Here is a 57,671-nt window from a genome sequence, read left to right as displayed (position 1 = left end):
GATGTCATGCGATCTGAGATAAGCCTGCAGTTGACCAGGTATACGTCACGGCTAGCCCAGCTGCTGAAAGAATTTTCAGGAGAGAAATAAGGAGTAGGTTAGTAGCCTTTCAGCTTCTGGGCAGCGAGTACAGCAAGCTCAATCTTGTTCAGCAGCAGCCCGTATTCATTCGTCATCTCGAAGGAATTGGGAAGCGGCAGCTTGCGAAAGTATGGAGCAACGTCCTCCATATTGCGGAACCAGTCCCCTGGCTCAGATGGAGCGATCGGGCGGTCGGGCCAAGCCTCGCTAAGCTCTGGACTATACACGGCGGAAGCGCCCTTCAGTACACTAACGCCAAGCAGCCGTTCCTTATACAGCATCTGCGGCGGCTCATAACGCACACGATCGAACAGCTGCGGTGAATAATCCGATCGAGAGCCGCTATGCGGAACTTTATTAGCGAAAGCAAGCGCCCCCTGCCAAACCTGTGGCACACCTAGTAGCATCGCATACAGCCGCTTGCCGAATTCAATTCTTTCTGGCAAGCTATCGAAGCTCTCCAGCACCAGCCCGGCTAATCGCATAGTGTCGCCTATGCCGTTGTAAGGAACAATAACCGCATTAAGCTGCAATAAAGCTTGCATGCTGAAAAACAGCTTATCAAGTACCCGCTCTCGGTAATAGCTGTTCTGCACAATTCGCTGCTCAATATAATTCTGCTCGTTCACAATAAGAGCCACCGTAAGAGGCACCGGGTCTCTGCGCTTCCAGAATTGCTCCCATACTGGTCCCATAAAGCGGGAAACGCCGAAGGCCGGAAGCAAATGAAATAAGGAACGCTGCTCGCGCAAACTCCATTCATACAGCAGAAGCTGTGGATAAGCATCCTGAAAAATAAGCGCATTGGCCCGCTCAAGAAACTCGAATACCGCCTCTCGCTCTGCCGAAGGCAGCAAACGCGGTAGCCATTCTCCTTGAAGATCGGTCATATTCCAGCCGCCATTACGGGATACGAGATGGGCAAGCATCGCCCAATGCAGCTCTGTCCGCCGATGGAATATCACCTGATAGGCCGCAGTTCGCGTTACATTGTTCCGATTCAGGCACGCTGTCTCGAAATGAATGCATTCAATTACAGCACGCTCCGATCGGCTCCACTCCGAGCTGTGCAAAGCGCTATAGCCTGTTCGTTTCTTGAAAGCTCCAGCACCCGGTGCCTTCTCTGTCTCTCCAAGCGGGAGCGCTGCTTCAATGGCATAGCGCTTGCCGTATTTAGCAGAAAGCTGTGGCATCGCAGCCATCGGTACAGCCTTGCTGCTCCCAGACAGCGATTCCGCCAGCGAGTCGCCTGAATGCTGCATGCTCAGCTTCGACCATGCTGTCATCAGCTCCTCGCAGCGAAGCGGATCCAGACGCAGAGGTATCCCCTTCGCTGCCATTCGATAAGAGGACAACCATCCCGCGAGCTTGCCTGCCCCATATGACAAAAGAACATTTGGCAGCCAGAATAACCGCATTAGCCACCGCTTATTCCTCCTGTGCATTTGCCTTTCCCCCTTGTTAGCCTAAGCCTGTTCTCTCCAGTATTTGCCCATAGCAAGCCTGTTCATGCATAATAAAAGAGAACAAGTAGGAAAGGCGGGCTTTGCATGTGCGGAAGATATACCATTACCGTATCTCTTGAGGAACTGATGGTTCATTACATGGTGGAAGCAACGAAGGTTCCTTACCATCAACCAAGATACAATGTAGCGCCAGGCCAACAAATACTCACTGTCATTCATGACGGGCAGCATAATCGACTCGGAGAGCTGCAATGGGGTCTTATCCCGCCATGGGCAGATGATCCGAAGATCGGCTACAAGATGCTGAACGCCCGGTCCGAGACAGCTTCAATTAAGCCTGCCTTCCAATTACCGATGCGCCGCAAGCGCTGCCTCATTCCAGCCGATGGCTTCTATGAGTGGAAGACAGCAGGCCAAGTCAAGCAGCCGATGCGGATCGTCAAGAAGGATCGTTCTCTATTCAGTATGGCAGGCCTGTATGAAGCATGGCAGGCACCAGACGGATCGACCATTCATAGCTGTGCCATTCTAACAACCTCGCCAAACGAGCTTATGGCGCCGATTCATGACCGGATGCCGGTTATTCTCCACAAGGAGGATGAATCGCTCTGGCTCGACAGAACGGTACAGGACCCGCATGCCTTGAACAGGCTGCTGCAGCCCTACCCATCTGCCGAGTTGGAGGTCTATCCGGTTGCAGCTGCTGTCGGCAATGTCCGCAACGATACAGCAGCCTGCATAGAGCCAGCAGCAGAAGCTGATGAGCAGCTTGGCCTATGGTAATGCCAGCTTCTCCTCCTTCGGATAAAAAAAAGGCTGACCGATGAAGGTCAGCGAAACATGCCCCATAATTTCAATAAATGAAAGGTATTATTGGGGTCTATTTTTTGTCCGAGCACAAAAGCAATAATCTGGTCCTCCTGCGTATCCGTTAGCTGCTCCTGCAAAATAACAGTCGCCGACTTCACAAGCTTCTTCACCTTCACCCGGTCCTGCAAATCATATTTCGTTACGTTGCCTAGCAGCAGCCTGATCCGGTCTTTAATGACCGGATTTTTCAATTTCACCTTAATACGCTCTACCAGTTGCGGCTTAATGCCGTATTTTTGGTAACTCATTGACTAAGACACCTCCATCCGGCACTCTCGATTCCCATCGTTAAACTATATGCCGGTAAGAAGGAGATATTGCTTAGTCAAGCTGCTCGCCTTGAAAAATTTGATCCTGTAAAAGCACCTTACGCACTCTGGCAAACGACGGATTATCCCAAAAATCTTCCCGTGCAGTCAAGTCGGCCGCATCATCGCGGGCCATCTCCAGCACCTCATAATCAGCCGCCATATCTGCAATCCGGAATTCCGGCAATCCGCTCTGCTTCGTACCGAAGAAATCGCCCGGGCCCCGCAGTTCAAGGTCGCGGCGGGAAACCTCGAAGCCATCATTCGTCTCGGTCATTACCTTCATCCGTTCACGACCCGTCTCTGACTTCGGATCGGCTACAAGTATGCAGAAGGATTGATGCGCTCCCCGTCCAACCCGGCCCCGCAGCTGATGCAGCTGCGACAGGCCGAAGCGCTCTGCATCCATAATAATCATAAGTGTAGCATTAGGCACATCTACACCAACCTCGACGACCGTTGTGGCGACGAGTACATGCGTCTCGTTAGCAGCAAAATCATGCATAACCTCGTCTTTCTCAGAAGAGGATAGACGCCCATGCAGCAAGCCAACCCGTAGATCAGGAAAGGCCTGCTGCATTTGAACGTAGAGATCAATCGCGTTCTGTACATCTATTTTCTCTGATTCTTCGATCAGCGGACAAATAATATACACCTGGCGGCCTTCATTGACTTCCCTGCGAATGAAGCCGAGAACCCGTTCCATCAGATCATGCTTTACCCAATAGGTTTTGATCGGCTTGCGGCCATGCGGACGCTCCCGAATCGTCGATACATCCATATCTCCGAAGGCTGTAATGGCAAGTGTTCGTGGAATAGGGGTTGCCGTCATAGTCAACACATCCGGATTCATTCCTTTGCGCCGCAGCACACTGCGCTGATTGACGCCGAAGCGATGCTGCTCATCCGTCACGACGAGCCCTAAGCTTCGAAAGAATACATCATCCTGGATCAAAGCATGCGTGCCTACCACAATATCAATCATTCCCATTTGAAGCCCCGCCAGCAGATCACGTCGTTTCCTCTCGGATAAGCTGCCTGTTAATAGCCCAACCTCAATACCTGTATCGGCGAACATTTTCTGAAGGGAACGAAGATGCTGCTCGGCAAGAATTTCTGTTGGAACCATCAAAGCCCCCTGATGACCGGCCTTCACTGTACAATAGAGGCCAATTACTGCGACGACCGTTTTGCCTGATCCAACATCCCCCTGCAACAAACGATTCATTGCCGCCGGCTGACGCATGTCCAGCATCATTTCGTTGACGACCTTCTTCTGACCATCTGTGAGCTCAAAGGGCAGCGTTGCAGCAAATTGGCGAATCGTCTCCCCATTCACCTGATGCGAGATGCCATCCCCCCTCTTCCTGTTCAATGCCCGATAGGCTTGGAGCTTCAATTGAAACAAGAACAGCTCCTCATAGACCATACGCCTCCGTGCTTCCTGCCCTTCACGCATATCGTCCGGCTCATGAATTCGCTGTACCGCATCGCGGCGAGGCATAAGTCGATGCTTCTCAACGAGCTCCTGCGGCAATACTTCTTCAATCATCATGCCGAACTGCACAAGTGCTTGCCGAATCGTTTTGCGCATCCATGGCTGTGTAATTCCTCCGCCTACAGAATACACGGGCTGAAGTGTGCCTGACTTCACCGTACCCGACTTGTCAGCAAATTCAGATTCTGACACGGTCAATTGCAGCCTATGCTGCTCCCACTTGCCTGTAAGAATGATTTCCCTGCCAGGAACGAGCTGACTCTGCAAAAATTGGCGATTGAACCATACCGCTGTCACCAGCATATGCTCAACCTCCACTTTACACGTCAGCCGTGATTTGTTCTTGCCGTAACGCTGCAGCACAGGCATGCCGCGAATGGTTCCCTGTACCGTTGCCTTGTCTCCGTCCTTGACATCAGCAAGCTCACGTATACGGTAATCTTCATAGCGATAAGGAAAATAATCCAGCAAATCGGCGACGGTACGAACGCCAAAGGCGTGAAGCTCTTCTTCCTTAGGAGCGCTCACGCCTTTAATTTGCCGGACAGTATATTGATCCAGCGTCATCATCATCTACCTCACGCTCTAAGCATGAACACGCCGCAGGTACCAGGGCCTACATGAGTCCCTATAACCGCACCAATCGTCGTGAATGCCATAGATTGTACATTGAATCGGCTTTTCACCAGCTCGCACAGCTCCATAGCTGTTTCATTGCTAGTTGTCCATGCCAACGCAACATCTACAGGATCACTCCCGAATTCTTGCTCAAGCAGTTCTAGAATACGCTGCATCGCTTTCTTAGTGCCGCGTACTTTATCTACCGAATGAACAATGCCGTCTGCAGTAAGAGATAGAATCGGCTTAATATTAAGAATCGAGCCAATTAACGCAGAGGCTTTGCCAATCCGACCGCCTTTTTGCAAAAACTCAAGCGTGTCCACCAAAAAGTAAAGCCGCATCTCACGTTCCATCCGATCCAGCTCAGTCAGGATTTGTTCCATTGAACGGCCTTCGCGAACCATTCTCGCGGCTGCCACAACACGCATGCCAATTCCATAGCTTGCAGACTTCGTATCGACAATTGCAATATCCGCCTCTTTGTCCAACATGGAACTGCCAATAGTCGCAGCTTGATAGGTTCCGCTCAGCGCCGCTGACAAATGAATAGAAAGAATGGATGCGTCCGGCTCCTCTTGCATAATACGCTCGTAGACCGTCTGGAACTCTACAGGTGATGGCTGCGATGTTGTTGGCATCACAGATGCAGCTGCAAGCTTATTGTAGAACTGCTCAGAATCAATAGTAACGGCGTCCAGGTACGTCTCTTCCCCGAACAGCACCTTCAGCGGAACCATCTCAATGCCAAGTTCCTCTCTGACCTCCAAAGGAATATCTGCCGTACTATCGGTGACAATTCGTATGTTCCCCATTATGTGATCCCTCCCACTAACTTAAACCGTTTCAGTTCCTACTCCACTGCGAATAAATACGGATACAGCGGCTGACCGCCTTGCTGTACCTCAAGCTCCACATTCGGGTACGCTTGCTCAATCCATTCACATAATGCGGATGTTTCTGCTTCTTGTGCATCTTCGCCAGTAAGCACCGTCAACAGGTCTCCTTCAGCTTCCATCATTAGGGCAATAAGCTGACGGCAAGCTTGCTGCAGATCTGGCTGTGCCACGACAATCGCTTTGTCTTTAATGCCGATATAATCGCCTTCGCGAATATCTACGCCATCAATAGAGGTATCTCGAACAGCCTTCGTAACTTGTCCTGACAGCACCTGCTCAGCTGCATTTTTCATCCAAGCGCCGTTGCGCTCCGCGGATTCCTCTTCCTTAAAAGCGAGAATCGCCGCTAATCCTTGTGGAATAGTCTTCGTAGGGATCACGGTCACTTGACGACCGCTAAGCTCAGCCGCCTGCTCGGCAGCTAATATAATGTTGCCGTTATTGGGCAAAAGATAAATATGTTCAGCTGGCAGCGACTCGATCGCTTTAACGAAGTCCTCCGTACTCGGATTCATCGTCTGGCCTCCGGACAATACGATATCTACTTCATTATTGAGAAAAATATTCGTAATTCCTTCTCCAAGCGCTACCGCAATAATTCCGAAAGCTGCCCATTCATGCACTTGTCCGGGAGGAGTAAGATTGACACCTGATCCCGCTAATAGCTCCGCAGACGAAATATCGCTTGTCAACGTATACTCGGCAATCGGGACATCTGCCCCCATCTCCAGCAAGTCACGATGCTGCTCCCGCATATTGAGAATGTGGAAATCCGTCAGCTCGCCGTATGGAAGCGCCAAATTCAGCACATCTCCGGGCCTCCGGGAATGGACATGCACTTTGATGATATCTTCATCGGCAATGACCAGAATAGAGTCGCCGTCTTTCTCCAGTGCTTTCTTGAAAGCGTATTCATCAAAAAACGGCACGGATTTTCCGCCTATTTTGCGATTAATAAAGAATTCCATATCATATAAAAATTCAATAGCATCTGTAGAGAGTCTGGATTGCGCAGATTCACCCGAATTGATGTGCGTACGATAATCTACTACGGGCTGAGCAACAGCCACCTCTTCAGGCGCTGCCGCCTCCGAAGGATAAGCATCGAAGGTTTCTTGAATGGTTCCACTATCCAGCAAGGATTGAACAAAGCCTTCATAAATAAGAACAAGCCCCTGACCACCTGAGTCAACAACGCCCACCTGCTTCAATATAGGCAATAAATCTGGTGTCCGCTGGAGTGCCTCATGCGCCTTCGCATGAACCTCCCGCATCAGTTCTACAATGTCATTCGTTCTGCGCGCGTAATAGACTGCATGCTTGGCAGCCTCTTTGGCAACTGTAAGAATCGTACCCTCTACCGGCTTCACGACGGCTTTGTAGGCCATATCGACACCCTGCTGGAGTGCTGCTGCCACTTGAGCCGTACCGGCCTCTTCGTGAGCTGCAAGAGATTTGGAGAAACCCCGGAACAACTGTGAGAGAATAACTCCTGAGTTGCCTCTGGCCCCCATCAGCAATCCCTTAGACAGCGCTTCAGCAGCTTTGCCCAAATGAGCAGAAGGCTTGCTTCGCAGCTCTCTAACCCCCGATACGATTGTGAGATTCATATTCGTACCGGTGTCTCCATCCGGCACCGGAAACACATTCAGTGCGTTCACCCGATCTACGTTACGTTGTAAATAATCCGCACCGAGCAGTGCCATGGCGGTAAAATCAGATCCGTTAATGGAGCGCTTACTCAACGAAAATTCCCCTTCCTGCTACATTAATACCCTAACATCTTTAACAAATATATGGACTTGCTCCACTTGGAGACCGATCACGTCGTTAAGCACATATTTCACCTTTGATTGGATGTTATGCGCCACTTCGGAAATTTTTGTCCCGTAGCTTACAATGATGTACAAATCGATATGAATTTTTTCATTTTCTCTGCGAACCTCGACACCTCTGGACATATTTTCTCTGCCGAGCAGCTCGGCGATACCATCTTTTAGCTGTTTGCGAGAAGCCATACCGACCAATCCATAACATTCCATGGCTGCAGAGCCTGCGATAACGGCAATACAATCATCGGTTACGTATATTTGACCAAGTTCAGTGCTAAGCTGCAGTGGCATGGAAACACACTCCTTTACTCTATGTATTATGGACTAAGTATCATTGTACTATAAACAGCACCGTTATAGAAGGGCGACTGTTAAAACGATGATATTTATCATAATAAAGGTTATACGTTGCAATCGACATTTAAGTTGCTGATAATGGACAATTGTGATACGATATTCAAGTATGTTTATGTGCAGGCTTACGAAGCAGGCTTTTGCTGCGTAAATCCTTAAGGAGGTGTACTCATGTCCCGCAAATGTTTTCTTACAGGCAAAGCGCCTGGAACAGGCAACCATGTATCCCACGCTAACAATAAGAACCGTCGTTCTTGGGGTGTCAACGTGCAGAAGGTTCGCATCATGGTAGACGGCAAACCGAAACGCGTTTATGTCAGCGCTCGTGCCCTGAAATCCGGCAAAGTTACTCGCGTATAATTCTAACGCACACACATCCATATCGGATCGCTTCCGACGTGGTAGACAAAAAGCACCTGAGCGCTCAGGTGCTTTTTTTTTACGTGCGCACCACGATCAATCGAAAGCGGCTGCAGTCTAGTTTTTTTGGAAGGTATTCAAAATTGCTTTTACGAACCCGCCCAAAAATTTCGGCAGCTTGATCGTGTAAAATTTCATGCCCATCCCTCCTCAGACACGCTCATCAAACCATTGCCTATACCCTTTAACACTTTGAAGTTAACCATGCGAGCTATCCCCTTGCTGTCCCACAAAAAAATGGCTACACGAACCTTCGTTCATGTAACCATCCTATGCGACAAAAAGTTGTCCTATTCCGGATAAGGCTAGGAGCCTGTTAGGGCTTCTGGGTTATTATTAATAAAGATAATGACCTGGGTAATACTCACAACGACAACGAAGAAGATAATCGTAGTAAGTATTAGAATAATGCGAGGAGCCCAGCTTTCATATTTCTTGAAAAAACGTATGATCAGGTAGAGAGCTAGCAAAGAAAAAGCATATTTAATCATCGAAGGGGTCAAAGCGAACCCACAGAGCAGAGCCCCTACAGCCAAAGAATATAGTGCGATCCACATGGACTTCTTCAGGCTGCTGTCTTCACGATCGAACTCCTCTTGCATTGCTGTCCCCCTATCGAAGCGCAGCAATAGCTGCCGCACGGTCGCTTTCTTTAAATATGGCGTTGCCTGCTACTAGCACATTTGCTCCAGCATCTACGACCAGCTTCGCCGTCTCCTTGTTAATGCCGCCATCTACTTGTACCTGAACCTGCTCCAGCCCCCGCTCCGCCAGCAGTGCACGAAGCTCACGAAGCTTATTCAAGGAATGGCTGATGAAGCTCTGGCCCCCAAAGCCGGGATTGACCGTCATAATCAGAACCAGATCCAAATCTCCAAGAACAGGCTCGAGCGCTGCAACTGGAGTCCCCGGATTAATAGCGACACCTGCCGCTAAGCCCAGCTCCTTAATCTGATGCACCGTACGGTGCAAATGTACACAAGCCTCTGCATGAACGGTAATTCGATCTGCCCCCGCTGCTGCATAAGCAGCAATGGACAGCTCCGGCTGCTCGATCATGAGATGCACGTCGAACGGCAGCTTGGTTGCCGGACGCACCGCTGCAATAACTGGCGGTCCGAACGTCAGGTTAGGAACGAAGTGACCGTCCATAACGTCGATATGAATCCAGTCCGCGCCAGCCCGTTCTATTTCCATAATTTCTTGTCCAAGTCGGGCGAAGTCAGCCGACAGAATTGAAGGTGCAATGATTGTCATAGGATGTTAGTACCTCCGTTTTTTTTCTTTCATTTCAGCAAGGAACAGAAGATAATTCTGATGACGGCTTGCTGCAACCGCACCACTCTCAACTGCTGCCAGCACTGCACAGCCCGGTTCATGCGCATGCGTACATTCTCGGAATTTACAGGATGGCGACAGCTCTCTCATTTCCTTGAAGCAATAGCCAAGATCTTCAATGCCAAGCTCCACAAAGTCCAATTGGCTGAAGCCAGGCGTATCCGCCACATAACCTCCGCCAATCTCAATCAGCTCAACATGGCGGGTTGTATGCTTGCCCCTTCCAAGCCGATTGCTGATCGCATTCGTCTCCAGACTAAGGCCGGGTACAATCGCATTGAGCAAAGAGGACTTGCCTACTCCCGATTGACCAGCGAATACAGCGAGATGTCCCTTCAGACGCTCATGAAGGGCAGTGATGCCTTCCCCTCGGCGAGAGCTCGTCCCGTACACTTCATACCCAATAGCCGAATAAATTCGATTGACCGCTTCAACAGCTTCCAATGCCTTCTCGGTCTCTGGGCCATCCTCACCAAGATCCTGCTTGCTTAGACAGAGCAACGGCTCTATGCCCGCATGCTCGATATGAACCAAAAACTTATCAAGAAGCTGCAGGTTCAAAGCTGGCTCGGTAACCGAAAATACGAGTATAGCGAGATCTACATTGGCAACAGGAGGACGGATTAATTCAGAGGAACGGGGCAGGACCTGCTCCACCGTCCCCTCGCCATTCTCCGTCAGACTGTAGATAACATCGTCACCAACGAGCGGATTAATCCCTTTTTTCTTAAAGATGCCTCGCCCTCGACACTGCACGGTTGCTAGTGGAGAATCCGCATCCTCAGGCAGTACATAATAATAACCGCTTAGCGCCTTTACAATTCGACCATTCAACAAATTACTGCTGTTCATCTTGTGGTTCTCCCTGCTCATCGCTATCCTCAGCCTCCAGTTGTTCAACGGGCTCCTCCGAAGGAGGCGTTGTTGCTTCATTGCCCGGCACTGTAACCGTGGATGAGCCTGACCCTTGGGCTGCTTCTTCATAGGTAACCGTCTTCTTGCTTACAAATTGTCCATTACGGAATACCGTTACGACTGCTTCCGTATCCGGCCCCAGCACCAGCTTAACCGGAAACGTCTGCTCATCATGGATTTTTTTCCTATACAGCTCTGTATTCTCTGTCCGTGCATCCGAGTAGACGATACGAATCTCACTCGTCTTGCCCGCTTCTGCTGGAGAAATCGTCACATTGAATTGATACTCTCTCGCATCCTCAGGCGGTCCGGAGCTTACACGAATCGATATCTTAGTGCCCTTAGCTACAAGATCTTTTGGTTTATTATGATCCTGATCTATGACGAGCCCTTTTTTCTGAGAATAGCTCGGCTCATACAAAATATCTTCATCCTCAAGAATCAAATCATGCGATTTAATAACATCCTTAGCCTCAGCGACCGTATACCCTATTAGACTAGGCATTTCGAACATTTCGCGCCCTTTGCTTACACTGAACTTAAATTGTTCCGTCTTCGGGTCGAACTGGGCTTGCGGCTCTGGCGTTTGACTAATAATTGTGCCGGGCTCTTGCTCGCTGAACACTTCTTCCGGAGCAAGAATCTGTCCATCCTCCACGCCGAGCGCTCGCAGTTCATTTTTGGCGGTCTGAAGCTGCTTGCCCCTGTAATCGGACATCTTCTCCAATAAAGGACCTTCACTTACATAGAGCTTAATAGAAGAGCCTTGCTTGACTCGCAAATTAATCTTCGTCTGGTCGTATACCTCATCCTTAGGCACATCCTCGACAAACTCACGCACGACCGGCTCCTCTATTTTCAAGCCGACTTTCTGAAGCTCTGCTCTAGCGTCAGTCAATTGCATGCCAACTACATAGGGAACATCCACTTCAGGAGTGTCCAGTCTGTCTAGTAAATAGATAAAGCCCCATATAAGCAGCCCAAGTGCAATTAAGGTTCCGCCTACAATGCTAGCTGTACGCTTCCAGCCTTTAGACTTTGCTGATTGAGCATCTTCTTTGCGCTGCCTGTCCGTTTGCACTGGCGTACCTTGATACAGCTCCTCTCCAATCGGAGGAGGCTGATGCGCCGCTCGCAATTCTCCCCGCAAAGCCGGCATAACTCTCGTCTCATCCATATCGCTATCGCTAACAAAGGATGCCTTAGGCTCATTCAATCTGCCTGGCTTCAAGCAAGTATCGAGATCCAGAAGCATCTCATGAGCAGAATGATAACGCTCAGATGGATTTTTTCTCATCGCACGCAAAATAACATTCTCTACGCTTTGAGGAATATGCGGGTTCACAATTCTCGGTTCCTCGAACTCCTCCTGCAAATGCTTCAAGGCTACACTAATCGGGCTTTCACCTAAAAACGGCAGCTTGCCCGTCAACATTTGATAGAGAACAATGCCGAGCGAATACAAGTCAGATTTCTCTCCTGTACTAACACCCTTGGCATGCTCGGGGGAGAAATAATGAACGGAGCCGAGCACAGAGCCTGTCTGGGTAATCGTCGATGAGGTTACCGCTCTTGCAATACCGAAGTCCGTTACCTTCACTCTTCCATTCTTGCCGATCAATATATTATGAGGCTTAATATCACGATGAATAATATGATTCTGATGTGCGTGATCGAGCGCGTCGCATATTTGCATAGCAATCCGCACCGCTTCGTTCGCTTGCAGCGGTGCCCGCTCTTGAATGATTTCGTTCAGATTGTTGCCTTCAATATATTCCATAACGATATAATGTGTATCGTCCTCTTGACCTACGTCATAGACGCTGACGACGTTTGGATGCGATAAAGAAGCAGCTGATTGCGCTTCGCGGCGAAAACGGCGAATGAACTCCTCGTCATGGACGAATTGCTGCCTCAGAACCTTAACCGCTACATTACGGTTCAGCAGAATATCATTTGCCTTATACACGAGTGCCATACCGCCGCCGCCAATGCGAGTCAATATCTCATAACGTCCGCCTAAATCATGTCCAATCATTCGTTGTCACCCCCCAAGGTCGCGCTATCCCCTTGCTGGAGCAAGATGACGGTAATGTTGTCATCTCCTCCGGCATGAAGCGCCATTTGAATGAGGCGTTCCGCTTTTGCAGCAAGCTCCAGTCCATCCTCTCGAATCGTCTGAAGAAGCTGCTCATCGCTTACCATATTGGTCAATCCATCGCTGCATAGCAGCAATACATCGCCATCAGACAAAATACCTGTAATAATATCAACCTCAACCTGTGCATCCGTTCCTACAGCCCGCGTAATCACATTGCGACGAGGGTGATGCAGGGCATCCTCCGGGCTGACTTGGCCGCTCTTAACCAATTCATTTACAAGCGTATGATCCTCCGTCAATTGGACCATTTCGTTTGTTGTAATGTGATAGACACGGCTGTCTCCAATATGTCCAATAACCATTTGCTGCTTAATGACCAGGGCCGCGACGATCGTTGTCCCCATGTTGTAATATTGCTCATTACGTGATGCCATGTCATACACAACGTCATTCGCTCCAGTAAGCGCTTGGCGAACAAGCATCTTCCCTTCCTCAATCGACAAATCCGCTTTGGCAGCGGCCCCCTCCAGCATTTCACGGAACGTATTGACCGCCAATTGGCTAGCTACGTCACCGGCCTGATGACCACCCATCCCATCTGCTACGATGGACAGTGTAATGCCATTATCCAATTGTCCAATCCATGCACGGTCTTCGTTAATTTGACGAATTCGTCCTATATCACTTCGGCTTGCCGTAATCAACCGTCATCACCTCGTCGTGGACTCCATATGTTTCGCTCTTAATTGGCCGCATGCAGCCGCAATATCATGTCCTTGCTCTCTGCGAATCGTCGCGTTGATTTTATTACGCTCCAGAATACGCTGGAATTCGAATATATCTTCACGCGGTGTACGTACATACTTGCGCTCTGGCACATGGTTAACAGGTATGAGATTGACATGACAGAGCATGCCTTTCAGCACATCAGCCAGCTCCTGCGCATGCTCTGGGCGGTCATTCACTCCGCCAATCAAGGCATACTCGAACGTAATGCGGCGGCCTGTCTTCGCAATATGGTTGCGGCAAGCTTCAATAACATCCTCGAATGGGAAACGACGGTTGACCGGCATCAGCTTGGATCTAAGCGTGTCATTCGGAGCATGAATCGAAATCGCGAGATTAATCTGCGTGTTCTCTTCGGTAAACTTGTACATGCTTGGAACGATACCGCTAGTTGATACTGTTATATGCCGTTGACCGATATTAAGTCCTTTTTCATGGATCATAATACGCAGGAAAGCCATTGTTGCTTCATAATTCTCGAACGGCTCGCCTGAACCCATAATAACGATACTCGATACTCGCTCATTCGTTGCATCCAGCATTTGCTGAGCCGTTACAACTTGAGCCACGATCTCGCCTGCTGTCAAATTCCGCTTAAGCCCGCCTAGTGTGGAGGCACAAAACGTACAGCCAATGCGGCAGCCCACCTGTGTGGTTACACATACGCTGTTGCCATAATCATGGCGCATAATTACGGTCTCGATAGCATGATTGTCATGCAGGCCGAACAGGAACTTCACTGTTCCGTCCTTCGATTCGAATTTCGTTATCTCAGTGAGGGTAACAAATTGGAAGTTATCCTCCAGCTTCTGGCGCATCGCCTTGGATAGATTCGACATCGCCTCGAAGCTCTGCACTCTTTTCACATACAACCAATCAAATACTTGGTCCCCGCGAAAAGCAGGCTCTTCGTTTTCTGTCATCCAATTCTGAAGCTGTTCTAGCGTATAGTCATAAATTATCGGTTTCATGTTTTATCACACCTGACTCTGAAGTAACGCGGCACTATTAGAAAAGCACCGCGGCTAATGATTTATTTTAACACAAACGCTTATGCACAGCCACCTATGGGCTTAGGTGCGCTTGCGAAGGCGTGCGATGAAAAAGCCGTCACTGTCAAAATGCTGCGGAAGCAGCTGCGCTGATCCGGTGAATGAGCTATCAATCGCACCTACTCTGCGGAGTGACTCTAGTATAGGCTCCGGCCAGTCTGCATCGAGTTGGAATTCTGGATGCTCTGTCAAAAAGGCAGCAATCTGATCCTCATTCTCTGCTCGCTCTATTGTGCAGGTACTATATACGAGTACACCGCCTGGCTTCACAAGCTGCGATACAGCATGCAGAAGCCTGCGCTGTATTCCCGCTATTTCAATGACATCGCCGGCCGTCTTTGTCCATTTGATCTCTGGCTTCCGCTTAATAACACCGAATCCTGAGCAAGGAGCATCAAGCAATACAGCATCCATTGACGCCTCCGCGAATCGACCTGGCAGCTTGCCTGCATCCTCGGTCATCGTCTCAATATTGCTCAGGCCCAGACGCTCCGCTTGGGCTTCGATTAATTGGCGTTTGTGCGGATGAACATCATTGGCCCACACTTTTCCTCTGCCATGCATGAGCTCAGCCAAATGGGTTGTTTTCCCTCCTGGTGCCGCACAGCAATCAAGCACTTGCATGTCAGGCTTCGGCGCAAGCACCTCCGCTACAAGCATTGAGCTCTCATCCTGGACCGTCCAGCGCCCATCCCGGAAGCCATCCGTATCGGCTAGATTGCCTCCGCGGATAACTGCAATTCCTGAAGGAGCAACCTTAGAGGACTCCGCATCATAGCCAAGCTCGGCCAGCTGCTCCAGAGCCTCCGCCCGTCCTTCACGCAATGCGTTCACTCTCACGCTTGCATGAGGGGCTTCATTGCCTGCTGCGCATATCTGTTCAGCCGTTTGCTCACCGTACTCTCGTATCCAGCGCTCAACAAGCCACTCGGGATAAGAATGCCTAAGCGATATCCTTACTGCGGAATTTTTGTCCTGAATCGCTTCAATGTTCAGATCAGCCCGATTCCGGTCGATGCTGCGAAGAATGCCATTGACCATCCCTGATATACCTTGATGGCCTCGTCGTTTGGCAATCGTTACCGCCTCATTCACCGCGGCATGGGCCGGAATCCGATCTAAATATAATAGCTGATAAGCGCTCATCCGCAGCAGCTGATGAACCCATGGCTCCAGCTTGCGCAAGCCTTTGGCTGCGAATTTGCCCAGCCAATGGTCAAGTGTAAGCTGTCTTTGAATCGTGCCATAGACTAATTCAGTCACAAGCCCTGCGTCCGCACGCTGCAGACCCGCATCCTGCAATACGCGGTTGAGCTGCAAATTGCTGTATGCTCCAGTCTCTGCTACCTTGATTAAAATATCCAAAGCAAGCTCGCGAGGAGTGCGCGGAGCATGGCTTGTCCTCGCTCCGCCGCCATTGTTGCTCTTGCGCGGCTGTTGCTTGCCGCCTGAGTTTTTGCGCGGGCTATTGCCCGAATTCATTGCTTTCCCGCTCATAGCGCTTCCCCGCCTAACACAGTACCTTGGGCTAATCGGGTGCCTTTGAGCCAATCAGCAACAGACATAACCCTTTTTCCCGCAGGCTGAATATCTAACAGCATTAATGTACCAGCGCCTGTCTGTACGGCAATGCCTTCATTATCAGCTTTTACTACCGTTCCATGGACTGTACTACCATCTGTACGAGTGTCCGTGCCTATTGCCTTGCATGTCCAAACTTTAAGCACCTCGCCATTCAGATAGGTGAAGGCTCCAGCCATAGGTGACAGGCCGCGCACCTGATTATAGATTTGCACCGCTGAACGAGTCCAGTCAATCCGCTCATCCTCGCGGGACAAGTTAGGGGCATAGGTTGCCAGCTCATGCTGTTGAGGCACGGCCTTTGCTTCCCCAGCGATAATAGCCGGAAGCGTTCTTCCCAGCAGCTCGGCTCCTGCCGCGCTCAGCTTCTCGAACAAGGTGCCTGATGTATCTTCATGTGTAATCGGCACTTCCACCCGGCTGATCATATCACCAGTATCCAGGCCTTCTGCCATGTACATGATTGTAACGCCAGTCACAGTCTCACCATTAATAATCGCACGTTGAATAGGCGCACCTCCACGATATTGCGGCAGCAGTGATCCGTGTACATTAATACAGCCAAGAGCTGGCAGCTCCAGAACAGCCTTAGGCAATATTTGCCCGTAGGCAGCCGTCACGATTAAATCCGGCTTCAGCTCTGCGAGGGCTTCAACGGCTTCTGCACTGCGCATCCGCTCAGGCTGCAGCACTGGCAAGCCAAATGAAAGAGCTGCCTCCTTTACTGGAGGCGGCGTCAGCGTCCGCTTTCTTCCTTTGGGACGATCAGGCTGAGTGACAACGGCAATTACTTCATAACCCTGCTCTAATAGCAGACGCAGAGAGGGAACGGCGAACTCCGGCGTCCCCATGAATAGAATACGCATGTTTGTTACTCGCCGCCTTTTTTAGGTCTCTCTGAGATCTCATAGATTGATTCTGCTAGATCAGTGAACAAAATGCCGTTCAAATGATCTACCTCATGCTGGAAAGCGCGCGCCAGGAAACCGGTTGCTTCTACGCTGAACGGCGTACCGTCCGCTCTCTGGCCATTAACAACGATCCGCTCAGCACGAAGAACATCCCCATTCAGATTCGGAATGCTCAGACAGCCCTCCGGACCGAGCTGCTCGCCATCCTGCTCTACAATAACGGGGTTGACCATCTCGATAAGCCCGGTCTCATCCTGAATATCGACAACGATAACACGCTTAGAAATACCTATCTGAGGCGCAGCCAAGCCGACGCCGTCCGCGTCATACATCGTCTCCGCCATATCCTTAAGCAATTTCTGCAGGTTGGAATTAAATTTAGTAACTTCTTTGGCAGGCTCCCGAAGTACGGGATCTGGGTCTTTCACAATAATACGGATGGCCATTGCCGTTCCCTTCCTTTACGTTCATCATCTGATTTATTTTTATAAAATGACTTGTGGATCTACATCAATGCTGAACTGCACCTGCTTCTGCGGCGAGCCTTCCGTGAATGGGGCAAGCGCATGGCGAAGCAACGCCGGGACATCAATGTTTCCACGATATTTTATCACACATTGAAAACGGTAGCGATCTTTCATTCTCGAAATCGGCGAAGCAACCGGGCCGAGCACGTCAAGAGCACGCGGCAAACCTCCATCAAGCGGACCAAGAATCCCTTCAGCTCTTGCCAATTCTCTCAGCCGCAAGGCAAACTGCTCGCCTACTGAGGACAACAGCGGCAGCTGCTCATGCGACATTGTGATTAGCACAAGCCGGCAAAAAGGAGGATAGCCCATCACGCTGCGATGCTTCAATTCTTCTCTTACGAATGCGGCATAATCATGATGCTTGGCAGTCATGATCGCATAATGTTCGGGCGCATAGGTTTGGACAACTACCTCGCCCGGCAAATGATGCCGTCCAGCTCGGCCTGCTACCTGAGTTAACAGCTGAAATGTACGCTCGCCTGCCCGGAAGTCTGGCAGATTAAGCGAAGTATCGGCAGCGATAACGCCGACTAGCGTGACAAATGGAAAATCCAGCCCTTTCGCCACCATTTGTGTCCCGAGCAATACATCCGCCTTGCGGTCTCCAAACTGCTTGAGCAGCTTTTCATGGGAGTTTTTCTCATTCGTCGTATCCACGTCCATCCGTATTACCCGAATGCCTGGGAATAGCTTCGCAAGCTCTTCCTCAACCCGCTGAGTTCCTGTGCCGAAATACCGAATATGCTCACTGGAGCAGGAAGGGCATTCGCTCGGTGCCAACTCAGCATGGCCGCAATAGTGACAGCGCAGCGCACGTGTTTTCTGATGATACGTAAGCGATATATCACAATGCGGGCAGGCTGCCGTATAGCCGCAGGAACGACACATGACAAACGTCGAATACCCTCTTCGATTCAGCAGCAGCACGGATTGCTCGCCGCGCTCCAAACGTTCGGCAAGAGCGGCATGAAGACGGCGGCTGAACATGGAACGGTTGCCTTCCAGCAATTCAGAGCGCATATCAATAACAGTCACTGGCGGCAAAGGACCGCCAAGAGCTCGGTCCGGCAGAGGCAGCAGCGAAGACTCCCGTCCGGGAGCCGGCTGGCGGCTGGCAGCTACAAAGGATTCCAATGAAGGTGTAGCTGAGCCTAGCACAACTACCGCGCCATGCTGCTTTGCCCGCTTAACAGCTACGTCACGAGCATGATATTTGGGACTATCCTCTTGTTTATAAGAGGATTCATGCTCTTCATCAATAATAATAAGCCCAATTCGCTCAAAAGGTGCAAATATAGCCGATCTGGCGCCAATGGCAACCTGGACCTGACGCCGGCGGATTTTGCGCCATTCATCATAACGCTCACCATTAGACAAGCGACTATGCAGAACGGCTACTGCATCGCCGAAGCGCCCTTTGAAGCGATCGACCATTTGCGGAGTCAGCGATATTTCTGGCACAAGCACGATTGCTTGCTTTCCTTGCTTTAGACAATGCTGAATGGATTGCAAATAGACCTCTGTTTTACCGCTGCCTGTCACGCCATGCAGCAAGAGCACCTGGGACTCCTCGCGATTAACAGTCGAAACGATCCGCTCATATACAGCCAACTGGCCTTCCGTTAAGGGCAGGGGCTGCGTGCGCTTGAATTCACGCCCTGCATAAGGATCGCGCTGCTGCTCGACCTCTTGAAGCGCAATCCACCCCTTGTCCGCTAGAGCGCGAACGCTAGCAGGAGATCCTCCCGCTTCTGCTAGCAGCAATTGCAAAGGCAGCGGCTCCTTTTGTCCGATCATAAAAGCAAGCAGTTCACGCTGTTTGCCCGCACGAGCCGGGAAATCATCCAGCGCTGCTTGTGCAGCAGCCTTATCCGCTGGAGGAAACACCGTAAGCACCTTGCGGATCGCAAGGCGATCGCGAATCGACGTCTGCTCCGTTAATACGCCTTCTCTCAGCGCATCCTTCACAGCAGCAGAATATTGCGGATAACGGAGTTGCAGTGTAGTTAGCTTCACTTGCTCTTGCTTCCCAATCCATTCCGTAAGCTCCTGCGGAAGCACCGCGGTAAGCCCTTCCCCTGCTTCCGCAGCAGCTTTATTCAAGCTGATGTACCGTTCCGCCTTGCCCTTCAAGGCAGCAGGCAGCATCGCTTGGAGCGCAGTCGTCCACGAACAGCAATATTTATCGCTCATCCACCGAGCAAGCTCGATCAAATCAGGCAAAAGCGGAGGCAGCGGGTCAAGCAGCTCCGATATCGGCTTGAGACGCTTGGGATCAATGTCCGCTGTATCTGCAAGCTCAGTCACAAAGCCCTGCAGCACACGACCGCCAAATGGAACGCCTACACGGCTGCCCACCTCGACCCAATCTGCCAAATTAACAGGAACCTCATAATCAAACGGACGGTCCGTCTGCCTACTCGGTACATCAACGATGACTTTAGCGATCATTCGCAGAGGCCCTCGCCATTAGGCAGCCGCTCCGCAGCGATCTCCAGCAGACGCTGTGCGACCTCGCGCTTAGACATAAGCGGCAGCTTGGCAATCAAGCCTTCTGCTCCGAACAATTGAACGATATTCGTATCGCCATTGAAGCCTGCTCCTTCTGCACTTACATCATTAGCTACAATCAGATCACAGTGCTTGCGCTTCAGCTTGTCCATGGCATAATGTTCAATTTGCTCGGTCTCGGCGGCGAACCCTATCAGCAGCTGATGACTCTTTCGTTCTCCAAGCATTTGCAGAATATCCGTCGTCCGCTCCAGCTCCAACGTGAAGGCTTCGCTGCTTTTCTTCAGCTTCTGCTCCTGCACTTGAACAGGACGATAGTCAGCTACAGCCGCCGCCTTAATCACAATGTCGGAGTGCTCGAACCTCGCAAGCACCTCCTCCAGCATTTGCTGGGCAGATTCAATTCTAACAACCTTCACCCCAGCTGGAGGCTCTATTGTCGTCCTCCCCGCAACCACAGTAACTGTTGCTCCCATTAATCGGGCTGCTTCGGCAATAGCAAAGCCCATTTTCCCCGATGAATCATTCGTCAAATAGCGTACCGGATCGAGACGCTCCATCGTACCGCCTGCCGTTACGAGAACATGCTTGCCAGCAAGTCTTCCCTGCTGCTGGAACAACGTCTCTATTGCAGCTACAATATCCTCGGGCTCGGCTAGTCTGCCTTTGGCAACATAACCGCAGGCTAGCTGGCCTGTGCCTGGCTCAACGAACAGTACACCGCGTGAAGCGAGCAGCTCCAGATTGTGAACGACAGCAGGATGCTCATACATATGAACATTCATTGCCGGGGCTACCAGAACGCTGCAGGATGCCGCAAGCAGTGTCGTGCTTAGCATATCATCAGCGAGCCCATTTGCCATTTTGCCAATTATATTAGCTGTTGCAGGAGCGATCACAATAAGATCCGCATGATCTGCAAGATCGATATGTGAGACGACAGCCGGATTCCGTTCATCGAATGTATCTATATGTACAGGATGACGAGATAGTATTTGAAGGGTTAGTGGGGTAATGAACTTGGCAGCCGATTCCGTCATAATAACGTGTACGTCTGCCCCTGCTTGCACAAGCTTACTGCATAGTGCAGCGCCTTTATATGCTGCGATCCCTCCTGTTATCCCTAACAGGATCGTTTTGCCTTTTATCATGATTTTTCCCCCGTTACAAGCTGTTAATCTATGTATTGACTATTTCCTGCGAGCTCATTCGCGCTTTCCCTATCATACCATATGAGCCTGCAAATTGGAGCCTTCAACAGCACCCGTTGAAAGATTGGAAATCTTCTCTATAAATACGTATACTAGATAGTAGGAATCTTATGAGCTCCTTAAAAATGACTGAGGTGAATCCCCATGAACGAGTTACAGCAAGCCTATAAAACAATGGGCCTTCCCGAGAATGCTTCTAAGGAAGATGTGGATAAGCGTTACACAACCCTACTGCGTCAAGCGCGCTCGAGACAGCAACAGCAGCAATCTAATGATTTTGATGCCGTGAATGCAGCCTATCGCTTTATTCTGGATTATGAGAACCAAAAATCCACAGAAGCGTTCAATCAGAAGGAATACGGCAAATTCAAAAATATGGCGGGCACTGCGGAGAAGATCGACCACTTTTGGCGCTATTACAAATTTCATACCATGGGCGCTATTCTCCTCATTGGCCTCATTATTTACGGCATATTCAGCTACATTGATCACCGTGAAGAGCAAGCCCGTCTCGCGAGCCTCCCTCCAGTTGACTTATATGTCATGGTTATGGGCGAATATATATTGCAAGACAGCACCGGAAAGCCAGCCAAATATGAGCAATTAGAAGAATCGATGCTAGCTCAATTTCCGGAATGGAAGCGTTTCAAAGTGAATTTCAATTACCTTCCCCTGGGTAATGCTATGAATGTGACTTATCAGCAAAAAGCAATGCTAATGCTCAGCACCGAGCGTCCTGATGTCTACATTTTTGACAGAGAAGCCTTTGATTGGGTAGCTCCACAAGGTGCGCTTCTCGGTCTTGATGGAGAGGCAGGTGCCGCAGAAATTCTCAAGAAAGCTCAAGCTACGGATGCAACTTATGAAGATGCAACGATCGAGAACCCTACCAGGCAAACGTTTGGCATTGATATCACAAGCAGTGCTTTAACCAAAGAATGGCCTATTTATACCGCGAAGAAGTTTGTTGTTGGTGTCAGCGCTTTTACTAAAAACAAAGAAAAAGCTTATCACTTCATTGACAAATTTTTAGCTGATCAGCCTGAATAAACCCACCTATATCTATAGCTCGCTCCTCCTATCACTTAACAATGTTGACAAGAGGAGCGAGCTTTTATCTATGTAATAAAAAATAATCGAGCCCGTCAAATTGACGAGCTCGATTATTTGGTTGCGGTTGCCTTATGATTTGTTGTCGTCGTTGGACGTTTCAACAAGCACGATATCGTGATAAATCTCTTCCAAGGCCACACCAACAAACTTGCGGGCTTTCGGATTGCGAAGCTCGGATTTGTCTCCATTACGAAGCATCCGTGCGCGTCTTGAAGCCGCAACCACCAAAGAATATTTGCTGTCTACTTTCTTAACCATCTCATCAATAGAAGGATATAGCATAACCTTTCACCTCGCTCAAGCTTTCTGGTTCGCAGCAGGCACTTCCGTAGGCTGAGACCAGTAACGATCCCTGCGGCAATGCTCTGCTACAATAATACTTTGAATACGGTGGCATGCAGCATCAATCTGGTCATTAACCACGGCATAATCATAATGGCTAAGCAGATTGATTTCTTCCACGGCAACCGTCATCCGGTGATCGATCGTATCCTGCGATTCGGTACCTCTGCCGGTAATACGTTGCTTGAGCTCATCCAAAGACGGAGGCATTAGAAATACAAACACGCCTTGAGGAAATTTCTCCTTCACTTTCAAGGCTCCCTGCACTTCAATCTCCAGAATGACATCTTTGCCGCTCTCAAGGGTACGTTCCACGAAATCTCTTGGAGTTCCGTAGCAGTTGCCCACATATTCTGCATGCTCCAACAAAGCATCACGCAAAATCATGTCTTGGAACTGCTCTTTCGATTTGAAGAAATAATTGATGCCATCAATCTCACCCTGTCTGGGCAATCTAGTCGTTGCAGACACGGAATACACGAGCTCCGGCATCTTTTGGCGCAGGACGGTACATACCGTTCCCTTGCCTACTCCGGAAGGTCCGGACAATACAATTAATAATCCCTTATCCATAATACTCCCCGTACTATTCGTCGTTATCGTCATCCTTGGTCGACAAACGATGCGCTACCGTCTCCGGCTGCACCGCCGATAGAATAACATGATCGCTGTCTGTAATAATGACAGCTCGAGTGCGTCGTCCATAAGTAGCGTCAATTAGCATATGACGGTCACGAGCTTCTTGAATGATTCGCTTAATTGGTGCTGATTCCGGGCTTACAATGGATATAATACGGTTTGCCGAAACAATATTACCAAATCCAATATTAATAAGTTTGATAGCCAAGCCAGATTTCCCCCTCCGGTCTTCCTCGTGCAACTGCCCGAATAAACTCTATTTATAAAATTGTTTGGACGATGAGGTTGAATCATCTGTGCCAAATAGCGACAGAACCATTGCACTATTGTTGACGAAAAAAGTCCGGAGCATACGTTCTCGCTGCTAGAGCGGTATCCGCATCCAAAGACATAAGCTGCCATTTCCTCACATTTCTCTTCAACCGTCACAGCAGCAAATGCCCATTGCTATATATTTTAATTGATTTTGAGCAAACGAACAAGAGAAAAAGCGAAAATAGCTAATTCTCCTGCTCAAGCCTCTATTATTACTTGCTTACTCCCGTTTTCTCCCATACATATTCGGTTAATTGAACCGTCATATCATAGAACATAAACGGGGTCATGAAATAGATTCCTTTGAAATGGGCTAACGCGACATCCAGCAGCTCCTTGGAGATTTTCACGCCTTCAGCTCTGCCCGCTTCGCCCTCCAGGCCCGCCATCCGCTGACGCACTTCATCGGACAGTTGAATGCCTGGCACTTCATTGTGCAAATACTCAGCATTGCGTCCGCTCGCAAGCGGCATAATGCCAATAAACACAGGAACAGAGAGATGCTTCGTCGCTTCTGCAATTCGCTCAATCAATTGAGGCTCATATACAGGCTGCGTCATAATATAATCGGCGCCCGATGTGATCTTTCTCTCCAGACGCTGAACAGCCTTGTCCAGATGCTTGACATTCGGATTGAACGCAGCTCCAACAACGAACTTCGCCTTTTGCTTAAGCGGCTTGCCAGAGAAAGCAATACCCTCATTCAACTGTTTAATCATTCGAATCATCTCGAATGAGGTAAGATCATAGACAGAGCTGGAATCCGGCAAATCTCCGAATCGCGCAGGATCGCCTGTCACAGCAAGTACATGGTCAATGTCCAGTGCATCCAGCCCCATCATATGCGATTGCGTGCCTATTAGATTACGGTCACGACAAGCGATATGAATAAGCGGACGGAAGCCAATCTTCTCTTGAACAAGTGCAGCCAAAGCCAGATTGCTCATGCGGGTAACCGCAAGTGAATTATCGGCCATCGTTAGAGCGTCCGCCCCGCAAGCCTTCAAAGCTGCTGCTCCGTCCATGAATTTTCGAATATCCAAGTCACGCGGAGGGTCGAGCTCTACAATAACCGTATGGCGTTCCTTCACAATGTCAACAATGGAGGAGGCTGGAGCCTGTCCATCCGTGGTTCCGGAGATAACAGCAGATGAATTCTTCTCTTCTGCCGGTTGTACAATAACAACTTCCGCAGGGGTAGCTACTGCTCCCTCTGCTGCATTACGCTCGCCAAGTGGAATGTAATCCTTCAAAGCTAATGCCATGGCAGCTACATGCTCCGGCGTCGTACCGCAGCAGCCGCCAATGATGCGTGCTCCGCGATCCGCGAAGCGGCGTGCAGACTCTGCGAAATAATCAGGACCTGCAGAATACGTATATTTGCCGTCTACATAATCAGGTATTCCTGCATTCGGGAATACCGATAATGGCAGGTCCACGGGACCCCAAATATTGTCTATAGCGCGCATAATACCGTTTGGACCGCTGCGGCAGTTAAAACCAACAACATCGGCTCCCGCCAATTGAAGCTGCTTGAAGGCTACGTCCAGACTAATGCCATCCTGCGTTCGTCCAACATCCTCTACAGCGAATTGGCAAATTACCGGTACGTCCGATGCTTCCCGGGCAATCCGCAAAGCCAACATCATTTCGTCAAGATCATAAAAGGTTTCCAGCAACAGCCCATCTACGCCTTCTGTTAGAAGCGCATCAATCTGGCGCTCGAAGGCTTCGCTTAGTTTAGCTGTACGCATGTTTTTGAGCTTGCCTGAACGAATAGAGCCAACTGCACCGACAACGTAGGCATCCGCCCCAATCGCATTGCGCGCGATACGGACGCCAGCACGGTTAATGGCTTCCATATCAGACTCCAAGCCATACTTCGACAGCTTCTCCAAGTTAGCCGAGAACGTATTCGTCTCAATAATTCGAGCGCCCGCTTCATAATATTGCCGATGCACATTCTCAATGACATCGGGGCGAAGCGTGTTCAATTCTTCATAAGAAATGCCAACTGGGAACCCCATCTGATACAGATAGGTTCCCATGGCACCGTCACCGGGCAAGATATGTGTCGAAAGCGCTTTTCTTAGATCCAATTTGTCCGTTGCAATTCTACTGTTCATATTCGCACCCGCTTTACAAAGAGCCGCGGAACACATGTGCCGCAGGCCCTGTCATATAGACGTGATTATCCGTCTCATTCCACTCAATCAGAAGGTCTCCGCCCTTCAGCGATACAGTCGCTGTACGATCGGTCAAGCCATTCAATACGGAAGACACCACCGTCGCGCAAGCACCCGTGCCGCAGGCAAGGGTCGGGCCTGCGCCCCGCTCCCATACGCGCATATCCGTATGAGTACGTGAATTGACCGTTACGAACTCCACGTTGATTTTGCGCGGAAACATTGGATGGGTCTCCAGCTTCGGACCCCATGCAGCAAGGTCGAAATGAACAGCATCATCCACATAGATGACACAATGCGGATTGCCCATTGATACTGCTGTGAAAAGAAATTGTCGGCCATCCACTTCGATCGGATGCTGGGTAACGATATCAGCATCCACCGTCGTTGGAACTTGAAGGCCATTCAGAATCGGCTCGCCCATATCGACGCGAACGGTCTGAACCTCGCCATTGTCCACCTGAAGCTGAACTCTCTGAGCTCCTGCACCAAGCGTTTCTATCGTAATTTCCTCTTTATCGGTTAGACCATTATCATATACATATTTGGCGACGCATCGTATCGCGTTGCCGCATTGCTCTGCCTCAGAACCGTCGGAATTAATAATGCGCATCCGGAAATCCGCTGCTTCAGAAGGTAAAATATATACGAGTCCGTCAGCCCCGATGCCGAAAAACCGATTGCATAGATCAATCGCGAGCTGAGCAGCATTATCGGGTAGCTCCTGCTTGCCTGCAACCACGATAAAATCATTGCCCAATCCATTCATCTTTGTGAAATCCAATTCTTTGCACTCCCTTTGCTGCAGCCTTCAGTAAAAATAGCTATCATTTTTCCTATTAGCATACCGCAAAGCAGGGAGAAAGGCTATTCATAATTTCACTGAACATTTGCATTTTTATGTCATCTTACAGTCGTTTTAGAGCCAAATGATAGTTTTTGTTTTTGCTTCGATTTATTCGAGCCGAGCACGCTTCCAATTCCCATAAGGAAGGTAGGGATGCCTGCCGCTACGAAGACAAGACACCATTCGCGGAATCCAAGCGGCACCGTCTTAAAGATAGGCTGAAGCGCCTCGATATAAAGCACCCCAATCATAAGAACGAGCGACGACAAGACTGCTAATACAAGATAGCGATTCTGGAACGGATTGCGATGAAAGATCGAACGTGAGCTGCGGCAATCGAACACATGAATAAGCTGCGCCAGCACGAGTGTAGCGAATGCTACGGTCTGGGCTTTTACGAGATGCGAAGCGCTGTCTGGAGATTCATTGAGTGTAATCCAGAAGGCTCCAAGCGTACATAAGCCGATCAAAGCGCCGCGGCTTATTATTTTCCAGCCAAGCCTTCTGGCAAATATGCTTTCTTTAGCTGAACGCGGCTTCTGCTGCATAAGATCCTTTTCTGCTTGGTCAACCCCCAGTGCCATCGCTGGTAAACCGTCGGTAACCAGATTGACCCACAATATTTGTATCGGAACGAGCGGCAGCGGCAAGCCTGCCATCATCGCCAGGAACATCGTTAATATTTCGCCGACATTGGAAGCGAGCAAATAACGGATGAACTTGCGGATATTCTCGTAGATGTTGCGGCCCTCTTCGATTGCAGAGACGATGGTTGAGAAGTTGTCATCACTAAGTACAAGTGCGGATGCTTCTTTGGAGACATCTGTACCCGTAATGCCCATCGCAATACCGATATCAGCTGCTTTAATTGCAGGAGCATCATTAACCCCGTCCCCGGTCATCGCTACAACATGACCTTGCCGCTGCAGCGCCTTTACAATACGCAGCTTATGCTCAGGCGATACCCTTGCGTATACATAGGTATTGTCAACCGCCTTGTCCAGATCCTCATCGCTCATAACCTCCAGCTGTCTTCCGCTCATAGCAATCCCGTTGCGAGGCATAATGCCAAGCTGACCTGCAATGGCTTCTGCCGTTAATTGATGATCGCCTGTAATCATCACCGTTTTAATGCCGGCACGGCGGCAAGTCGCAATAGCATCCCGTGCTTCTCGGCGCGGAGGATCAATCATGCCTGTCAGTCCGACGAATACAAGCTGGTGTTCTGCATCGCTCTCTGTCTCGCATATATCCGTGCTGCGCAAATCACGATAAGCCAGGCCGAGCACTCGAAGAGCGGACTCCGCCATTTCCTCTGCCGCATCTGCACATTTCTTCTTCAAGGTTGCTGTGAATGGAACGACCTTGCCATCCCACAGAACATAGCTGCAATGATCCATCAGCACATCTGATGCTCCCTTGGTATAAATAACGCGTCCACCTTGATGAGAGACGACAACCGACATCCGCTTGCGCTCAGAATCGAATGGAAATTCACGCTCGCGCTTATATAAACCTTCCAGCGAGCTGCTCGTAACGCCGAGCTTCGCTGCCAGCACCGTCAATGCCCCTTCGGTCGGATCGCCTTTTAATACCCATTCCTCCTGCACTTCCTTTGATTTCCGTTTCTTATTATCAGGCAGCTCTACCTTGCTTACCGTCGCATTATTACATAGCGCTGAAATTTGCAGCAGTCTCTTCAATGACGTGTCATGCTTCGCATCTACCGGGCTGCCATCCTCTAATAATCCGCCGGACGGCTCGTAGCCTTCTCCCGTCACCTGCAAATGACGACCGCCCATCCACAGATTTGTTACGGTCATTTTATTTTGCGTCAACGTGCCTGTCTTGTCTGAGCAAATAACCGATGCGCAGCCCAGCGTTTCAACCGAAGGCAGCTTGCGGACAATCGCCTTCCGTTTAATCATCCGTTGTACGCCCAAAGCGAGCGCAATCGTCACGATGGCTGGCAATCCTTCTGGAATAGCTGCAACGGCCAAACTCACACCCGCCAAGAACATGCCGTAGGCAGGCTGTCCATGCATAATCCCTGCCACGACGACCATGATGGTCAAGCCGATCGCTACAGCGATCAAGATTTTGCCCAACTGCTCCAATCTGTGCTGCAGAGGCGTTTCCATGGATTCTGTCTGTTGGATTAGTCCAGCTATCTTGCCCATTTCTGTATTCATGCCTGTCCGCACAACGACACCCTTAGCCGTACCTCGTGTCAGCATCGTCCCCATGAACCCGATATTACGCTGATCGCCTAACGGGAGCTCGTCTTCGCTAATTGCTGCGGCGTGCTTCCCTACAGGCACCGACTCTCCCGTGAGAGCGGATTCCTCCGCATAGCAGCTGTTTGCTTCCAGAAGCCTAATATCCGCCGGTATTCGATCTCCACTCTCAAGCAGTACAATATCGCCTGCAACGAGCTCTTTTGCTGCAATATCAATTTGCTCACCGCCTCGCAGTACCTTAGCTGATGGAGCGGACATCTCTTTAAGTGCATGCAGCGATTTTTCCGCACGAAATTCTTGCACGAAGCCTAGTACCGCATTAATTACAATAATTGCAACAATGGTTATCGCGTCCAAATACTCGCCGAGCAAGCCCGATATGAGAGTAGCGCCCATGAGCACAAGCACCATGAAATCTTTGAATTGATTAAGAAAAAGCATAATTGGCGGCACTCGCTTGCCTTCTGTCAGCTCATTGCGTCCATTCTTCTCCAGCCTATCAGCCGCTTCCGCCGCCGATATCCCTTGCTCTGGAGAACTGGCGAGCGCGTCCGCTAGCTCGCTCGTCCCCATTTGGTGCCATTTCAATTGTTCCATCTTATGACTCCCTCCCCTATATGCCGAGCGCACCTCGGACAGCCTCTTAAGCCTAAATGTATTCGGACAACCCGCAAAATATCCCATGAGGACTTAAGTTTTTATGCAAACTATGGCATGATAGAGGAAGACATCTATCAAAGTGCTGTTCAAGCTATTTGAACAACCTCTTAAAAGGAGATCCCTATTATGGCTTTAGACGGCATCGTAATCCATGCGATTGTAGAAGACCTGCAGCGCTGCGTTGGCGCTCGTATTCATAAAATTCACCAACCAACGAATCATGATCTCGTATTCAGCATTCGCGGAGCAGGAGCACAAGGCAAGCTGCTCATCTCAGCGAACCCTACTTATCCGCGTGTACACTGGACCCATGCGTCCTATACGAACCCGCTTGAAGCTCCAATGTTCTGCATGCTTATGCGAAAGCACTGCGAAGGAGCTACAATTGAAGCAATAAGGCAAGTCGGTCGTGAGAGAATCATTCATATTGATATACGGCATCGGGATGAGCTCGGCGACCTGTCTGCCAAGACGATTATTATTGAAATTATGGGACGCCACAGCAACATCATCCTGCTTGATCCGAGCCAAGGCACGATACATGACGGCATCCATCATGTAACGCCAGCAATTAGCAGCTTCCGTATCGTCATGCCAGGAAGCCTCTACACTGCACCGCCCGATCAAGGCAAAAGAGATCCGTTAGCTATCCTTAACGAAGCCGAATTCTCTTCTGCTCTTGATCAAGCTTCCGCTGACCAAGACACGGAGAGCAGCATGCCGCTGCATCAGCAGCTTGTTCAAGCGTTCAGCGGGTTAAGTCCACTCCTAGCCAAAGAAATCGTATATCGCGCGGATGAGAGCCGAAATGACCTGAGTAAGCTATGGACCAGCTTTGAGAGCTTAATGGAAGACATCAGGAACAAGAACTATGCCCCAGTAATCACGTCAGATGAAAAAGGCAAAGCTTTTTTCTCCGTTACGCCATTGACTCATCTCTCTGGACCCATGCAAACATTCGCCAGCATAAGCGAATGCTTGGAAGCCTACTATGGCGATAAAGCAGAGCGCGATACGGTGAAGCAGCGCGTTGCTGATTTAATTCGATTCGTTCAGAATGAGAAAAACAAAAACATCAAAAAAATCGAAAAGCTTCAAGAAACGCTGAGTGAAGCTAACGATGCTGATAAATACCGTATTTTAGGTGAGCTGTTAACCGCCTATATGCATCAGATCGGCAAAGGTGACAAGTCCATAGAGCTGATCAATTTCTATGACGAGGAGCAAGCGACTATTCGGATTGAGATAGATCCGCAGCTCAGCCCTTCTGATAATGCACAGCGTTATTTCCGCAAATATACGAAGCATAAGAACAGCATTGCCGTCGTTAATGAGCAAATGAAGCTTGCTGAGGAAGAAATTGCTTATCTGGAATCCTTGCTCCAACAGATGGATAATGCGGCCCTCTCTGATATCGAGGAAATTAGGGATGAGTTGGTCGAACAGGGGTATTTGAGAGATAGAGTAAAACGAGGGCCGAAACGCAAGAAAACATCCCGTCCTTCTCTGCTTTGCTATACCTCCTCAGAAGGCGTAGCTATTTACGTAGGTAAAAACAATACCCAGAATGAATATTTAACTAATCGACTGGCTTCACCAAGCGATACATGGCTGCATACTAAGGATATTCCGGGCTCTCATGTCGTGATTAGAGGCGCAGATTTCGGGGATACAACGCTGGAAGAAGCTGCTATGCTGTCCGCGCATTATAGTCAGGCACGGGCTTCAAGCATGATCCCCGTTGACTATACCACGATCCGCCATGTCCGCAAGCCCAGCGGTGCAAAGCCGGGATTCGTTATTTATGATCATCAAAAAACGCTATTCATTACACCAGATGAACAACGTCTTAAAGCAATGCCTTCTCGAATCGTCAATTAGTACAACAACTGCTGTCTCAAAAAGTCTGCTTCCTCTTTAGGAGGTCAGCCGAATGGACAAGCGATAATTCTTTTCATGAAAAAGCGCAGGTTCCAGGACAACGTTAGTCTGGAACCTGCGCTTTTTTTGTATATAAGTAAATCCCCATCCTCCCGTGACTTTATTACATCTGCATTCTCATACCAGCTGCTTGTCAACTCTTGGTTCTATGCTGTTAATATCGTGGTTTCTATTGTGACTCCCACTTTCGACTCAGGCTTCTAGATCTCATAGTTGGTTGGGCTTGCTCAATGCTGGCTGTTATTAAATGATAGAAGCAGCCTTCCCCCAGTTAGAGAAGGAATAGAATGCACAAATTAGTGAATGCCTTTGCTCTATATCACCGTACAAACAGGTAAAAAGGTGCAACAATGAAGTTATGCTCATTAGTGGGGATGCTCGATTCCCGACTAATGACCACAACTGACGCTATCCCCAAGTACGACTCAGCACTAAGCATTCTTACGAAAAAAGCTTCACAGAATAAGGTAAGCGCCTCATATGAGCTGACTGCAACGTTAAGAGATAGCGCTCCTAGAGTCCGAATCCTACATACTATAGAGCAACCGAAGCCCTCGCTCTATAAAAAAACTGTTCCAAAGTCATATTTATGACTTTTGGAACAGCTCAATATTGCTGCTTTCAGCTCGAATTAAGCTGCTACATCAGCCAGCTTAATACCTATCTCACAGCATTTCTATTACTTATTGCGGCGTAACTCCCTCAGAACCCCAGCATCAACCGACCGACTTCCAATCGCGCCGTGGAACACTTCCCCTTTACGCTCACCGTGGAAGTCCGATCCTCCCGTTACAAGAAGACCATATTGGGAAGCCAGCTTGGAATAACGTTCCTCTTCCTCGATGCCGTGGTCAGAGTGGAATACTTCAATTCCTTCCACGCCATGGCGCACAATATCCTCAACAAGCTCATCATTATGATAAAGACCAGGATGTGCAAGAACACTCGTCCCGCCCGCCTCTCGTATCCACTCAATAGCTTCAAAAGGATGCAAGCGCGGCAGATTCACATAAGCTGCACGTCCTGAAGCCAAATAACGATCAAAAGCTTCAGACATTGACGCTACAATACCCTTGCGGATCAATAAATCAGCAATATGCGGACGCCCTATCGTGCCCCCATCCCGATCCATCCGTTCCATCGCTATCGCAAGAACTTCCTCCATCGTAATCGGAATGCCCAGCTCAACGAGCTTCGCGACAATCCGCTCATTTCGCTGATCTCTCACGCTGCGCAAGCTTGCCAAGCGTTCCTGCCATCGTTCATTATGCTGATCAGCATAATAAGCCAATATATGTATATCCTGTCCCTCGGCAACTGTGCTTAGCTCGGCACCTGGCACCACAGTTATGCCGATGCGAATACCCTCCTCCAGCGCCTCCTCTACCCCTGCCATCGTATCATGGTCAGTAATCGCTATCGCTGACAAGCCTGCGGCTTTGGCAAGCTGAACATTAACGGCAGGCGCCTGCATGCCATCCGATGCCGTTGTATGCGTATGTAAATCCGCTCGATTCAAAGCCATTGCTGCAAGTCACGCTCCCTCAAAAAAGATAGAAAAGTAACGGCAGAAATAGGCAGCAGTGCCGACCGCAAATAGATCGAATAAAACTGCCGCTTGAATCGGACATTCTCTATCGGAACGATATGAAGAAGCCCTAGAGCCACCTCATGCTTAACAGACGATGCAGACAAGAACGACACGCCAAGGCCGGCCTCTACAGCAGATTTAACTGCTCCCGTACTGCCAAGCTCCATCACGATCTTCAGAGAAGCCGGATCTATATTTTTGCGCTGGAGCTGGTCCTCCATAACAAGCCTAGTTCCTGACCCCTGCTCTCTTAGAACAAATGGATATTGCGCCACCTCATCGAGCATTACCTTAGACTTGCTCGACAAAGGATGACCCTTCGGCACGATGAGCTTCAATTCATCACTCATTACAGCCTCCATATGCATATCCGGATGATTGACAGGCGCCTCAATCAATCCGAAATTCAACTGATGATTCAATATATCTTCCATGAGCTGCGTCGTATTCGATACCTTCATTCTAATGGCTATGTCAGGATACTCTTGGCCGAATGGCCCGAGCAGCCGAGGCAGAACATATTCGCCAATGGTCAAGCTCGCACCTAATTGCAGGCGCCCTTTCAATTGCTGCGTGAACGCAGACATCGCCTGGTCGGTATCCCGAATCAATTCAATGCTTCTTCTCGCATAAGGCATTAGCGCCCTTCCAGCCTCCGTCAATTCAATCCGTTTCGTCGATCGCTGAAGCAGCTTGGTGCCGAAATAATCCTCCAGTGATTGCACCTGCATCGTAACTGCAGGCTGGGTCATATGTAAGAACTGGGCGGCAGCAGAGAAGCTTCCACGCTCGGCTACGGTATGAAAAATATGAAGCTGATGAAAATTAAGTGCCATCTGTCGACCATCCCCTCTATTAGCGTTAGTATACTACAAATAACGCGATCTCGTAATGAGAGTCGCGTTATTGCCAGAGCTTATCCATTCTATCTTCTCTTCCGACTGTTCTTTACAAGCGTCATTCTTCTCGAATGACGCAGCCACGAATAATAAGATTTCAAATCCCGCAGCTCCATCGTCTCGGACATACGTCCCAAGAAGGTTACGACAATCATCTTATGTAAAGGATTGCCTAATAGATCCATATCCTTCTCGGAAGGGGCAAACTCCGCAACAAATACCAAATCATCGTCAATCAAGTATACATCTTGTTCATTCCGATAATAAGATACCACTTGTCCCTTCTTCAAACATTCCCACATGAATTCTGCAATATCCTCATAGCCGGTTTTCTCGCTCTCTACCCGATCTACCCAACGGCTCCTAGCATGGTTGGTAATGACGATATCGGAAACCTTATAATCTCCTAGTTCAACAAAGAACGTCTCGTAGGTACTCCATCTTTTTGTTGTTTTGTCCTTCATCTCAACCGCACCCCATCCAAGGACCCAGGTCTTTTTTACTATTTATAAACAATATTTTACCATGATTGTCCGATATTTCAACCCAGGCTGAATCCAAACCCATTATTGGGACATTATGGATATCTTTATTAAAAAGAAGATCGTTTCATGCCAAATACTGCTGGCTTCAAACGATCTTCTTTCTCTATTGAACTGTATTACTACATACTATAAAATCTCGTTTTATCATCCATATCTTTGCTGTATTCGGTTTTAATTTCATTACGATAGGACCGTTCAATCCTACGGACGAAAGGAAGCCGTCCGATATTTTTCATGGTATCTTCCGCTCGCTCCGCATTCATATAAATAACAACGTAATGCATTTTGCGTGACATATAATGAACGGTGCCATATTTCTCTAATACTCTGGCCGCTTTAAGATCGCTGACCCATATAATGTAACCCGTTCGTTCCGGTAACAATATCTCTTCCTCCCGTCCCATCTGCTATTAACTAACCGCAGCCACCGCTTCCGCAACCGCAAGAGCCGCCGCTTCCACAGCCGCCCGACTTCCCTTCATTACTCGGAACTTTAATGGTATCCGATACGGATTCTGCAATTGTCCTTGATACATCAAAGAGCATCGTATCGACTGCTTGCTCCGCTAACTTGAATTGGCGTACGGCATCAATCTGATCAAGCTCGCGCTCAATCGCCTTCACCTTATCCTTCGCGGAATTATAATCCGGATGGAATCTCCCAAACCGCTGACACTCGGAGAACAATTCCTTAGCTTTATCAAATTGCTTAGTCAATTGCTTGACTTGTCCATCCTCGTTAACAGCTTCTTTCCAATATAAATACTCGGCAACTTCCGCCGACTCATTAATCCAATCGCCCAATTCATAAGCACATAGCAGCAGCGACGCCATATCCAGCGAAGAAACGCCGCCATCACCGTACGGATGCTCCGTCTGAATCATTGTGGTAGTAGGCATTTGTCCACCTCTTCTTATTCGCTTACTTCCTTACTATCATATCATACTCCTAGAACCAATAGATACATTTTTACACAAAACCGTTTATCCCGGGAACGACAAGCTTCATTTCCTCCCACATATCTGGCGTAAGCCTGATCTCACATTCCTGCTGCTCCAGTCGCAATCTGCCAGATACGGCCCACCCCTTTCCTTCTGGCTCTAGCCTGATTGGGACAAAGTCACGTATTCCCTCTCTCATACACAGTTGAACCGTAGTCTGCCAGTTCATAGCCTGCTCGAGCATTTCTCTCCTTGTGGAATCATGATACCCTCGAAGCTGCTGCAGCCAGCTTGATGGAATCTGTTCGAGTGCAGGATAATAGTCCATTAATTCCACATCATTTTCCGTAATTAGTTCATAACGCTGCCAGGCTGCCTCTTCATTCAGGTGTGAAACCTCAACAATTGCTCTCCTCATAGGCGCAGCATGATGTAATCGTTCGATGTAAGGATAAGTCTGCGGCTTCCTTAGTGCTTTCTTCGATTGCTCCGCTCGTTGGCACCACGTCTCTACAGAGACTATAACGGGGAAGGGAAGCTCCTTGCTTCCCGATGCTTCAAGCAGAAAGGCTTGAATAGAACCGCTCGTTCTTCCTTCCCCTAATGCTCTAGCTATCGAGTTGGCACTTAGCTGGTAGACCGTCATCCAATCATCTGCCTTGCGATCCGCAATCAGCTCCAGCTCCCAGCGGATTCGATTATCGCTATTCGCCATTAGCATAATATCCCCGTTTGGTTCAATGACGACCGGCTCCATCTGTGCCGCAGCATCAGAAGTGTCCGTAACATGTACTACCCATTTCAGAACCTTTCCTCTCGCAGAGCTAGCCCTCTCTAACCATCCAAAGGCATGAAGCGTTTCGAGCCAGAACGTCCACTCCACGCCGCCCCTGTCCTTATGAGCAGCAAAGCCAACCTCATGAAGATAAGCCGAAATATCCTCTTCCAAGTACCAGCTGTCTGGAATTAATTCCTGAAGGGCAATAGCGGCATGAGCCAGCTTTGGATTGGAGACAGGCAGCATATCCTTGCACCAATGATGAAGCTGAGCTTCCCGACGGGAATTCGGCAGGGCAAGCCATCCTGCAAGCTCCTGCTCATTCCATCGCAGTTGTCCTGCCCCTGCTTCAAGTATTCGAGAGCGAATACCTAGTTCCAGAAGGAAGGCGAGCAGCAATGGGTACTGCTCTTTCTTTTTATATTCCAAACAAAAAAGAGCTAGAGCTTGCTCCGTAACCTCAAAGGCTTGCATAACCTTTGCCATTGTTTTTTTCGGGAGAATACCCTTGGAGGTCTGCTCTAACCCACACTGTGACAGCATGGAAAAAGCGACAAGCAGCTGTCTGCCCAAAGGTTGATTCATCGCTCTCGTCATTTCTAATCCGCTCAGCGCTGTACGATCCTGCTGAAGGGGATTAACTCTGCTGGGAAACAACAATGGCTGCCATACCGCAAAGCAATCCTTTGGGATAAAATAATGCCGCTCCCCCCATGATTTGCGGATAGCAAACAAAATCCCTGCTCGATACAACTGTGCAAATCCGTAACGAAGCTCCGCTCCAGCCAGCTTGGCACGAAGTGAGCCTAGCTTGAATAATTGCTCTTCATAAAAGCAACACATACCGAACTCGATGTAAATAGCTCTCAAAACAGCAGCGGCAGCCGTATCCATCTGTCCAATAGCTGCTTCTATAGAGCGCTTGTCCAGAATAGCGGCCGGCCAAGCATCACCTTGCTTCGCCGCTTCTCTCCATACGGATTCTTGCATAAATTGCTCTTGCCTATGCACGGGCAGTTGTGCAGCTATATGTGCAACAGACAACGCAACCGCCTCTTGATCAACGTTTTTCAAGGTCATAGCTGTACCCCTGTTCTACCATGAACATTTGTCTTCTAGCTGCAAAATCAATCTCATTCGTCTCATCAGTAACGATCGTGTAGAACCAAGCTTCATTCTTGCCTGTCTTTGGGCGCAAAATTCGGCCGATTCGCTGCGCCTCCTCTTGCCTGGAGCCATAACTGCCCGATATTTGAATAGCCACTGCCGCATCCGGCAGATCAACTGCAAAATTCGCAACCTTAGATACAGCAAGCACTGGTATATCTCCTGATTTGAACTGCTCATACAGACGCTGCCTTTCTTGCTGTCCCAGCTTGCCTGTAATTACAGGCACATTCAACGATTCGGATACCGAGTGCAGCTGCTCTAAGTACTGCCCGATAATAAGGGTAGGTATTCCTTCATGCCTGTGAAGCAGCTGCCTCACTACGCTCAGCTTGCCTGGATTCTCAGCCGCAAGCCGCAGCTTTGCCCGATTCTCGGCGAACCTATACAGCTCGGATACGCCTTGATCGAGCGGAACCCTTATTTCTGTGCATTTCACAGAAGCAATATGGCCCTCCGCTTCAACAGACTTCCACTGCAGGTCAAATTGCTTAGGCCCGATAAGTGAGAACACATCCTCCGCACAGCCATCCTCCCTAATCAACGTTGCTGTAAGCCCTAATCGCCTCGTCGCTTGAATATTTGCCGTTATCCGAAAGACTGGCGCTGGAAGCAAATGCACCTCGTCATAAATAATGAGCCCCCAATCTCGCTCAGAGAACAGCTTCATATGATTGTAGGACTCTGTTTTGGATTTGCGATGAGTCAAAATTTGATAGGTAGCAATCGTAACGGGCCGAACCTGCTTTGTTGCTCCTGTATATTCACCGACCTCCGAAGGCTCTAAGGAAGTCTTGTCCACTATTTCATCCTTCCATTGTCTGACCGATGTAGCGTTTGAAGTAAGGATCAAGGTTGCGCTGCTGAGCTTAGCTAGTGCCGCAATGCCAACGATGGTTTTGCCTGCACCGCAGGGCAAGACAATAACCCCGCTCCCGCCCTGCAGCGTGCCCTCCTTGTAGAACTGTTCCACAGCGGAGCGCTGATAAGCCCTTAATGAAAAAGAGTTGCCCTTTACAGTCTGCGAGCGCAAATGTACAGGAAGCATCTCCCCACTATGATACCCAGCCACATCTATAACCGGATACCCTAGCTTAATTAACTGTTGTTTAATTTGTCCACGAAGCTCCGCTCTTACCTCGATGCAACCATTTCCCTGCAGCTCGACTACATACTCTGACATCGATGAATGGGCAGATAATTCATCAATCAGGTCTGGACTCCCTCGCAGCAACAGCTTAGCCTCATCCATCTCTAGCCATAGCTTGCCATAACGCTCAACCAGCTTGCGAATCATCATCTCCACATAACCTGGGATACCATAGCGTGCATACCTCTCCAGAATGGCGATAATCGCTTCCGCGCTCATCCCGACAGCAGCTGCATTCCAGAGAGACATCGCTGTCATTTGATAGGTATGCCAATTGCCGGGCCGCTTGATCAGTTCTGCAAATAGGGACAGCCCTTCTCGAGCTGCCTCGGACAGAGCATGCTCGTAATCGAGCAGAATAGTCATGTCGGATTGAAGAATCAATGGGCCATTATGGGGCTCTACCAACTTTATTCCTCCTCATCTGCCAGCCTCTTTCTTCACAGTATGAAGATATCCCTGATTTTTTATGCCAAAAAAGCGGAATCGCTCCGCAAATGCGTAAGACAATTCCGCTTGATCCCTTCATTCCGATTAGGAATGGGCAGGCTCTGATATTTCATTCAATGCTTCGCCTGCTTCCTTGACGAAGGTTTCTCTGACCGCCAAATCTCCAAGCGCTAGAATACCTACCAGCCTTCCGTTATCTACAACCGGCAGACGGCGTATTTGATGGGAGGCCATTGCTTTGATCGCTTCCTCTGCTGTTGCTTCCGGATGAATGATGTCAATATTTTTTGTCATGACCGTCTCAACCGCTGTAGAGCCTGAATGCTTTTCGGCATAGCCCTTTACAACCAAGTCCCGATCCGTAACAACCCCAATGAGACTGCTTCCATCTACGATAGGAACAAAGCCAATATTATGCTTCTTCATTAATACAGCAAGCTCATATACATTATCCTGTAAGGTAGCTGTCACGCAGTCTGTGGACATCACATGTTTGACAAGTTTGCTCAATCAAGATTCCCTCCATGCTTCCCTAGCTTCATGAATTCGACCTTAGCATCCCCTTGCTTGCTGCGGTTATTCAGCTTGCATAATCCTCCGCCATACGAATCAGCAGTTCAGCAGAATACAGCATCGCACGCTCGTCAATATCAAATTTCCCATGATGATGGGCATAGCTTGCCCCAATTGAATCATTGCCAGCCCCTACGAACATGAAGCAGCCTCTTACTTTCTCAAGATAATAGGAGAAGTCCTCCGCAATCATAATAGGCTCTGTTCGAATGATATCCTCGCTGTTGAATATCCCTTCAGCAACACGGAAGAATCTCTCTGCTTCCCGCTCATCATTCACAACAGGAGGATAGCCAATTCTCATGTTGTATTCATACTGCGCACCGTACATGCTGCAGGTATGGCGAATAATGGCTTCCAATCGCTTATGAATTAGATGGCGGGTCTGCTCATCAAACGCTCGAACCGTTCCCTTCATTCTGCACCGTTCAGCAATTACGTTATTGGTCGTTCCAGCTTGGAATGAACCAATCGTGACGACTGACGGCTGCAGCGGATTGACGTTGCGGCTGACAATCGACTGCACAGCTTGTACGAGTGCAGCTCCAACGACAATGCTGTCCACTGTTTCGTGCGGCATGCCGCCATGTCCGCCCTTGCCGATCAAATCAATCGTAAATTCATCTGCGGCTGCCATGAATGCACCTGCGCGAGTCGCGGCTTGCCCATAAGGCAATGGCGTCCAGAGATGAACACCATAGACTGCCTCAACCCCGTCCAGAGCTCCGTCTCTAATCATATTAAGCGCCCCTCCAGGGGTAACCTCTTCTGCCGGCTGGAAGAGCAGCCTTCTCTCTCCCGCCAAGCCAGACCTATTCTCCTGATAATAGCTGGCTGCTGCCAGAAGGGCAGCTGTATGCCCATCATGCCCGCAGGCATGCATAATGCCCGGCACCTTGGACGCATACTCGCAGGTCTTCTCATCTTGTATAGGAAGTGCGTCGATGTCTGCACGGAGCGCCACGACTGGGCCTGGCTGATCTCCTATAATAGAAACGATCAGACCGTGTCCGCCCACTCCCTCTCGAACCTCGCAGCCGATTTGTTTCAACTGATCCGCGATCCATTTGGATGTTTGCACTTCATGAAAGGACAGTTCTGGATTCTGATGGAGATATCTGCGCCACCGGATCATATCCGGATAAAGGCGGTTCAACTGCTCCCTGATATGGCCGTTTGTCTTCATTTTTTATGCAAACCTCCTTTTCATTCCATATTAACAGAATAGCGCCTCTTATAGGAAGCTGATATTGCAGCATCCATTGGAGTAAGGCTTGCACTGACTGGGGAAACATACTATCATGGGAAAAGAATGTTCAACTTTATTACTACACATTATGTCAGCGTGTGCTTCATATACCGAGCATACAGCGCAAAACTATTAGGAGGAAACTACCATGATTATTGAAAATACCGGTCTCAACGGTGTTAAAAGCGATTTGGCTCATCTGGATGACTCAGCAGAAAAGACCGGCTTCGTCCGTTGGCAGTGGGAATACTACCGCGCTACATACGATTTGAAAATTGAGGATCATACGACCAGCTCAGAATACTTCTTGCGTATCAGCACTCGTGCAGTGGAAGGAAAGCTCGAATCCCCTAACGCTATACTTGTTATTGAGGACGTCTATATCGGAAGAGCAACCTTCCCGCATGGTCTTGAGTATGAGTCCCCTATCCCGCAACCCATTATGAACACAGCTAACCAAAGGCTGCAAGAGCTGCAACAGCTCCTCTCTTAATATGAGGAAACCGCAGAATAGCAGCCGTGGAAGACCGGACTTTCTGCTTCTCATCTTGACTCTGTTATTGGTCGGGTTCGGGCTCGTGATGGTGTTCAGCGCGAGCTCCAACATCGCTCTTCTTAACAAAAACTTTGGGAATGATCCGCTGTATTTCACGAAGAAACAGTTGGTTTTTGCTGCACTTGGTGTCTTCGCTATGCTGTTTCTAATGAATTTACCTTACAAAATATACAAAAAAGGCTTTATCTTTTTTCTCATTCCAGTCATTATCATGCTAATGATCGTTCCATTCACAAAAGAGGTAAATGGAGCAAGCAGCTGGCTTCAACTGGGCCCTCTCGGCATCCAGCCAACCGAGCCCGCCAAGCTGGCCCTCATTCTCTATATTGGAACACTGATTGCCAAAAAGGGGGAGACCTTCCGTGATTTCAAACGAGGTCTTCTTCCCGTCATTATCATTATAGGCGTATTTTGCGGACTCATCATGATGCAGCCGGACTTAGGCTCCTGCCTGGTGCTTACCCTATGCGCTTCGATAATGATATTTGCTGGAGGAGCCAATCTAAAGCAAGTGTTTCTGACAGGCTCTTTACTCGCAATTGTTTGTGCGGTTATCGTCAGCATATCCATGATTGTATCGCCAAAAGCATGGGGTTACCGTATTGATCGTTTTACAGCCTTTCTAGATCCGCTTGCGGATAAACAAAATACCGGTTTTCATCTCGTTTCCTCCTTGCAGGCACTAGGGCATGGAGGGCTTACAGGAGCGGGATTCGGCGAAAGCGTGCAGAAGCTTCATTATCTGGAATATCCTTATAATGACTTCATCTTCCCTGTTATTGCTGAGGAATTCGGTTTTATTGGGGCTACGTTATTCCTGTTATTCTACCTTATCTTCTTATGGCGCGGCCTGATCGTGGCTCTTCGTTGCCCTGATCAATATGGAACGATTGTAGGTGTAGGGATTATCGGTCTAATCGGCATTCAAGCTTTTATCAACATTGGCGGTGTAACCAATACGATTCCATTAACAGGGGTTACGCTTCCGTTCATCAGTTATGGAGGCTCATCTCTGCTAGTCTGTCTGATGGGGGTTGGCATCCTGCTAAGTATTTCACGAGAATCCAATAAACCGGATAAGCCCGGACGCAAACCGGCTAACAACAAGCCATTCAAGCCGACCTTGCTTCGATAAACGACAAAAAACGATACATCACTCAAGCAGAGGATGTATCGTTTTTTGTTGTTGAGCAGTATGTGTATGTGCAGCCTACTTCAGTCTATTTGGTTCTTCAATTGGTTCTTCTTCCTTGAAGGCAACGCCCTCTACCTTAATATTGACTTCAACCACATGCAAACCAGTCATATTCTCGACTGCTTCACGAACGTTTAATTGCAATTGGCGACAAACCTCTTGAATCGGAATGCCATAATGTACGATAATTCTCAAATCTATAGCCGCTTCTAACTGGCCTACTTCGACAGAAACGCCTTTTTGAACGTTTTTACCGCTTAACCGTTTAGCCAGCCCTTCGGAAATTCCGCCTGACATCGCGGTAATGCCCGGAGTCTCTAGCGCGGCGAGTCCTGCAATCGTTGCAACTACATCGTCTGAAATACGGATAATGCCTGTTTGAAGGTCCTCGGTCATGATATCCACTCCTCAATTTTGCCATATATCATTATTGTACTGGAAGGAACACGCCGAAGCAACATTTGACATGAGCAAAACGCACAACAAATACATATTATTTATGGGAAAGTTTTCAGATTGGTCAAATGTGGACATATTATTCATAGGCTCTATCTTGAGAAAAAGAGGTGTAATGTGAGAAATAAAATATTTTATGGTGGATTAATCGCTATGTTTGCACTCAGTGCGATAGGACATTACGCTCATTTTGATATGACGCTTCAATTTGTTATATCAGCCATTACGATCGTATTCGTCGCCGGTTTTCTTGGTAAAGCGACAGAAAGCGTAGCCCATTACGCTGGACAAAGGCTGGGCGGTTTTTTGAATGCTACCTTCGGGAACGCCGCTGAGCTAATTATCGCTATATTCCTCGTTAAAGAAGGTCTATTCGACATGGTTAAGGCCAGTATTACCGGTTCTATTATAGGTAACCTGCTCCTTGTACTCGGTCTAAGCTTATTGGCAGGGGGGATTAAATACAAACAGCAGCATTTCAATAATCAACTGGCAGAGCATAACTCTACTCTAATGGTTATGGCGGTTATTGGATTGTTCGTCCCAGCGATATTCGTTGCTTCTGAGCATTTCTCCTTCGAGAAAGATCAATTTCTAAGCTTGGCTGTTGCCGGTATTCTTATTGTCTCCTATTTATTTTGGCTTGTATTCTCCATGATTACGCACAAAGATATGCTTGCAGACAAGGTGATGAATGCCGATCATGACGAAGAGCCTGCATGGTCGAAGCGAACATCCATTCTATTCCTTGTACTCGCAACCGTCATGGTAGCCTTCGTAAGTGAATGGCTCGTTCATACGCTCGATTCCTTCTCAGAGAGATTCGGCTTGTCCGATCTGTTCGTAGGCGCATTCGTTATCGCTATCGTTGGCAATGCAGCTGAGCACAGCGCAGCGGTCATGCTCGCCTTGAAGAATAAGATCGGAGCCGCCGTTGAGATCGCCATTGGCAGCAGCCTTCAAGTTGCTTTGTTCGTAGCGCCGGTTCTTATTCTCCTCAGTACGCTATTCGGGCAGACGATGGATATTATATTTACGCCGATTGAGCTAACGGCGATTGGTGTATCCGTCTTTATCGCCAAATCGGTATCACGCGATGGCAATACGAACTGGTACGAAGGGTTCCTTCTTCTAATGGTATATATCATTCTTGGCATAGCTTTCTACTTAGTATAATCCGCACAAAAAAAAAGGAGTAGACTCCGATCCGAGTCTACTCCTTCTTATTCAATGCCTCATACAGCTGAGCCAAGTTGCGCTCTAATCTGCTCAACATTTCCTTGCCGCTCTGCTCGGTAATCAAACCCGCGCGAACTGCGAAGTCAATCTCCCGCGAGAAGCCGTACATCTGCGTATCTAATACTTCCTCATACAGGGGACAGTGACGTGTCGTCAAATTCTCCATCTGAACTTCGATAAGTTTTTCTATTTTACTCGCATCTTCCGTTAGGAGACGAAGTGCTTTCTCATGCAATTGAACCGTAACTTCCGGTGAAGACATCGTTATCCCCCCTGTGCGCGTAGCCGCCGTCGTCTATACCCTTTATATTAGACGAAAAAGAGCCAATACACAAGGACAAAACAGAAAAGCGCTTCTTCAAAAAGAAGAAGCGCTCTCTCTTATTCCATTCTGTTATTATTCTGCAACAACAGTAACATTAAGATTATGTTTCGAGAAAATTTCTGCCATAGCTGCTTTCGCTTCTTCGGCATCTGGACCATGTACATGAAGCTCATAAGCGTGACCGCCTACCAGCGTTGTAAATAGACCAAGGATACTTTTCACATCAATATATTTGTTATCGGCTTGAAGAACAATGGATGAGCGGAATTGGCTAGCCGCTTGTGAAATCTCTACAATAGCTGCATTGTTAGACATGGGGAATCCCTCCAGTAATTTAGTAAAGCTTTCCTAATGACCTCATAATACCCTGAAACCGCTTAACGAGCAAGAGGCAAAATTATTATTATATTAAATGATCAGGATTTAATGCTGTCAATTCCGGAATAACGAATTGTCCATCTTTGCGAATGAGAATGTCGTCGAAATAGATTTCTCCCCCGCCATACTCTGGACGCTGAATAAGAACTAGATCCCAATGAATAGAAGAGCGGTTGCCGTTATCTGTTTCTTCATAGGCCTGTCCCGGTGTGAAGTGGAGGCTGCCCGCTATTTTCTCATCGAATAGAATATCATTCATAGGATGAAGAATGTGGGGATTAAACCCGATAGCGAATTCGCCAATATGGCGTGCCCCGTCATCTGTATCCAGAATCTCATTCAAGCGAGTCGAATCATTGCTCGTAGCCTTAACGATCTTACCATTCTCGAAAGTGAAAGAAATATTGTTGAAGGTCGTTCCTCCATACACACTTGGAGAGTTATACGTAATAACCCCATTTACTGAATCCCGTACAGGTGCAGAGAATACTTCCCCATCAGGAATATTCCGATGTCCTGAGCATTTTTTCGCACCTATGCCTTTTATTGAGAAGGTAAGATCTGTCCCAGGCGACACGATACGAACGCGATCCGTTCTCTCCATCAGCTCTTGGAGCGGATCCATTGCTCGATCCATCTTCGCATAATCCAGATTGCATACATCGAAATAAAAATCCTCGAACGCTTCTGTACTGCGATTCGACAGTTGGGCCATCGATGCATTCGGGTAACGCAGCACAACCCATTTTGTTTTTTTCACGCGCTGCTCCATATGTACCGGATGCTGGTATAATTGCTCGTATAGCCGCATCTTATCAGCAGGTACGCCTGCCAGTTCATTCACATTCTCCCCGGCTCTAATACCGATATACCCTTGCATTTGCTTCATGCGCTCTAGGTCAAGAGCAGCCCACAGCTCCATCTGCTCTTTCGTAGCATTAAGCAGCATAGACCGTAATACGGCGCGGTCGCTTAGCTGAACGAATGGTCTTCCTCCACGCCTAGCAACCTCTTCAATGATACATTTCAACAGCTCTCGCTCAGAACCAATCATCTCAATCAATACGTTGTCGCCAGGCTGTACATCAATGGAATAGCCGGTTAAATTCTCAGCAAGCTTCTGAATTCTCGGATCACGCATTTACTCATACCTCCATTTAGTTCGCCTTTATTGCGTTAATAATTTAACTGTATTATAGTATCATGTTTGAATCGCTATTGCACCGTAGTTGTTGCTGCCCCATTGAAAGAATCGAACGATACGTCAGTCCGTCGTTTCTCTTCTTTTGACTGATTATCTATTTTATACAAAAAAGTCGTCCGCTCGTTGAGTTTGAGAGGAACAAGACTTCCTCGATCTACAACCAGCTCATACTGAGATTGTACTTGGAGCGTTTCTAGCATAGCTGACAGCTGCTCCCTCGACTTATTGAGCTCCTGCATCCATTCCTGCTTGTAAGGGCCTTCACGAAGCGGTGTGCTGGCCGACAAGCGTTCAAGCTCCTCAGATAGCTGTTGCTTCCATAGCTCGCCTGCAGCAGCGTCGTCAACGTCTACAAGCAGCCTCACAATAGCAAGATCATCCTCTTTCAATGCAGCAAAGCTTACCTGTTTATTTGCTTTCTTGATATGCCCCAGCATATTGGCAGGGCTCCACTCTGACTGATTGCCTGACTTAGTTTGCGTAGCAAGCAATTCATGATCAACTACTTTCCCTTGAAAGTCCATTGGCTTGAACGTTAAGCCTTCAGCGGTTGAAACGGTCGTTTGTCCAGAAAAAGCATACTGATCTGTCGAGGCTAGACCCGCAATTGATAAGGATAGCCATTCCTCCGGCGTGCGGCTTCGATTGCCGCATCCCCCTATTAGCAGCGCTAAACAAGAGAGGATCACTATTGTGGTTGCTGAGTATCTGGACATAAGAATTCCCTCCGAATCATTAGACATGTAACACTATCCTCCCTGATTCTGCCCTTCCTTATTCTTAAGTGGACAGAAAAAAAAGGAGGAGCATCTATGTGCCCCTCCCGGTCGTTCTTTATTTCAACCTACGCAAATACCATTCCTTCCATTATTCTTCACTTCATACATCGCCATATCGGCCCGATAGAATAACGATTCTACACTAATCTTCTCATCCTCGAACAGCCATTCCGATACTCCGCAAGATACTGTAACAACGGGATCCGTCTCGGCTTCCACCTGGGCTCGAATACGTTCAGCTATTCGATAAGCCTGCTCCGCTCTGATGCCTGGCAAGTATACTGCGAGCTCTTCTCCGCCCCATCGTGCTGCGATGTCACCTTGCCTAATACAGTTTCTTATAATATTGCTTACTTGGACCAAAATCCGGTCGCCTACCTGATGTCCGAAAGTATCGTTCACTCGCTTGAAATGATCAATATCTACAAGAATCAGCGCTCCGAGTGGATCTTTGCGCTGGCGATTCTGAATCTGCTCATTCAAGTAGTGGCGCGCATAGAGACTGGTCAAATTATCCGTTATGACCATTCTCCGAACCTCGGCATGCAAGGAAGCATTCGTAATGGCTAGCCCGATATGTGTAGACATTACCTGAAGCAGCTTGTAGTTATCATAAGAAAAGAAATTAGCAGTTTTATGGGTAACCATAATAACACCGACAACTTCTGTATCCACAAGAATAGGAGCAGCAATAAGCGATCTTGAGCTTGTATTATCCATGAGCTTGGAAGTAACGACTCTTCCATGCCAATAATCCGAAATAATTAATGGCTCCTTCGAACGATAAACCATGCCGCAAAAACCGTACTCCGGAGAAAACTGCTCGCTTGATAAGGTCGGTATATTGCTCGACATGACCATGAACTGATTCTTTTCCTTGTTTAATTGCAGTACACAGCAATAATCGGCATCAAATATATTCAGAAGCTCCATCGTAACGAACTGAAAAATCTCTTTCAGCTTCAGCGATTGATTCAGCCTCTTGGTCAGTTCATTAATGAGCCTTAGTTCATCAATTAACAGATTAGACTGCTCGTACAGCTTGGCATTCTCAAAAGCTGATCCTGCCGTATCCGCCAGCAGGAGAAAGGCCGGCATATCCGCTGCATCCCATCTTCCTGCGCTGATCGTCATACAGAGCACGCCGTAAGCAGCTTGCTTCCCTGTCATTGGTACGGCAAGCCTTATCGTTCCTTCACGATCCTGATCCGTAACCGGCTGCCCTTCCAAGAAAGCCTTCGCTACCAAATCATGTGCAGCATTTTTGAACACAAGGGGCTTCACCCGAGCATCGCCATTCACATGATCCTGTGACAAATATAATTGGACCTTCGAGCAAGGATAAAGCTGCTCCAAGCTGTTAAGCATCTCCGTTAGTACGGAAGCAACATCAAACTGATCATACAATCGCTTGGCAGCAGAGAACAGCTCATCCCGTCTGCTTACTTCCTTCTCCGTCTGCTGCTGATGCAGCAATAAATCCTGGATATAGATTTGCTCAAATCGACGATAAAAGCAGCTGCGGAAATGCAGTGCGCTTAACTGTATAATTAAGTCATGATCATCACTATGATCGACCCTTGTTATATAAGCGAGTATTGAAAATGGGTAGCCATCTGAGCGTTTCCGGATAGGCACCGCATTGATTAGAATCTTATTCTCAGCAGCAGCAGCTGGCTGCAACGTCTCCCTTACCGTCGCGGCTACCTGCTGAACAAGCGTTGAAGCTTCATTATAATAAGTAGACTCCGGATTATGAGCCGCCATACCGATCTTATTCAAATCCCAATCATAAAGAACAAAAAGCCCATTCTCAAACAGAGCTTGTCCATCCCACTCTGCCTGCCAGCTCTTTAAGCTGTCTAAGAGCAACGGAGCCAAGTAAGGACCATCCGCCTCGGTTATGTCTTCGTTCTTGAACCATATCGCAGGCGTATTCTCCTCCGTGTGAGCAACGGGCAAGTCAGCCTCGACTTGATGAATTTCATATTGGTCAGCCATTGGCATCACCCAGCCCTTCCATACGTGTAACAAGGAGATGAGCATAATAATATTTTCATCATACTTTATTTTTAAGAAATTTGCACTACTCAATATCCAGAATCTAGGTCTTTCGACTCTCTAAGTTATTGTTAACGCTTCTGCGGGATTATCCTTGACAATGACTACCCATTTCATATAATATTTATTGATGAATATATGGGCGTACGGTTTTGTGTCACCCTCAGAAATACGGTCACTGATAATCCAGCGGCTGAACTGTTTATCTTGCCTCGGACTTCCGAGCACGAGCGTATTCGGCGAAACACAACCCCATACTCAAAAATCCCATTAATGAAGGAGTTACACAACTCATGTCACGTTATACTGGTCCTAAATTTAAACTAAGCCGCCGTCTCGGCATTTCCCTGAGCGGAACTGGCAAAGAATTGAAACGTCCATTCCCTCCAGGTCAACACGGCCCTAACCAACGCAAAAAAATGAGCGGTTATGGCGTTCAATTGCAAGAAAAACAAAAGCTGCGCCACATGTACGGTTTGAACGAGAAGCAATTCCGCAACTTGTTCGACAGAGCAGCTAAATTGAAAGGTATCGCCGGCGAAAACTTCATGGTTCTCCTTGAAAGCCGCCTGGACAACCTTGTATACCGTCTTGGTCTTTCCAACTCCCGTGCTGGTGCACGTCAGCTGGTAGCTCACGGACACGTAACTGTAAACGGCAAAAAGGTTGACATCGCTTCTTATGCGGTTTCCCTTGGCGACGTAATCGGCCTGCGCGAGCGCAGCCGCAGCCTGAAAGCAATTAAAGAAGCTATGGAAGGTCGTCATCACCTTCCGAACTACCTGGAATTCAACGAGCAAGCAATGGAAGGTAAGTACATCCGCTTCCCTGAGCGCGCTGAGCTGTCCCAAGATATCGACGAGAAACAAATCGTCGAGTTCTACAGCCGTTAATTCTAGCTTTAAGAAGGACGTCTCCTTATGGAGCGTCCTTCTTTTTTTGCTGTCATACCTGTAATAAAGACAAGAAGGGGCAGTCCCAAAAGTCATGAAGAACTTTTGGGACTGCCCCTTCTTTTACAGATATTTTTATAGGCAGCAAGGCTTAACGCTCTTATTGCTCTTATTGCTCTTATTGCTCTTATTGCTCTTATTGCTCTTATTGCTCTTATTGCTCTTATTGCTCTTATTGCTCTTATTGCTCTTATTGCTCTTATTGCTCTTAAGACTCTAGGAGCTTTATCCCTTACGCTACCGATGGAGTATATGAGGAGTTTACCTTATTTTATGAAGCATTTTTCGTAATAACAGGCTTCATCTAGGGGCATATCGGAGATAACGCAGGCTATATTCAGTAGTCGAAAACCGACCTTATCCACTAGGGAACATAACTTCACTTTTACTCCTTTTTACCTGTCTGAGCAGTGAGATAGAGCAAATGTATTCATTAAATTATACATGACATTCCTTATCTAACTTGGGAGTTGGGATAGCCATTTCTTTTTCAGGAGACTAGTTTAGTTCGAAAGCCAGCTTCTTAATAAATAAGTGAGAGGCTTTAGGCAGATTTTCTATGCACAAGCATACTCAGCCCGATGGACTGACTTTTGTATTGGAAGCTCCTAGTGGAGCTAGACGGTATCCGAGAAGACAGCGTCAGTGAAGAAGAAATCCAGTCTCACGGTAATGGCAGAGTCTTCAGACACCACCCTCAGTATGACAACTGTATTATTATATTCAAATTGCCGTAATCCTTTTCAATTGCTCGATATACCATGTCAGAGAATCGAATTTAGATAAAAGATCAGGTGGCTTTTGCTTCCCACAATTTGCTCAAGAAGACAGAAATAGACCAAAAAAAAGAAATGGCGGTACAGGATAATTCCCCTAGCATCGCCATTTCTTTAATTTTTACCAAATTTTCATTAAGCGAGCCACCTCTTCAAGTGAGCAGACCTACTTTTAGGATAGCCCGTTCTTGTCTGAAGCGATTTATTCTTTTTCCTCAATCGCAGCGCTAGCAGCTGCCATCGCCGCAGCAAGCGACTCTGGCGTATTCACAGGAGGAATCGCCGCGGATACTCCCTTAGAGGTTAATCCTTTCATCAACGCATTAACATCAATGCCGGATACACTCTTAAGCATCTCAGGTGCGGTTGCCATCAAGGACGTTACATAATTGCTCAGGCGCGCAGCTCCTTCACCATGCCCGGTATCAACAACTGTAAGCTTATCAATTGCTCTAATCGGATCTGCAACCTTGCCTGCCAGCTCTGGCAGCATCTTAACAATAATATCGAGTACAGCGGCTTCACCGAATTTCTCGAACGCTTGGGCGAGCTTCTCTTTTGCTTCTGCCTCTGCCAAGCCGATCAAGCGAATAACCTCTGCCTCCGCCGTACCTTTTGCTCTCTCAGCATCGGCAACAGCCATACCATCAAGACGCTTCTGCTCTGCCAATGCCTTAGCTTCGGCTTCAATTCTATATTGTACCGCATCTGCCTCACGAAGCCGTTTCGTTTTATCTGCTTCCGCCGCTTGCTCTACTGCATAGCGATCAGCTTCCGCTTTTTTCTTCACTTCTGCGTCATATTGCTTCTCACGACGCAATATTTCCTTAGCTTCTAGATCAATCTCACGTTCTTTACGAACAAGCTCTACCTTCATTTGCTCCTCAACAACATTTTGCTTAGCGCGGGCCTCATGTATCGCATAGGCTTGGTCAGCTTCAGCCTTTGCCGTATCCTGATCCCTTTTAAATGAAGCGACCTTCAGTTCTCTTTCTTTCTCGGCCTCCGCTATATTCGTATCTCGGAGCAGCTCTGCTTTTTGCCCTTCTTCTTCAGCGAGCGCTTTCTTAATTCTTGAATCCCGAACCGCCTCAGCTTCAGCGATCTCAGCATCTCTCTTAACTGCGGCAATTCGCGGCTTACCGAGCGCACTCAGATAACCATGATTATCTCGCAAATCTTTAATAGTGAAGGAAACGATTTGCAGCCCCATTTTCTTCAGATCCTTGGCTGCTACACCCTGCACCTCTTGCGCAAACTTATCACGATTCCGATAGACTTCCTCCACCGTCATTGATCCAAGGATCGCACGCAGGTGACCTTCAAGCACTTCCTGCGCCTCCCCCTTCAAAGCCTCCGTCGACTTGCCCATGAATTGCTCTGCGGCTGTCGCAACATCTTCAACAATTCCGCCGATCTTGATGATCGCTACGCCATCCGCCATAACCGGTACGCCTTGCTCGGTATATACCTCTGGTGTAGAAACATCCAGCTTATGAGAGAGCAACGAAAGAAATTCTGCTTTTTGGAAAATAGGAAGAATAAAGGCGCCGCCTCCACGAACAATTTTGATTCGCCGGCCGGTATCATCAACAAGAACATTACGGCTACCAAGAAAGGAACCGGTTACGATCATCGCTTCATCTGGACTAACCGTCTTATACCGAGCCCAGAAAGCAAGACCTAGAACAACGAATACTGCAACGACAATGACAGGAATAGTAATAAATTCAGGCATCAAAAATTTCCCCTCTCTATTTGGACAATAAGGTTACAATAGTTCATCGAACTTGGATACATAAAGTGTATGGTCTTTCACTTCAATTATCACAACTCTGGAGCCAAGAGGAATTGCTTCGCCGTTAAAACTGGCTGCAATCTGATTCGTGAATCCAGCCCCAGCCTTCACCAGCACTTCACCATAGCCAGTCGACGGAATGGATACAAGCACCTCCGCAAGCTTGCCTGCCAAATCCTGTACCGAAATTGCCACTGAATTCTCGCTTTGCTCCATTGGCCGAACATACAGAAAGTACACGCCCCCTCCGCCTATTACGGCAATGAGCACGGCCAGCAGCAGGATGGCAGCAGTGCCGAACGTTGTATATTGCTCAAGTAAAAGTCCCGCACCGCCAAATACGGTTATTCCACCAACCACTGTAGTAGGCTGCAGCCAGGGTTGACCCAAATCAAACAGCCCATCCAATACTTCTCCGATCCAATCACCGAACACAATGCTTATGATTGCGTACAAGACCCCACCAATCAAGCAGCCTAAAAATATTGGTTCCAATTCCATCCCCCTATCTCCTAATCCAGATGTTAGTAGAATTGTTTATATTTATTACGCATGAATAGCCTATATGTTTCAAAAAAAAGAGAAACTTGTCGAATCATCACGATTCAGCAAGTTTCTCTTCTATATTAGCCCAATTTCACCTTTGCAAATTTCCGTTTGCCCACCTGAATGACATCACCATCTTGCGGGGTAACGCTCGCATCTGGATCAGAATGCTTCTCTTCATTAATACGAACAGCGCCTTGTTGAATGCTTCTCTTCGCTTCGCTAACGGAAGACTGAAGCCCAAGCGTCGTTAACAGCTTAACGATGCGTATTCCACCATTGTCCAATTCCGATTCAGCCAAGACAATTTCCTCAATATCTGTCGGGAGTGCACGCTGCTGGAATACAGTGATGAAATGCTGCTGTGCTGCTTGTGCAGCCTCTTCCCCATGGTACATCCGCACAAATGTTGCAGCGAGCTGCATCTTCGCATCACGAGGATGCACCGTTCCATTCTGCAAGCCATCCTTCAATGCCTCAAGCGCTTCATTGCTAATATCTGTCGCAAGCTCATAGTATTTCAGCATTAGCTCATCAGGTATCGACATCGACTTGCCATAGATTTCATTCGGCTCTTCATCTATACCGATGTAATTGCCTAAGCTTTTGCTCATTTTGTTAACGCCATCTAGTCCCTCTAGCAATGGTGTCGTAATCGCAACCTGAGAGGATTTGCCATATTCCTTTTGAAGCGGCCGCCCCATCAGCAAATTAAACTTCTGGTCCGTTCCGCCCAGCTCTACATCGGTTTCCAGTGCAACCGAGTCATAGCCTTGCATAAGCGGATAGAAAAACTCATGTATGCTAATCGGCTGACCCGTTGTGAAACGCTTCGTGAAATCATCTCTCTCCATCATTCTCGCAACGGTTACTTTAGCAGCCAGAGTGACGACATCAGCAAAGTTCAACGGTGCAAGCCAAGAAGAGTTGTAATATACTTTTGTCGCTTCAGGATCTAGAATTTTATAAATCTGCTTCTGATACGTTTCCGCATTGCGCTTCACATCTTCTTCCGTCAGTTGCTTTCTTGTCTCCGATTTACCTGTCGGATCGCCGATACGTCCGGTGAAATCTCCAATAATAAGCTGAATCTGATGCCCCAGCAATTGGAACTGACGCAGCTTATGAAGCACTACCGTATGTCCAACATGGATGTCCGGAGCAGATGGGTCTAATCCTAGCTTTACTTTGAGAGGTGTTCCTGTAGCAACCGAATTAGAGAGTTTATCCCTTAGCTCATCCTCTGGTACAATTTCTACGACACCACGACGGATGACGCTAAGCTGGCGCTCAACCTCCGCTTGCTGCTCTGACGATAATTTTTCCCACTTCACCATACAACTTTTCCTCCCTTTCGTACGTCTAAAAATAAACACAAAAAATCCTTCCAGCCCCAAGGGACGAGAAGGATTAGCTCGCGGTACCACCCTCGTTAGAGCCCGCCAAGATCATACATGCTGCGGCTCTCACTTCATTGATTGATAACGGAGATCAGGCTCCGAAGCGGACTACTGACGGCCAGTTAATGACCACGCGTTCCCCCGCTTAGCTCCGGGTGGTAATTCAACATACGACGTGCGCCGGTTCACACCATCCACCGACTCTCTGAAGACAACGATTCGCAGTTTACTAAAACCCATCAACACTAATTGATTTGTTAAAAACAATACAGCATTTATACCATAGGCATTTGAGGAAGTCAATGTTCACTGCTTCCAAAGATGATTTTTATGCTATAATAGATTTTGGTTATTTGGAGGAGGAGTTTAATCATATGCAAGAAGACCGCAAATCATCAGCCCCTCGGGGGAGCGGATGGCGCACATTCGGAATCGTATCATTAATAACTGTCAAATGGCTCGTTTACTTCGGCATCTTCATCTCATTGTTAGCCGGAGGAGCGGTTACAGGATATGTCGCCGCCTTAGTTAAAGGTGAAGAGGTACGTCCGAGAACGACAATAGAAGAAAAAGTGAATGAAAACTCCATAACAGGCTTCGTTTACTTCAATGATGACTCGCTAGTCGGGCAGCTTCGTACAGAAGAGGATCGCATTCTCATTACATACGAGGATCTCCCCCCACAAGTCATTAATGCTGTTCTAGCAATCGAAGACAACAACTTTGAGAAGCATCCGGGGATAGATATTAATGGGATCGGACGAGCTGTCAAGCAAAAGCTGCTGAATGAAGATACGCAGACCGGCGGCAGCACGCTGACCCAGCAACTAGCTAGGCGCGTCTTTTTAAGTCTTGATAAAACCGATAGTCGAAAAGTAAAAGAAATTTTCCTTTCTCTTCGAATGGAGCGTTATCTGACTAAGAATGAAATACTGGCAGCCTATCTGAATAAAGTGCCATTCGGCAATGGCTCAAGCGGCTATAATCTATTCGGAATCAAGGCAGCCGCCAAAGGCGTATTCGGCGTTACTGATCTGAAGCAGTTGAATATCGCACAATCTGCTTATCTTGCCGGATTGCCGCAGCGTCCTTCTGCCTACACCGCCTTTACAGGAAAGGGCCAGTTTGACGAAGAAGGCTTTACCTTGGCGATGGAACGTCAGAGCACTGTGCTTAAGCGCATGCTGGAGACAGGCCGTATTAACAAGCAGGAATATGACGAGGCCAAAGCCTTCGATGTACGTAAAACATTAGCTGCGCCAATTCAAAAAGCTTACACAACCTATCCTTATTTAATGCTTGAATCAGAGCGTCAAGCCGCCGAGATTCTGCTTATGCAGCAGGATCCTAAGCTGACCAAAGCCGATTTGCGCAAAAAAGAAAATGCTCCGTTGATTGAGCAGGCTCGAGAACAGCTGCTGCGCGGAGGCTATCATATCTATACGACGATTGACAAAGACGTCTACAAAATCATGAGGGATATCGGCTCTAACGAGAAAAATTTCTCTCCATTAAGCAAAGAAAAAGGGCTTGAGCAGACGGCTGCTGTCATGATTGACCATAAGACGGGAGCCATTGTAAGCATGCTTGAGGGCCGTGACTTCTATGAGGAGCAAATGAATTTTGCAACTCAAATGACACGCCAGCCAGGTTCAACAATGAAGACGATCGCAGCTTACTTACCCGCAATTGACAAAGGGCTCATTCAGCCTGCCAGCATCGTCGATGATGCGCCAATGGTGCTGAAGGATGGCCAGAAGGGTTTCCATATTCCTAAGAACTCTACCAATAGGTACAGAGGGCTTGTGACGGCTCGTGAAGCTTTGAACCGTTCCTTGAACTTGCCGGCACTCAAAATTTTTCTAGAGGACGTCAAAATCGGTAATGCGTGGGAGTTTGTTCGAGAGCTTGGCATTACGACGCTTCAACCAGAGGATGACGGTGCCCAGACAGGTGTTATTGGAGGTCTCAGCATCGGAACATCGGTTGAAGAGCTAACGAATGCATATGGTGCTATACCGAATAAAGGGGTCTTTAATGATGCCTATATGATTGCGCGAATTACGGATGCCAATGGCAAAACCGTATATGAGCATAAAAAGGAGCCTAAGCAGGTCTTCTCGGAGCAGACGGCCTTCTTGACTACCGATATGCTGCGTACCGTTATTTCTAGCGGCAGCGGTACAGCTCATGCTCTGACATCGCAATTCAAAAACTATAATAAAATTCCTATAGCCGGAAAAACCGGGTCCACGCAAAGCTATGGTGACGTTTGGTTCATGGGCTTCACACCAGACATTACGCTTGGTGTATGGGCAGGCTATGAGAAGCAGATTCATACGTTGTCTAATGACGGCAAGAAAAGAGCCCGCTCGATATGGGCGATCATGATGAATGAAATTACAGAAGCGAAGCCAGAGTTGTTCCAAACGAAAGAATTTAAGCGCCCTGATGGGCTTGTGAAGGCAACCGTCTCCACCGCCAGCGGCAAGCTCCCTAGCCAGTTGACCAAAGAGGCTGGCATGCTTGTTACCGATTGGTTCAACAAGAAATATTTGCCTAAGCAAACCGATGATGCTCTGCTCAAAATGGCGTATATTCCGTTCAAGGGCGTTAATTACGTACCTAATCCAGCAACACCTAAAGATATGGTCCGTGAGCAGATTGTAATTAAGCGTAAAAAACCGCTCGATGTATTAATCGACGAGATTACTACAGCGCAATCGAAGCTGCCATCTAGCAGCAGACGACCAATATCCTATTATTTGCCTGCTGATGCAGACAAGGATGCGCCTTCCAAAACAGATCCGCGCGTCGATAACGGCAGCATTCCAGCAGCACCTAGCGGCGTGAAAATTCAGTCGATTGGTAACGGAGTCATTCTGCTCAGCTTCACAGGCACCAACGAGCCGGATATTGTTGGTTATCGGGTATACCAATCTGTTCAATCCGGAGCTTATACGAAGATCGGTGAATCTATACTCGTCGGCAACGAATATAAGATGAAAATAACGGTATCTGGCAATAAAGGGTACAGTTATTATGTAACCGCCGTTGACGTAGTAGGCAAGGAGTCGGCACAAAGCCAGGTCGTAC

At 48.2% G+C, this 57,671-nt stretch carries 52 protein-coding genes and 1 other annotated feature (2 of these 53 only partly in view); of the genes, 10 read left to right on the top strand and 42 right to left on the bottom strand.

What is annotated here, in order from left to right; genetic code table 11:
- Positions 1-90: the end of a YhjD family protein gene (locus AC50YO_RS07200; protein WP_494845075.1), read on the top strand. The gene continues 390 nt to the left of window position 1, outside the view; 90 of the gene's 480 nt are visible here — the last part of the coding sequence; its start codon lies off the left edge, out of view; it ends in the stop codon at positions 88-90.
- Between the two features lie 8 nt (positions 91-98).
- Here the strand turns inward: AC50YO_RS07200 and AC50YO_RS07195 are convergent, their stop codons facing one another.
- Entirely contained in the window at positions 99-1,526 is a 1,428-nt protein-coding gene (locus AC50YO_RS07195; protein WP_494845073.1) for a DUF2515 domain-containing protein, read from the bottom strand.
- 105 nt (positions 1,527-1,631) lie between these two features.
- Between AC50YO_RS07195 and AC50YO_RS07190 the strand changes: the two genes are divergently transcribed.
- A complete protein-coding gene (locus AC50YO_RS07190; protein ID WP_494845070.1) occupies positions 1,632-2,330 on the top strand; it encodes an SOS response-associated peptidase in 699 nt (232 codons plus the stop codon).
- Between the two features lie 47 nt (positions 2,331-2,377).
- Here the strand turns inward: AC50YO_RS07190 and AC50YO_RS07185 are convergent, their stop codons facing one another.
- The 5 genes from AC50YO_RS07185 to AC50YO_RS07165 all read right to left on the bottom strand — a co-directional run bounded on the left by AC50YO_RS07185 (position 2,378) and on the right by AC50YO_RS07165 (position 7,863).
- Positions 2,378-2,665 carry a stage VI sporulation protein F gene (locus AC50YO_RS07185; RefSeq protein ID WP_494845066.1) on the bottom strand — a complete coding sequence of 96 codons (288 nt, stop codon included), beginning with the start codon at positions 2,663-2,665 and terminating at the stop codon, positions 2,378-2,380.
- A 73-nt stretch (positions 2,666-2,738) separates the two neighbouring features.
- Complete coding sequence (gene recG, locus AC50YO_RS07180) at positions 2,739-4,790, bottom strand: ATP-dependent DNA helicase RecG (protein ID WP_494845320.1); 2,052 nt, start codon at positions 4,788-4,790, stop codon at positions 2,739-2,741.
- An 11-nt stretch (positions 4,791-4,801) separates the two neighbouring features.
- Positions 4,802-5,656 carry a DegV family protein gene (locus tag AC50YO_RS07175; RefSeq protein WP_494845060.1) on the bottom strand — a complete coding sequence of 285 codons (855 nt, stop codon included), beginning with the start codon at positions 5,654-5,656 and terminating at the stop codon, positions 4,802-4,804.
- Positions 5,657-5,694: 38 nt separating this feature from the next.
- Positions 5,695-7,446: a DAK2 domain-containing protein gene (locus AC50YO_RS07170; protein ID WP_494845318.1), complete on the bottom strand. Its 1,752-nt coding sequence runs from the start codon at positions 7,444-7,446 to the stop codon at positions 5,695-5,697.
- 57 nt (positions 7,447-7,503) lie between these two features.
- Positions 7,504-7,863 (bottom strand): Asp23/Gls24 family envelope stress response protein, encoded by a 360-nt coding sequence (locus AC50YO_RS07165; RefSeq protein WP_494845055.1) that lies wholly within the window; start codon positions 7,861-7,863, stop codon positions 7,504-7,506.
- A gap of 234 nt (positions 7,864-8,097) precedes the next feature.
- Between AC50YO_RS07165 and rpmB the strand changes: the two genes are divergently transcribed.
- Positions 8,098-8,286 (top strand): 50S ribosomal protein L28, encoded by a 189-nt coding sequence (gene rpmB / locus AC50YO_RS07160; protein ID WP_494845049.1) that lies wholly within the window; start codon positions 8,098-8,100, stop codon positions 8,284-8,286.
- Between the two features lie 117 nt (positions 8,287-8,403).
- On the opposite strand, the gene spoVM is transcribed toward rpmB, so the two are convergent.
- The 12 genes from spoVM to coaBC all read right to left on the bottom strand — a co-directional run bounded on the left by spoVM (position 8,404) and on the right by coaBC (position 21,222).
- Positions 8,404-8,484, bottom strand: a complete 81-nt coding sequence (spoVM, locus tag AC50YO_RS07155) for a stage V sporulation protein SpoVM (protein WP_010345573.1) — start codon at positions 8,482-8,484, stop codon at positions 8,404-8,406.
- 167 nt (positions 8,485-8,651) lie between these two features.
- A complete protein-coding gene (locus AC50YO_RS07150; RefSeq protein WP_494845046.1) occupies positions 8,652-8,948 on the bottom strand; it encodes a hypothetical protein in 297 nt (98 codons plus the stop codon).
- A 10-nt stretch (positions 8,949-8,958) separates the two neighbouring features.
- Positions 8,959-9,603 carry a ribulose-phosphate 3-epimerase gene (gene rpe, locus AC50YO_RS07145; protein WP_494845042.1) on the bottom strand — a complete coding sequence of 215 codons (645 nt, stop codon included), beginning with the start codon at positions 9,601-9,603 and terminating at the stop codon, positions 8,959-8,961.
- A 6-nt stretch (positions 9,604-9,609) separates the two neighbouring features.
- Positions 9,610-10,521 carry a ribosome small subunit-dependent GTPase A gene (rsgA, locus tag AC50YO_RS07140; protein ID WP_494845316.1) on the bottom strand — a complete coding sequence of 304 codons (912 nt, stop codon included), beginning with the start codon at positions 10,519-10,521 and terminating at the stop codon, positions 9,610-9,612.
- Between the two features lies 1 nt (position 10,522).
- Positions 10,523-12,637: a Stk1 family PASTA domain-containing Ser/Thr kinase gene (gene pknB, locus AC50YO_RS07135; protein ID WP_494845040.1), complete on the bottom strand. Its 2,115-nt coding sequence runs from the start codon at positions 12,635-12,637 to the stop codon at positions 10,523-10,525.
- The gene (locus AC50YO_RS07130) at positions 12,634-13,404 is read right to left on the bottom strand and encodes a Stp1/IreP family PP2C-type Ser/Thr phosphatase (RefSeq protein WP_494845037.1); all 771 of its coding nucleotides are present in this window, start codon (positions 13,402-13,404) and stop codon (positions 12,634-12,636) included. The genes pknB and AC50YO_RS07130 overlap by 4 nt, the downstream gene beginning before the upstream one ends.
- Before the next feature lie 6 nt (positions 13,405-13,410).
- Complete coding sequence (gene rlmN / locus AC50YO_RS07125) at positions 13,411-14,457, bottom strand: dual-specificity RNA methyltransferase RlmN (RefSeq protein WP_494845034.1); 1,047 nt, start codon at positions 14,455-14,457, stop codon at positions 13,411-13,413.
- Positions 14,458-14,559: 102 nt separating this feature from the next.
- Positions 14,560-16,035 (bottom strand): 16S rRNA (cytosine(967)-C(5))-methyltransferase RsmB, encoded by a 1,476-nt coding sequence (gene rsmB / locus AC50YO_RS07120; RefSeq protein ID WP_494845031.1) that lies wholly within the window; start codon positions 16,033-16,035, stop codon positions 14,560-14,562.
- The gene (fmt, locus tag AC50YO_RS07115) at positions 16,032-16,985 is read right to left on the bottom strand and encodes a methionyl-tRNA formyltransferase (protein ID WP_494845029.1); all 954 of its coding nucleotides are present in this window, start codon (positions 16,983-16,985) and stop codon (positions 16,032-16,034) included. Before fmt ends, rsmB begins: the two co-directional genes overlap by 4 nt.
- Before the next feature lie 5 nt (positions 16,986-16,990).
- The gene (gene def / locus AC50YO_RS07110) at positions 16,991-17,476 is read right to left on the bottom strand and encodes a peptide deformylase (protein WP_494845025.1); all 486 of its coding nucleotides are present in this window, start codon (positions 17,474-17,476) and stop codon (positions 16,991-16,993) included.
- A gap of 39 nt (positions 17,477-17,515) precedes the next feature.
- A complete protein-coding gene (gene priA, locus AC50YO_RS07105; RefSeq protein ID WP_494845022.1) occupies positions 17,516-20,011 on the bottom strand; it encodes a primosomal protein N' in 2,496 nt (831 codons plus the stop codon).
- Positions 20,008-21,222, bottom strand: coding sequence for a bifunctional phosphopantothenoylcysteine decarboxylase/phosphopantothenate--cysteine ligase CoaBC (gene coaBC, locus AC50YO_RS07100; protein ID WP_494845020.1), 1,215 nt, complete (start codon positions 21,220-21,222; stop codon positions 20,008-20,010). The genes priA and coaBC overlap by 4 nt, the downstream gene beginning before the upstream one ends.
- A 204-nt stretch (positions 21,223-21,426) precedes the next feature.
- Here coaBC and AC50YO_RS07095 point away from each other — a divergent pair, with 204 nt between their 5' ends.
- Entirely contained in the window at positions 21,427-22,332 is a 906-nt protein-coding gene (locus tag AC50YO_RS07095; RefSeq protein ID WP_494845017.1) for a J domain-containing protein, read from the top strand.
- 132 nt (positions 22,333-22,464) lie between these two features.
- Here AC50YO_RS07095 and rpoZ read toward each other — a convergent pair whose 3' ends face one another.
- From rpoZ to AC50YO_RS07065, 6 genes are all read right to left on the bottom strand, one after another.
- Positions 22,465-22,677: a DNA-directed RNA polymerase subunit omega gene (rpoZ, locus tag AC50YO_RS07090; protein ID WP_494845015.1), complete on the bottom strand. Its 213-nt coding sequence runs from the start codon at positions 22,675-22,677 to the stop codon at positions 22,465-22,467.
- A 15-nt stretch (positions 22,678-22,692) separates the two neighbouring features.
- On the bottom strand, positions 22,693-23,310 hold the full coding sequence (gmk, locus tag AC50YO_RS07085; RefSeq protein ID WP_494845314.1) for a guanylate kinase: 618 nt from the start codon (positions 23,308-23,310) through the stop codon (positions 22,693-22,695).
- A 13-nt stretch (positions 23,311-23,323) separates the two neighbouring features.
- Positions 23,324-23,584 carry an extracellular matrix/biofilm regulator RemA gene (gene remA / locus AC50YO_RS07080; protein ID WP_005548256.1) on the bottom strand — a complete coding sequence of 87 codons (261 nt, stop codon included), beginning with the start codon at positions 23,582-23,584 and terminating at the stop codon, positions 23,324-23,326.
- 319 nt (positions 23,585-23,903) lie between these two features.
- Positions 23,904-25,817 (bottom strand): bifunctional homocysteine S-methyltransferase/methylenetetrahydrofolate reductase, encoded by a 1,914-nt coding sequence (locus tag AC50YO_RS07075; protein ID WP_494845013.1) that lies wholly within the window; start codon positions 25,815-25,817, stop codon positions 23,904-23,906.
- A 13-nt stretch (positions 25,818-25,830) separates the two neighbouring features.
- Positions 25,831-26,661, bottom strand: a complete 831-nt coding sequence (dapF, locus tag AC50YO_RS07070) for a diaminopimelate epimerase (RefSeq protein WP_494845009.1) — start codon at positions 26,659-26,661, stop codon at positions 25,831-25,833.
- Between the two features lie 119 nt (positions 26,662-26,780).
- On the bottom strand, positions 26,781-29,561 hold the full coding sequence (locus tag AC50YO_RS07065; protein ID WP_494845006.1) for a calcium-translocating P-type ATPase, SERCA-type: 2,781 nt from the start codon (positions 29,559-29,561) through the stop codon (positions 26,781-26,783).
- A gap of 189 nt (positions 29,562-29,750) precedes the next feature.
- Here AC50YO_RS07065 and AC50YO_RS07060 point away from each other — a divergent pair, with 189 nt between their 5' ends.
- Positions 29,751-31,505, top strand: a complete 1,755-nt coding sequence (locus AC50YO_RS07060) for an Rqc2 family fibronectin-binding protein (protein ID WP_494845004.1) — start codon at positions 29,751-29,753, stop codon at positions 31,503-31,505.
- Positions 31,506-32,244: 739 nt separating this feature from the next.
- Here AC50YO_RS07060 and AC50YO_RS07055 read toward each other — a convergent pair.
- The 9 genes from AC50YO_RS07055 to AC50YO_RS07015 all read right to left on the bottom strand — a co-directional run bounded on the left by AC50YO_RS07055 (position 32,245) and on the right by AC50YO_RS07015 (position 40,846).
- Entirely contained in the window at positions 32,245-33,090 is an 846-nt protein-coding gene (locus AC50YO_RS07055) for a PHP domain-containing protein (protein ID WP_494845002.1), read from the bottom strand.
- Entirely contained in the window at positions 33,081-33,992 is a 912-nt protein-coding gene (locus AC50YO_RS07050) for a selenium metabolism-associated LysR family transcriptional regulator (RefSeq protein WP_494845000.1), read from the bottom strand. The genes AC50YO_RS07055 and AC50YO_RS07050 overlap by 10 nt, the downstream gene beginning before the upstream one ends.
- An 89-nt stretch (positions 33,993-34,081) precedes the next feature.
- Positions 34,082-34,519, bottom strand: coding sequence for a hypothetical protein (locus AC50YO_RS07045; protein WP_494844998.1), 438 nt, complete (start codon positions 34,517-34,519; stop codon positions 34,082-34,084).
- A gap of 200 nt (positions 34,520-34,719) precedes the next feature.
- On the bottom strand, positions 34,720-34,983 hold the full coding sequence (locus tag AC50YO_RS07040; RefSeq protein WP_494844996.1) for a YlbG family protein: 264 nt from the start codon (positions 34,981-34,983) through the stop codon (positions 34,720-34,722).
- A 31-nt stretch (positions 34,984-35,014) separates the two neighbouring features.
- A complete protein-coding gene (locus AC50YO_RS07035) occupies positions 35,015-35,500 on the bottom strand; it encodes a YlbF/YmcA family competence regulator (protein ID WP_494844993.1) in 486 nt (161 codons plus the stop codon).
- A gap of 70 nt (positions 35,501-35,570) precedes the next feature.
- Complete coding sequence (locus tag AC50YO_RS07030) at positions 35,571-37,400, bottom strand: helicase-associated domain-containing protein (protein WP_494844990.1); 1,830 nt, start codon at positions 37,398-37,400, stop codon at positions 35,571-35,573.
- The gene (locus tag AC50YO_RS07025; protein ID WP_494845312.1) at positions 37,381-39,003 is read right to left on the bottom strand and encodes a DNA repair helicase XPB; all 1,623 of its coding nucleotides are present in this window, start codon (positions 39,001-39,003) and stop codon (positions 37,381-37,383) included. The genes AC50YO_RS07030 and AC50YO_RS07025 overlap by 20 nt, the downstream gene beginning before the upstream one ends.
- A 168-nt stretch (positions 39,004-39,171) precedes the next feature.
- Positions 39,172-39,597, bottom strand: a complete 426-nt coding sequence (locus tag AC50YO_RS07020) for a CBS domain-containing protein (RefSeq protein WP_494844985.1) — start codon at positions 39,595-39,597, stop codon at positions 39,172-39,174.
- 70 nt (positions 39,598-39,667) lie between these two features.
- On the bottom strand, positions 39,668-40,846 hold the full coding sequence (locus AC50YO_RS07015) for an amidohydrolase (protein ID WP_494844980.1): 1,179 nt from the start codon (positions 40,844-40,846) through the stop codon (positions 39,668-39,670).
- A gap of 211 nt (positions 40,847-41,057) precedes the next feature.
- On the opposite strand from AC50YO_RS07015, the gene AC50YO_RS07010 reads away from it, so the two are divergent.
- Together AC50YO_RS07010 and ftsW are read left to right on the top strand one after the other, a co-directional pair.
- Complete coding sequence (locus tag AC50YO_RS07010) at positions 41,058-41,402, top strand: YugN family protein (RefSeq protein ID WP_494844977.1); 345 nt, start codon at positions 41,058-41,060, stop codon at positions 41,400-41,402.
- 1 nt (position 41,403) lies between these two features.
- Positions 41,404-42,600, top strand: a complete 1,197-nt coding sequence (gene ftsW, locus AC50YO_RS07005) for a putative lipid II flippase FtsW (protein ID WP_494844974.1) — start codon at positions 41,404-41,406, stop codon at positions 42,598-42,600.
- Between the two features lie 75 nt (positions 42,601-42,675).
- On the opposite strand, the gene AC50YO_RS07000 is transcribed toward ftsW, so the two are convergent.
- Positions 42,676-43,056: an Asp23/Gls24 family envelope stress response protein gene (locus tag AC50YO_RS07000; RefSeq protein ID WP_494844970.1), complete on the bottom strand. Its 381-nt coding sequence runs from the start codon at positions 43,054-43,056 to the stop codon at positions 42,676-42,678.
- Between the two features lie 177 nt (positions 43,057-43,233).
- On the opposite strand from AC50YO_RS07000, the gene cax reads away from it, so the two are divergent.
- A complete protein-coding gene (gene cax, locus AC50YO_RS06995) occupies positions 43,234-44,292 on the top strand; it encodes a calcium/proton exchanger (protein ID WP_494844967.1) in 1,059 nt (352 codons plus the stop codon).
- Positions 44,293-44,329: 37 nt separating this feature from the next.
- Here cax and AC50YO_RS06990 read toward each other — a convergent pair whose 3' ends face one another.
- The 5 genes from AC50YO_RS06990 to AC50YO_RS06970 form a co-directional block, all read right to left on the bottom strand.
- Complete coding sequence (locus tag AC50YO_RS06990) at positions 44,330-44,617, bottom strand: Fpa/YlaN family protein (protein ID WP_494844964.1); 288 nt, start codon at positions 44,615-44,617, stop codon at positions 44,330-44,332.
- A 135-nt stretch (positions 44,618-44,752) separates the two neighbouring features.
- Entirely contained in the window at positions 44,753-44,995 is a 243-nt protein-coding gene (locus AC50YO_RS06985) for an HPr family phosphocarrier protein (protein WP_494844960.1), read from the bottom strand.
- An 88-nt stretch (positions 44,996-45,083) separates the two neighbouring features.
- Entirely contained in the window at positions 45,084-46,199 is a 1,116-nt protein-coding gene (locus AC50YO_RS06980) for an aminopeptidase (protein WP_494844957.1), read from the bottom strand.
- A gap of 74 nt (positions 46,200-46,273) precedes the next feature.
- Entirely contained in the window at positions 46,274-47,005 is a 732-nt protein-coding gene (locus AC50YO_RS06975; RefSeq protein ID WP_494844955.1) for a hypothetical protein, read from the bottom strand.
- 96 nt (positions 47,006-47,101) lie between these two features.
- Entirely contained in the window at positions 47,102-49,075 is a 1,974-nt protein-coding gene (locus AC50YO_RS06970) for a sensor domain-containing diguanylate cyclase (protein ID WP_494844950.1), read from the bottom strand.
- A gap of 320 nt (positions 49,076-49,395) precedes the next feature.
- Between AC50YO_RS06970 and rpsD the strand changes: the two genes are divergently transcribed.
- Positions 49,396-49,995 (top strand): 30S ribosomal protein S4, encoded by a 600-nt coding sequence (gene rpsD, locus AC50YO_RS06965; protein ID WP_494844947.1) that lies wholly within the window; start codon positions 49,396-49,398, stop codon positions 49,993-49,995.
- A gap of 1,038 nt (positions 49,996-51,033) precedes the next feature.
- Here rpsD and floT read toward each other — a convergent pair.
- From floT to tyrS, 3 genes are all read right to left on the bottom strand, one after another.
- Complete coding sequence (gene floT / locus AC50YO_RS06960; protein WP_494844945.1) at positions 51,034-52,569, bottom strand: flotillin lipid rafts scaffold protein FloT; 1,536 nt, start codon at positions 52,567-52,569, stop codon at positions 51,034-51,036.
- 33 nt (positions 52,570-52,602) lie between these two features.
- A complete protein-coding gene (locus AC50YO_RS06955; RefSeq protein ID WP_494844943.1) occupies positions 52,603-53,130 on the bottom strand; it encodes an NfeD family membrane protein in 528 nt (175 codons plus the stop codon).
- A 125-nt stretch (positions 53,131-53,255) separates the two neighbouring features.
- A complete protein-coding gene (tyrS, locus tag AC50YO_RS06950; protein WP_494845310.1) occupies positions 53,256-54,509 on the bottom strand; it encodes a tyrosine--tRNA ligase in 1,254 nt (417 codons plus the stop codon).
- 59 nt (positions 54,510-54,568) lie between these two features.
- Positions 54,569-54,827: a binding site (T-box leader), on the bottom strand.
- A 122-nt stretch (positions 54,828-54,949) separates the two neighbouring features.
- Here tyrS and AC50YO_RS06945 point away from each other — a divergent pair.
- Positions 54,950-57,671 carry the 5' portion of a transglycosylase domain-containing protein gene (locus AC50YO_RS06945; RefSeq protein WP_494844940.1) on the top strand. Its footprint extends 377 nt past the window's final position, so only the first 2,722 of its 3,099 coding nucleotides appear in the window; it begins with the start codon at positions 54,950-54,952; the stop codon falls past the right edge of the window.

It is taken from the genome of Paenibacillus sp. J22P59, assembly GCF_059383895.1.
Note: the sequence above shows the minus strand (reverse complement) of the source record. Positions and strands in the feature narration are given on the sequence as shown.

What these genes read in the sequence shown, in the direction of transcription:
- AC50YO_RS07195 (WP_494845073.1), bottom strand. Translation starts at nt 1,526, where the DNA reads ATGCACAGGAGGAATAAGCGGTGGCTAATGCGGTTATTCTGGCTGCCA.
- AC50YO_RS07190 (WP_494845070.1), top strand. Translation starts at nt 1,632, where the DNA reads ATGTGCGGAAGATATACCATTACCGTATCTCTTGAGGAACTGATGGTT.
- AC50YO_RS07185 (WP_494845066.1), bottom strand. Translation starts at nt 2,665, where the DNA reads ATGAGTTACCAAAAATACGGCATTAAGCCGCAACTGGTAGAGCGTATT.
- recG (WP_494845320.1), bottom strand. Translation starts at nt 4,790, where the DNA reads ATGACGCTGGATCAATATACTGTCCGGCAAATTAAAGGCGTGAGCGCT.
- AC50YO_RS07175 (WP_494845060.1), bottom strand. Translation starts at nt 5,656, where the DNA reads ATGGGGAACATACGAATTGTCACCGATAGTACGGCAGATATTCCTTTG.
- AC50YO_RS07170 (WP_494845318.1), bottom strand. Translation starts at nt 7,446, where the DNA reads ATGGCACTGCTCGGTGCGGATTATTTACAACGTAACGTAGATCGGGTG.
- AC50YO_RS07165 (WP_494845055.1), bottom strand. Translation starts at nt 7,863, where the DNA reads ATGCCACTGCAGCTTAGCACTGAACTTGGTCAAATATACGTAACCGAT.
- rpmB (WP_494845049.1), top strand. Translation starts at nt 8,098, where the DNA reads ATGTCCCGCAAATGTTTTCTTACAGGCAAAGCGCCTGGAACAGGCAAC.
- spoVM (WP_010345573.1), bottom strand. Translation starts at nt 8,484, where the DNA reads ATGAAATTTTACACGATCAAGCTGCCGAAATTTTTGGGCGGGTTCGTA.
- AC50YO_RS07150 (WP_494845046.1), bottom strand. Translation starts at nt 8,948, where the DNA reads ATGCAAGAGGAGTTCGATCGTGAAGACAGCAGCCTGAAGAAGTCCATG.
- rpe (WP_494845042.1), bottom strand. Translation starts at nt 9,603, where the DNA reads ATGACAATCATTGCACCTTCAATTCTGTCGGCTGACTTCGCCCGACTT.
- pknB (WP_494845040.1), bottom strand. Translation starts at nt 12,637, where the DNA reads ATGATTGGACATGATTTAGGCGGACGTTATGAGATATTGACTCGCATT.
- rlmN (WP_494845034.1), bottom strand. Translation starts at nt 14,457, where the DNA reads ATGAAACCGATAATTTATGACTATACGCTAGAACAGCTTCAGAATTGG.
- rsmB (WP_494845031.1), bottom strand. Translation starts at nt 16,035, where the DNA reads ATGAGCGGGAAAGCAATGAATTCGGGCAATAGCCCGCGCAAAAACTCA.
- fmt (WP_494845029.1), bottom strand. Translation starts at nt 16,985, where the DNA reads ATGCGTATTCTATTCATGGGGACGCCGGAGTTCGCCGTTCCCTCTCTG.
- def (WP_494845025.1), bottom strand. Translation starts at nt 17,476, where the DNA reads ATGGCCATCCGTATTATTGTGAAAGACCCAGATCCCGTACTTCGGGAG.
- priA (WP_494845022.1), bottom strand. Translation starts at nt 20,011, where the DNA reads ATGATCGCTAAAGTCATCGTTGATGTACCGAGTAGGCAGACGGACCGT.
- coaBC (WP_494845020.1), bottom strand. Translation starts at nt 21,222, where the DNA reads ATGATAAAAGGCAAAACGATCCTGTTAGGGATAACAGGAGGGATCGCA.
- AC50YO_RS07095 (WP_494845017.1), top strand. Translation starts at nt 21,427, where the DNA reads ATGAACGAGTTACAGCAAGCCTATAAAACAATGGGCCTTCCCGAGAAT.
- rpoZ (WP_494845015.1), bottom strand. Translation starts at nt 22,677, where the DNA reads ATGCTATATCCTTCTATTGATGAGATGGTTAAGAAAGTAGACAGCAAA.
- gmk (WP_494845314.1), bottom strand. Translation starts at nt 23,310, where the DNA reads ATGGATAAGGGATTATTAATTGTATTGTCCGGACCTTCCGGAGTAGGC.
- AC50YO_RS07075 (WP_494845013.1), bottom strand. Translation starts at nt 25,817, where the DNA reads ATGAACAGTAGAATTGCAACGGACAAATTGGATCTAAGAAAAGCGCTT.
- AC50YO_RS07065 (WP_494845006.1), bottom strand. Translation starts at nt 29,561, where the DNA reads ATGGAACAATTGAAATGGCACCAAATGGGGACGAGCGAGCTAGCGGAC.
- AC50YO_RS07060 (WP_494845004.1), top strand. Translation starts at nt 29,751, where the DNA reads ATGGCTTTAGACGGCATCGTAATCCATGCGATTGTAGAAGACCTGCAG.
- AC50YO_RS07055 (WP_494845002.1), bottom strand. Translation starts at nt 33,090, where the DNA reads ATGGCTTTGAATCGAGCGGATTTACATACGCATACAACGGCATCGGAT.
- AC50YO_RS07050 (WP_494845000.1), bottom strand. Translation starts at nt 33,992, where the DNA reads ATGGCACTTAATTTTCATCAGCTTCATATTTTTCATACCGTAGCCGAG.
- AC50YO_RS07045 (WP_494844998.1), bottom strand. Translation starts at nt 34,519, where the DNA reads ATGAAGGACAAAACAACAAAAAGATGGAGTACCTACGAGACGTTCTTT.
- AC50YO_RS07035 (WP_494844993.1), bottom strand. Translation starts at nt 35,500, where the DNA reads ATGCCTACTACCACAATGATTCAGACGGAGCATCCGTACGGTGATGGC.
- AC50YO_RS07030 (WP_494844990.1), bottom strand. Translation starts at nt 37,400, where the DNA reads ATGACCTTGAAAAACGTTGATCAAGAGGCGGTTGCGTTGTCTGTTGCA.
- AC50YO_RS07025 (WP_494845312.1), bottom strand. Translation starts at nt 39,003, where the DNA reads ATGACTATTCTGCTCGATTACGAGCATGCTCTGTCCGAGGCAGCTCGA.
- AC50YO_RS07015 (WP_494844980.1), bottom strand. Translation starts at nt 40,846, where the DNA reads ATGAAGACAAACGGCCATATCAGGGAGCAGTTGAACCGCCTTTATCCG.
- AC50YO_RS07010 (WP_494844977.1), top strand. Translation starts at nt 41,058, where the DNA reads ATGATTATTGAAAATACCGGTCTCAACGGTGTTAAAAGCGATTTGGCT.
- ftsW (WP_494844974.1), top strand. Translation starts at nt 41,404, where the DNA reads ATGAGGAAACCGCAGAATAGCAGCCGTGGAAGACCGGACTTTCTGCTT.
- AC50YO_RS07000 (WP_494844970.1), bottom strand. Translation starts at nt 43,056, where the DNA reads ATGACCGAGGACCTTCAAACAGGCATTATCCGTATTTCAGACGATGTA.
- AC50YO_RS06990 (WP_494844964.1), bottom strand. Translation starts at nt 44,617, where the DNA reads ATGTCTTCACCGGAAGTTACGGTTCAATTGCATGAGAAAGCACTTCGT.
- AC50YO_RS06985 (WP_494844960.1), bottom strand. Translation starts at nt 44,995, where the DNA reads ATGTCTAACAATGCAGCTATTGTAGAGATTTCACAAGCGGCTAGCCAA.
- AC50YO_RS06980 (WP_494844957.1), bottom strand. Translation starts at nt 46,199, where the DNA reads ATGCGTGATCCGAGAATTCAGAAGCTTGCTGAGAATTTAACCGGCTAT.
- AC50YO_RS06975 (WP_494844955.1), bottom strand. Translation starts at nt 47,005, where the DNA reads ATGTCTAATGATTCGGAGGGAATTCTTATGTCCAGATACTCAGCAACC.
- rpsD (WP_494844947.1), top strand. Translation starts at nt 49,396, where the DNA reads ATGTCACGTTATACTGGTCCTAAATTTAAACTAAGCCGCCGTCTCGGC.
- floT (WP_494844945.1), bottom strand. Translation starts at nt 52,569, where the DNA reads ATGCCTGAATTTATTACTATTCCTGTCATTGTCGTTGCAGTATTCGTT.
- AC50YO_RS06955 (WP_494844943.1), bottom strand. Translation starts at nt 53,130, where the DNA reads ATGGAATTGGAACCAATATTTTTAGGCTGCTTGATTGGTGGGGTCTTG.